General features: G+C 32.0%; 61 protein-coding genes and 1 other annotated feature (1 of these 62 only partly in view). Of the genes, 33 read left to right on the top strand and 28 right to left on the bottom strand.

Translation table 11 applies throughout. The features are described from left to right. Together addB and addA are read left to right on the top strand one after the other, a co-directional pair. Positions 1-602 carry the end of a helicase-exonuclease AddAB subunit AddB gene (addB, locus tag CN925_RS02265; protein WP_098844329.1) on the top strand. It extends 2902 nt beyond the left edge of the window, so the window shows 602 of its 3504 coding nt (coding positions 2903-3504); its start codon lies off the left edge, out of view; its stop codon occupies positions 600-602. Beyond that, positions 595-4335: a helicase-exonuclease AddAB subunit AddA gene (addA, locus tag CN925_RS02260; protein ID WP_098844327.1), complete on the top strand. Its 3741-nt coding sequence runs from the start codon at positions 595-597 to the stop codon at positions 4333-4335. Before addB ends, addA begins: the two co-directional genes overlap by 8 nt. A gap of 35 nt (positions 4336-4370) precedes the next feature. Here the strand turns inward: addA and CN925_RS02255 are convergent, their stop codons facing one another. The 7 genes from CN925_RS02255 to CN925_RS02225 all read right to left on the bottom strand — a co-directional run bounded on the left by CN925_RS02255 (position 4371) and on the right by CN925_RS02225 (position 6836). Next, the gene (locus tag CN925_RS02255) at positions 4371-4586 is read right to left on the bottom strand and encodes a spore germination protein (protein ID WP_098844324.1); all 216 of its coding nucleotides are present in this window, start codon (positions 4584-4586) and stop codon (positions 4371-4373) included. Positions 4587-4602: 16 nt separating this feature from the next. Then, positions 4603-5217 carry a spore germination protein GerPE gene (locus CN925_RS02250; RefSeq protein WP_098844322.1) on the bottom strand — a complete coding sequence of 205 codons (615 nt, stop codon included), beginning with the start codon at positions 5215-5217 and terminating at the stop codon, positions 4603-4605. After that, positions 5217-5393 carry a spore gernimation protein GerPD gene (locus CN925_RS02245; protein WP_069032956.1) on the bottom strand — a complete coding sequence of 59 codons (177 nt, stop codon included), beginning with the start codon at positions 5391-5393 and terminating at the stop codon, positions 5217-5219. Before CN925_RS02245 ends, CN925_RS02250 begins: the two co-directional genes overlap by 1 nt. Next, positions 5390-6001: a spore germination protein GerPC gene (gene gerPC, locus CN925_RS02240; protein ID WP_098844319.1), complete on the bottom strand. Its 612-nt coding sequence runs from the start codon at positions 5999-6001 to the stop codon at positions 5390-5392. The genes CN925_RS02245 and gerPC overlap by 4 nt, the downstream gene beginning before the upstream one ends. Positions 6002-6038: 37 nt before the next feature. After that, positions 6039-6236, bottom strand: coding sequence for a spore germination protein GerPB (locus CN925_RS02235; RefSeq protein ID WP_098844317.1), 198 nt, complete (start codon positions 6234-6236; stop codon positions 6039-6041). 13 nt (positions 6237-6249) lie between these two features. Then, positions 6250-6471: a spore germination protein gene (locus CN925_RS02230; protein WP_098844314.1), complete on the bottom strand. Its 222-nt coding sequence runs from the start codon at positions 6469-6471 to the stop codon at positions 6250-6252. A gap of 209 nt (positions 6472-6680) precedes the next feature. After that, a complete protein-coding gene (locus tag CN925_RS02225; RefSeq protein WP_088012099.1) occupies positions 6681-6836 on the bottom strand; it encodes an aspartyl-phosphate phosphatase Spo0E family protein in 156 nt (51 codons plus the stop codon). 466 nt (positions 6837-7302) lie between these two features. On the opposite strand from CN925_RS02225, the gene CN925_RS02220 reads away from it, so the two are divergent. Then, the gene (locus CN925_RS02220; RefSeq protein WP_098844311.1) at positions 7303-7677 is read left to right on the top strand and encodes a DUF1516 family protein; all 375 of its coding nucleotides are present in this window, start codon (positions 7303-7305) and stop codon (positions 7675-7677) included. Between the two features lie 41 nt (positions 7678-7718). On the opposite strand, the gene CN925_RS02215 is transcribed toward CN925_RS02220, so the two are convergent. Then, positions 7719-8282: a DUF2777 family protein gene (locus CN925_RS02215; RefSeq protein ID WP_098844308.1), complete on the bottom strand. Its 564-nt coding sequence runs from the start codon at positions 8280-8282 to the stop codon at positions 7719-7721. A gap of 426 nt (positions 8283-8708) precedes the next feature. On the opposite strand from CN925_RS02215, the gene asnB reads away from it, so the two are divergent. Further along, a complete protein-coding gene (gene asnB, locus CN925_RS02210) occupies positions 8709-10556 on the top strand; it encodes an asparagine synthase (glutamine-hydrolyzing) (RefSeq protein WP_098844305.1) in 1848 nt (615 codons plus the stop codon). Positions 10557-11058: 502 nt separating this feature from the next. On the opposite strand, the gene CN925_RS02205 is transcribed toward asnB, so the two are convergent. From CN925_RS02205 to CN925_RS02190, 4 genes are all read right to left on the bottom strand, one after another. Beyond that, positions 11059-11751: a hypothetical protein gene (locus CN925_RS02205; protein WP_098844302.1), complete on the bottom strand. Its 693-nt coding sequence runs from the start codon at positions 11749-11751 to the stop codon at positions 11059-11061. Between the two features lie 277 nt (positions 11752-12028). Then, a complete protein-coding gene (locus CN925_RS02200; protein WP_069032963.1) occupies positions 12029-12391 on the bottom strand; it encodes a P-II family nitrogen regulator in 363 nt (120 codons plus the stop codon). A 12-nt stretch (positions 12392-12403) separates the two neighbouring features. Then, positions 12404-13630: an ammonium transporter gene (locus CN925_RS02195; protein WP_098844388.1), complete on the bottom strand. Its 1227-nt coding sequence runs from the start codon at positions 13628-13630 to the stop codon at positions 12404-12406. A gap of 207 nt (positions 13631-13837) precedes the next feature. Next, positions 13838-15610, bottom strand: a complete 1773-nt coding sequence (locus CN925_RS02190; RefSeq protein ID WP_098844299.1) for a glycoside hydrolase family 13 protein — start codon at positions 15608-15610, stop codon at positions 13838-13840. Between the two features lie 208 nt (positions 15611-15818). Between CN925_RS02190 and CN925_RS02185 the strand changes: the two genes are divergently transcribed. Together CN925_RS02185 and CN925_RS02180 are read left to right on the top strand one after the other, a co-directional pair. Next, positions 15819-17321, top strand: a complete 1503-nt coding sequence (locus CN925_RS02185) for an alpha-amylase family glycosyl hydrolase (protein ID WP_098844296.1) — start codon at positions 15819-15821, stop codon at positions 17319-17321. Between the two features lie 169 nt (positions 17322-17490). Beyond that, the gene (locus CN925_RS02180; RefSeq protein WP_098844294.1) at positions 17491-18534 is read left to right on the top strand and encodes a LacI family DNA-binding transcriptional regulator; all 1044 of its coding nucleotides are present in this window, start codon (positions 17491-17493) and stop codon (positions 18532-18534) included. Between the two features lie 60 nt (positions 18535-18594). Here the strand turns inward: CN925_RS02180 and CN925_RS02175 are convergent, their stop codons facing one another. After that, positions 18595-19086, bottom strand: a complete 492-nt coding sequence (locus CN925_RS02175) for a YajQ family cyclic di-GMP-binding protein (protein WP_098844291.1) — start codon at positions 19084-19086, stop codon at positions 18595-18597. A 124-nt stretch (positions 19087-19210) separates the two neighbouring features. Here CN925_RS02175 and CN925_RS02170 point away from each other — a divergent pair, with 124 nt between their 5' ends. Next, complete coding sequence (locus CN925_RS02170) at positions 19211-20086, top strand: CvfB family protein (RefSeq protein WP_098844288.1); 876 nt, start codon at positions 19211-19213, stop codon at positions 20084-20086. 100 nt (positions 20087-20186) lie between these two features. Next, complete coding sequence (locus CN925_RS02165; RefSeq protein WP_286138237.1) at positions 20187-21038, top strand: YitT family protein; 852 nt, start codon at positions 20187-20189, stop codon at positions 21036-21038. Positions 21039-21237: 199 nt separating this feature from the next. Here the strand turns inward: CN925_RS02165 and CN925_RS02160 are convergent, their stop codons facing one another. Beyond that, the gene (locus tag CN925_RS02160; protein WP_098844285.1) at positions 21238-21366 is read right to left on the bottom strand and encodes a DUF3941 domain-containing protein; all 129 of its coding nucleotides are present in this window, start codon (positions 21364-21366) and stop codon (positions 21238-21240) included. 217 nt (positions 21367-21583) lie between these two features. On the opposite strand from CN925_RS02160, the gene CN925_RS02155 reads away from it, so the two are divergent. Both CN925_RS02155 and CN925_RS02150 read left to right on the top strand, forming a co-directional pair. Beyond that, on the top strand, positions 21584-22393 hold the full coding sequence (locus CN925_RS02155; RefSeq protein ID WP_286138240.1) for a YitT family protein: 810 nt from the start codon (positions 21584-21586) through the stop codon (positions 22391-22393). 97 nt (positions 22394-22490) lie between these two features. Then, positions 22491-22994 (top strand): BsuPI-related putative proteinase inhibitor, encoded by a 504-nt coding sequence (locus CN925_RS02150; protein WP_180232798.1) that lies wholly within the window; start codon positions 22491-22493, stop codon positions 22992-22994. A 59-nt stretch (positions 22995-23053) separates the two neighbouring features. On the opposite strand, the gene CN925_RS21170 is transcribed toward CN925_RS02150, so the two are convergent. Both CN925_RS21170 and CN925_RS02145 read right to left on the bottom strand, forming a co-directional pair. Continuing rightward, on the bottom strand, positions 23054-23197 hold the full coding sequence (locus CN925_RS21170) for a hypothetical protein (protein ID WP_180232797.1): 144 nt from the start codon (positions 23195-23197) through the stop codon (positions 23054-23056). Between the two features lie 183 nt (positions 23198-23380). Further along, positions 23381-24193: a Cof-type HAD-IIB family hydrolase gene (locus CN925_RS02145; protein ID WP_098844276.1), complete on the bottom strand. Its 813-nt coding sequence runs from the start codon at positions 24191-24193 to the stop codon at positions 23381-23383. Positions 24194-24345: 152 nt separating this feature from the next. Between CN925_RS02145 and CN925_RS02140 the strand changes: the two genes are divergently transcribed. Then, on the top strand, positions 24346-24528 hold the full coding sequence (locus CN925_RS02140) for a YjzC family protein (protein ID WP_098844273.1): 183 nt from the start codon (positions 24346-24348) through the stop codon (positions 24526-24528). Positions 24529-24767: 239 nt separating this feature from the next. Here CN925_RS02140 and CN925_RS02135 read toward each other — a convergent pair whose 3' ends face one another. After that, positions 24768-24956: a YjzD family protein gene (locus CN925_RS02135; RefSeq protein ID WP_069032973.1), complete on the bottom strand. Its 189-nt coding sequence runs from the start codon at positions 24954-24956 to the stop codon at positions 24768-24770. Between the two features lie 164 nt (positions 24957-25120). On the opposite strand from CN925_RS02135, the gene CN925_RS02130 reads away from it, so the two are divergent. The 6 genes from CN925_RS02130 (at position 25121) to CN925_RS02105 (ending at position 31064) form a co-directional block, all read left to right on the top strand. Beyond that, positions 25121-25846 (top strand): alpha/beta hydrolase, encoded by a 726-nt coding sequence (locus tag CN925_RS02130; RefSeq protein ID WP_098844270.1) that lies wholly within the window; start codon positions 25121-25123, stop codon positions 25844-25846. 32 nt (positions 25847-25878) lie between these two features. Further along, positions 25879-26685, top strand: a complete 807-nt coding sequence (locus CN925_RS02125; RefSeq protein ID WP_098844267.1) for a hypothetical protein — start codon at positions 25879-25881, stop codon at positions 26683-26685. A 280-nt stretch (positions 26686-26965) separates the two neighbouring features. Continuing rightward, positions 26966-27901, top strand: coding sequence for a beta-ketoacyl-ACP synthase III (locus CN925_RS02120; protein ID WP_098844264.1), 936 nt, complete (start codon positions 26966-26968; stop codon positions 27899-27901). A gap of 26 nt (positions 27902-27927) precedes the next feature. Then, the gene (gene fabF, locus CN925_RS02115; RefSeq protein WP_098844261.1) at positions 27928-29166 is read left to right on the top strand and encodes a beta-ketoacyl-ACP synthase II; all 1239 of its coding nucleotides are present in this window, start codon (positions 27928-27930) and stop codon (positions 29164-29166) included. A gap of 143 nt (positions 29167-29309) precedes the next feature. Then, entirely contained in the window at positions 29310-30089 is a 780-nt protein-coding gene (locus CN925_RS02110) for a DUF2268 domain-containing putative Zn-dependent protease (protein WP_098844258.1), read from the top strand. 222 nt (positions 30090-30311) lie between these two features. After that, positions 30312-31064, top strand: coding sequence for a YjbA family protein (locus CN925_RS02105; protein ID WP_098844255.1), 753 nt, complete (start codon positions 30312-30314; stop codon positions 31062-31064). A 160-nt stretch (positions 31065-31224) separates the two neighbouring features. Here the strand turns inward: CN925_RS02105 and trpS are convergent, their stop codons facing one another. Then, positions 31225-32223 (bottom strand): tryptophan--tRNA ligase, encoded by a 999-nt coding sequence (gene trpS / locus CN925_RS02100; RefSeq protein WP_098844252.1) that lies wholly within the window; start codon positions 32221-32223, stop codon positions 31225-31227. A gap of 57 nt (positions 32224-32280) precedes the next feature. Continuing rightward, positions 32281-32509, bottom strand: a binding site (T-box leader). A gap of 58 nt (positions 32510-32567) precedes the next feature. Further along, the gene (locus tag CN925_RS02095; RefSeq protein WP_098844249.1) at positions 32568-32942 is read right to left on the bottom strand and encodes a DUF3899 domain-containing protein; all 375 of its coding nucleotides are present in this window, start codon (positions 32940-32942) and stop codon (positions 32568-32570) included. Between the two features lie 790 nt (positions 32943-33732). Here CN925_RS02095 and opp3b point away from each other — a divergent pair. The 4 genes from opp3b to CN925_RS02075 are packed head-to-tail and all read left to right on the top strand — an operon-like array spanning position 33733 to position 37680. Continuing rightward, positions 33733-34659: an oligopeptide ABC transporter permease gene (gene opp3b, locus CN925_RS02090; RefSeq protein ID WP_098844246.1), complete on the top strand. Its 927-nt coding sequence runs from the start codon at positions 33733-33735 to the stop codon at positions 34657-34659. 3 nt (positions 34660-34662) lie between these two features. Beyond that, positions 34663-35685 carry an oligopeptide ABC transporter permease gene (gene opp3C, locus CN925_RS02085; protein ID WP_098844244.1) on the top strand — a complete coding sequence of 341 codons (1023 nt, stop codon included), beginning with the start codon at positions 34663-34665 and terminating at the stop codon, positions 35683-35685. A gap of 20 nt (positions 35686-35705) precedes the next feature. Next, a complete protein-coding gene (locus CN925_RS02080; RefSeq protein ID WP_098844241.1) occupies positions 35706-36755 on the top strand; it encodes an ABC transporter ATP-binding protein in 1050 nt (349 codons plus the stop codon). Further along, entirely contained in the window at positions 36745-37680 is a 936-nt protein-coding gene (locus CN925_RS02075) for an ABC transporter ATP-binding protein (protein ID WP_098844238.1), read from the top strand. The genes CN925_RS02080 and CN925_RS02075 overlap by 11 nt, the downstream gene beginning before the upstream one ends. A 305-nt stretch (positions 37681-37985) precedes the next feature. Here CN925_RS02075 and CN925_RS02070 read toward each other — a convergent pair whose 3' ends face one another. Further along, positions 37986-38189: a hypothetical protein gene (locus CN925_RS02070; RefSeq protein ID WP_098844235.1), complete on the bottom strand. Its 204-nt coding sequence runs from the start codon at positions 38187-38189 to the stop codon at positions 37986-37988. A gap of 411 nt (positions 38190-38600) precedes the next feature. Between CN925_RS02070 and spxA the strand changes: the two genes are divergently transcribed. Then, positions 38601-38999: a transcriptional regulator SpxA gene (spxA, locus tag CN925_RS02065; RefSeq protein WP_056473638.1), complete on the top strand. Its 399-nt coding sequence runs from the start codon at positions 38601-38603 to the stop codon at positions 38997-38999. Positions 39000-39134: 135 nt separating this feature from the next. On the opposite strand, the gene CN925_RS02060 is transcribed toward spxA, so the two are convergent. Continuing rightward, a complete protein-coding gene (locus tag CN925_RS02060) occupies positions 39135-39806 on the bottom strand; it encodes a TerC family protein (RefSeq protein ID WP_098844383.1) in 672 nt (223 codons plus the stop codon). A gap of 319 nt (positions 39807-40125) precedes the next feature. Between CN925_RS02060 and mecA the strand changes: the two genes are divergently transcribed. The 4 genes from mecA to pepF all read left to right on the top strand — a co-directional run bounded on the left by mecA (position 40126) and on the right by pepF (position 45637). Beyond that, on the top strand, positions 40126-40797 hold the full coding sequence (gene mecA, locus CN925_RS02055; RefSeq protein ID WP_098844232.1) for an adaptor protein MecA: 672 nt from the start codon (positions 40126-40128) through the stop codon (positions 40795-40797). Positions 40798-40847: 50 nt separating this feature from the next. Continuing rightward, on the top strand, positions 40848-42395 hold the full coding sequence (gene cls / locus CN925_RS02050) for a cardiolipin synthase (protein ID WP_098844229.1): 1548 nt from the start codon (positions 40848-40850) through the stop codon (positions 42393-42395). Between the two features lie 164 nt (positions 42396-42559). Continuing rightward, the gene (locus CN925_RS02045; RefSeq protein WP_098844227.1) at positions 42560-43765 is read left to right on the top strand and encodes a competence protein CoiA; all 1206 of its coding nucleotides are present in this window, start codon (positions 42560-42562) and stop codon (positions 43763-43765) included. 51 nt (positions 43766-43816) lie between these two features. Then, on the top strand, positions 43817-45637 hold the full coding sequence (gene pepF / locus CN925_RS02040; RefSeq protein WP_098844224.1) for an oligoendopeptidase F: 1821 nt from the start codon (positions 43817-43819) through the stop codon (positions 45635-45637). Positions 45638-45907: 270 nt separating this feature from the next. Here pepF and CN925_RS02035 read toward each other — a convergent pair whose 3' ends face one another. Together CN925_RS02035 and CN925_RS02030 are read right to left on the bottom strand one after the other, a co-directional pair. Continuing rightward, positions 45908-46780: a DsbA family protein gene (locus CN925_RS02035; protein WP_098844221.1), complete on the bottom strand. Its 873-nt coding sequence runs from the start codon at positions 46778-46780 to the stop codon at positions 45908-45910. A 382-nt stretch (positions 46781-47162) separates the two neighbouring features. Beyond that, positions 47163-47753, bottom strand: a complete 591-nt coding sequence (locus CN925_RS02030) for a CYTH domain-containing protein (protein ID WP_098844220.1) — start codon at positions 47751-47753, stop codon at positions 47163-47165. 135 nt (positions 47754-47888) lie between these two features. Here CN925_RS02030 and CN925_RS02025 point away from each other — a divergent pair, with 135 nt between their 5' ends. The 4 genes from CN925_RS02025 to CN925_RS02010 are packed head-to-tail and all read left to right on the top strand — an operon-like array spanning position 47889 to position 50617. Then, on the top strand, positions 47889-48269 hold the full coding sequence (locus CN925_RS02025; protein WP_098844218.1) for a UPF0738 family protein: 381 nt from the start codon (positions 47889-47891) through the stop codon (positions 48267-48269). Between the two features lie 15 nt (positions 48270-48284). Continuing rightward, positions 48285-48908: a GTP diphosphokinase gene (gene yjbM / locus CN925_RS02020; protein ID WP_056473653.1), complete on the top strand. Its 624-nt coding sequence runs from the start codon at positions 48285-48287 to the stop codon at positions 48906-48908. A gap of 15 nt (positions 48909-48923) precedes the next feature. Further along, a complete protein-coding gene (locus CN925_RS02015) occupies positions 48924-49715 on the top strand; it encodes an NAD kinase (RefSeq protein WP_098844215.1) in 792 nt (263 codons plus the stop codon). A gap of 14 nt (positions 49716-49729) precedes the next feature. After that, on the top strand, positions 49730-50617 hold the full coding sequence (locus tag CN925_RS02010) for an RluA family pseudouridine synthase (protein ID WP_098844213.1): 888 nt from the start codon (positions 49730-49732) through the stop codon (positions 50615-50617). A 203-nt stretch (positions 50618-50820) separates the two neighbouring features. Here CN925_RS02010 and prpE read toward each other — a convergent pair whose 3' ends face one another. Both prpE and CN925_RS02000 read right to left on the bottom strand, forming a co-directional pair. Next, entirely contained in the window at positions 50821-51579 is a 759-nt protein-coding gene (gene prpE / locus CN925_RS02005) for a bis(5'-nucleosyl)-tetraphosphatase PrpE (RefSeq protein WP_098844210.1), read from the bottom strand. A gap of 124 nt (positions 51580-51703) precedes the next feature. Further along, positions 51704-52867 carry an FtsW/RodA/SpoVE family cell cycle protein gene (locus CN925_RS02000; protein ID WP_098844208.1) on the bottom strand — a complete coding sequence of 388 codons (1164 nt, stop codon included), beginning with the start codon at positions 52865-52867 and terminating at the stop codon, positions 51704-51706. A gap of 381 nt (positions 52868-53248) precedes the next feature. Between CN925_RS02000 and fabI the strand changes: the two genes are divergently transcribed. Continuing rightward, complete coding sequence (gene fabI / locus CN925_RS01995; protein WP_098844207.1) at positions 53249-54019, top strand: enoyl-ACP reductase FabI; 771 nt, start codon at positions 53249-53251, stop codon at positions 54017-54019. Positions 54020-54185: 166 nt separating this feature from the next. On the opposite strand, the gene CN925_RS01990 is transcribed toward fabI, so the two are convergent. Beyond that, positions 54186-54851 (bottom strand): DUF2642 domain-containing protein, encoded by a 666-nt coding sequence (locus tag CN925_RS01990; protein ID WP_098844204.1) that lies wholly within the window; start codon positions 54849-54851, stop codon positions 54186-54188. A 372-nt stretch (positions 54852-55223) separates the two neighbouring features. Next, entirely contained in the window at positions 55224-55697 is a 474-nt protein-coding gene (locus CN925_RS01985; RefSeq protein WP_098844202.1) for a DUF2642 domain-containing protein, read from the bottom strand. Between the two features lie 243 nt (positions 55698-55940). Between CN925_RS01985 and CN925_RS01980 the strand changes: the two genes are divergently transcribed. Next, positions 55941-56444, top strand: coding sequence for a CotO family spore coat protein (locus CN925_RS01980; protein ID WP_098844199.1), 504 nt, complete (start codon positions 55941-55943; stop codon positions 56442-56444). A gap of 61 nt (positions 56445-56505) precedes the next feature. On the opposite strand, the gene CN925_RS01975 is transcribed toward CN925_RS01980, so the two are convergent. Further along, a complete protein-coding gene (locus tag CN925_RS01975; RefSeq protein ID WP_098844197.1) occupies positions 56506-57036 on the bottom strand; it encodes a CotY/CotZ family spore coat protein in 531 nt (176 codons plus the stop codon). A 268-nt stretch (positions 57037-57304) separates the two neighbouring features. Here CN925_RS01975 and CN925_RS01970 point away from each other — a divergent pair, with 268 nt between their 5' ends. Continuing rightward, positions 57305-57655, top strand: a complete 351-nt coding sequence (locus CN925_RS01970) for a DUF1360 domain-containing protein (protein ID WP_098844380.1) — start codon at positions 57305-57307, stop codon at positions 57653-57655. Positions 57656-57671: the final 16 nt, after the last annotated feature.

Here is a 57671-nt window from a genome sequence, read left to right as displayed (position 1 = left end):
AATTAAAACTTTCAGATGTTTACTATGGACTTGCTTTACAGTTATTAACTTATTTGGATATAGCTGTAGCAAATTCAACAACTTTACTTGGAAAACAGGCTGACCCAGCTGGTATTCTTTATTTCCATGTTCAAAATCCGATTGTTAACGTTAAAAATAATATCGAACTCGATGAAATTCAGGATGAAATCTTTAAAAAGTTTAAAATGAATGGATTACTATTAGAAGATCGAGAAAGTAATTCGTTAATGGATGAAGCATTACTTCAAGATGGAAGCTCTTCAAAAATAGTACCGATTAGGCTTAAAAAAACCGGGGAGTACATGGCGAAATATTCAAAAACGGTAAAGCCTGAACAATATCCAATGATGACGGATTTTATAAAGCAAAAATTTACTGAAGCTGGTCAGCAAATATACAAAGGTTTTGTAGAAGCAAATCCATATCAGCAAAAGGATAAAATTCCTTGTACATATTGCTCGTACCAATCAGTATGTCAATTTGATGCGAATGTAAAAGGAAATGAATATCGTGTTCTACCTCCTTTAGAAGATAGCGAAGCGTTACAAAAAATGATCGAGGTGGTGAATAAGCATGAGTAAAGAAGAAAATAACCAAAGTAAAACAACATGGACAGTCGACCAGCAAAAGGCGATCGATTTCGAAGGCTCCGATATTCTTGTAGCCGCTGCCGCTGGTTCGGGCAAGACGGCTGTCCTTGTTGAACGTATTATCCAAAAAATCATTCGTGATGAAAATCCCATAAATGTTGATGAATTACTTGTTGTTACTTTTACAAAAGCAAGTGCCCAGGAAATGAAAGAAAGGATCGGGATTGCATTAGAGAAACAACTTGTAAATAATCCTGAATCTGAACATTTAAGGAAACAAGCATCTTTATTAAATAAGGCTTCAATCTCAACTATTCATTCATTTTGTACTGAAGTCATTCGATCAAATTATTATATGGTAGAATTAGATCCAAACTTCCGAACTGCAGAAGAAATTGAGATTCAATTATTAATGGATGAAGTGTTAGAAGAGTTGATGGAGTCAGAATATAGTGATGAAACGAATCTAGTCTTCTTTGATTTAGTTGATCGATATACTAGTGATCGTGATGATAATGATCTACCAAAATTAATATTAAAGCTCTATCGTCATGCAATTTCTAACCCGAATCCAAGTGAGTTTTTAAATGCATTCATTCATCAATATACTATTGAGGGTAAACCGGTTGATGAGATTCCATTTATTCAAGAGCTTAAGAAATTTATTCAAGATGATTTGATTGCTTGTATAAACACATATAAACAAGCTTTGGATATAATTGAAAGTTCTGATGGCCCAATAAAGTATGCTGATGTGTTTAAAGAGGAATATAGTAATTTAGAATGTTTATTTCATGCTTCAGAAAAATCATGGGAAGAAATAAATGTCGGACTACAAAAAATAGTATTTAATCGATTGCCAACTATTAAAAAGACAGAGGGAGATCAACAGAAAAAGGAATTAGTAGCGAATTTCCGTAAAGATGTTAAAAAGAAGATTGATGAGATAAGAGATAAGTATTTTAGTCGAAGTATTGACATTCAATTAAAACAAATAAGTGAATTAAAGCCTTTAGTTGAAAAGTTAATTGGTCTTGTTAATCGATTTATCGTGTTATTTAAACAGGCAAAAATGGAAAATGGAATTTTAGATTTCAATGATTTAGAACATTATGCACTTGAAATTTTAAAGGAAAAAAACGAAAAAGATTTATTAGTCCCTTCTTCAGTTGCAAGAGTTTACCAAGAAAAATTTAGTGAAGTGCTAGTTGATGAATACCAAGATACGAACTATGTACAAGAATCGATTTTAAGATTAATCACAAAAGGCACAGGAGCTTCTGGTAATCTTTTTATGGTTGGGGATGTTAAACAATCGATTTATCGCTTTCGATTAGCAGAACCACAGCTATTTATAAATAAATACAATTTATATGAAAAAGAGAAAAATGAAAGAACTGGCTTGAGAATCGATTTATCTAAAAACTTTAGAAGTAGAGCGGAAGTATTAGATGCAACCAATTTTATTTTTCAACAAATTATGGGAAGAGAAATTGGTGGAATTGAGTACGATGAAGATGCGATGCTAAAGCTTGGTGCGAGCTATCCTGAATACTCAGACTGCGCTGCTGAATTAATCTTATTAACGAATTCGGATGAAGAAGAAAATGAACCTGAGTATAGTGAACAAGAAGACGATGATCTTGTTGAAGAAAAGCTTGAACAAATTGAAGCAAGGTACGTAGCAAGAAGAATAAAGGATTTAGTTGAAAGTGAATATTTAGTAACTGAAAAGTCTGGAGAAATGCGACCGGTAAAATATAATGATATCGCTATTTTAGCTCGTTCATTATCGAATGCTGATTTGTATATAGAAGAATGTAAAGTGTTAGGTATCCCGCTATATGCAGAGAAATCAAAGGATTTATTTGAAACAATTGAAGTGGTCGTCTTTATAAATTTATTAAAGCTAATCGATAATACCATTCAAGATATTCCGCTTGCATCAGTCTTACGTTCTCCGATTGTTGGACTTTCAGAACCGGAATTAACGATGATTAGACTTAATCATAAAAATGGTTCTTTTTACGATGCATGTCAAGATTATGTAAATAATTATGAAAACCGTCATAAACAGCTTACAATTAAATTAGTAAATTTCTTTGAACAAATAAAGGAATGGAAACGACTTGTTAAAAGGGAGACACTTTCAATCTTTATTTGGAAGGTTTTAAAAGAATCTACATACTATGATTTTGTCGGAGGGTTACCGGGTGGTAAACAAAGGCAAGCGAATTTAATTACGATATTTGATCGTGCAAAAGCATTAGAAGAATCAAACTATAGAAGTCTATTTCAGTTTTTAAGATTTTTAGATCGTATGCAAGAAAGAGATGAAAAGCTAGATGAGGTTCGTATTTTAAGTGATCAAGAAAATGTTGTTCAAATGATGACAATCCACAAAAGTAAGGGATTAGAGTTTCCTGTAGTGTTTGTCGTGAATACATCAAAGCAATTTAATATGCAAGATTTAAGGGCCAAATTCATTTTACAAAAAGAATTAGGTCTTGGTATGAATTTTGTTCACCCTACGTATCGTACAACTAATTCAACTCTTTTGAAGGAAACAATCAAGCGAAAGGAACATGAAGAGTTAATTTCCGAGGAGTTACGAATTCTTTATGTTGCATTAACTCGTGCAAGAGAAAAGCTTATTTTAGTAGGTAAAGTAAATGATGCCCAAAAAATGATTGAAAGCTGGAAGGAAATTGAAAATCATAAAGAGTGGCTTCTGCCATTAAACGTTATTAGTGGAGCTAAAAGCTATCTTGATTGGATTGGTCCTTCGATTATTCGTCACGATTCTAGTAATGCTATTAGACTTGAAGATGATTTGTGGCATGCAAAAAATGAAATTCAGTTTTACCCGTGTCGTTGGAATTATTCAATTGTCGATGCTTCTACAATTCAATCATTCGAAGCTGAGGAAGTAGAAAATAATAAAGTCGAAGTATTCCACGCTTTTCAGTCAAAGGAACCGATTCAAATTAACAATGATGAGCTTTATGAAAAACTTGAGTACCAATTAAACTGGCAATATCATCATAGACAATCAACTCTACATCGACCGAAACAATCAGTTACTGAATTAAAAAGAAAATTGCAAGAGGAAGATCCATATAGTCAAAGATTTACAGCGACTAAAACAAAAGGTTTTCCACTTGAAAGACCAAAATTTATGTCAGAACAAAAATTGAATTCAGCTGAAAAAGGAACTGCGACCCATGCTGTTATGCAAAATTTAGACTATCAATTTGTTTCATCTCATGAAGAAATTATAAATCAGATAAATAGTATGGTTGTTAAAGAGTTAATAACGAAAGAGCAAGGGGAAGCTGTAAATAGCTTGGAGATTTTTGAATTCTGTCAGTCAGAGCTAGGTCAATTAGTGAAAAACTCAAATCAAAAGCTGCGCGAAGTACCATTTAGTTATGGTGTATCTTCAAAAGAAATATATAAAGATTGGGAAGACGAAGAGGAAGTTATATTAATCCAAGGGATTATTGATTTACTTTTAATTGATGGAGACGAGGTTATATTACTAGATTATAAAACTGACCGAACTAGTGCATTTGCAACAAGGGAAGCATTGAAGCAAGAAGCTGTTAGAAGATACGGGGTTCAACTCGATCTTTATTCAAAGGCAATTGAAGCAGGTATGGATAAATTAGTTAAAGCTAAGTATCTATACTTTTTCGATGGGGGTCATATCGTAAAGTTATAGAAAAAGCGATGCTTAATGCATCGCTTTTTTGTGTATTATAGAGTCGCAACTTCATTTTGATCAACTACATCAGCATCTAAAGTATTCGTTGCACTTGCTCCACTTATTGTTGCTGGTATAAACCCAGTATTACCTGAGCCTGAGCCGAAATATGATTTTGTTTGCGTTTTTGGTGAGATATTATTAAGATCTCCTGTATTAATATTTCCTTCGTTGCTTGTGATCACAATTGCACCAAGAAATGTTGGCATGAAATAACCTCCTTTCTTAATCGTTTCTATTTGTTTCTGATGTTTCTTTATTTTGTCTTGTTACTACTACAGGTACTGAAGGCACACTTGGTGCTACAGGTGCTACTGGTACTATTGTGTGTGGCGTTATGACAGACGAAGATGGTTGAACGGATTGCATAGGCTGTGCCATCATTGGCTGTAATAGCTGAGAAAAAGTAGGTTGAGCATGACTAGTGCCTGGAGTTTGATAATGTATAGTAGGTGTTGTTGTGGTAAAATGTCGTATTTGATGTACTCTAGATAACATTAAAGCATTATGAACAGAACCAATAATCGAAACACCGGCTGAGCTTATACCATTATAATTAATTGAACCAACTTGGATTGTGGGATTAAGATTTACTCGGTTTAAGTTTACATTAGGAACATATGGAAGATGTGTTGGAATGACTTTAAAAAGTGGATAATATTCAAAAACATCTTTGTTTACATCAACAAACATATTTCCCTCTTCATGAAGCGCGAGAGCATTTGACTCTGCATTGACTGAAAATGTATCCCCAAACTGTAAAATGCTTGAAAATAGTACTGTATTTACATCATATCTTTCTACGGAGGCTAAACGAAATCTTGGATCAATTTTAAACATTAACTTACAGATAAAGGTACAAATGGTCCAATAATTAATGATTCTGGTGGTGTGTCAAATATAGAAGATAGTGAAATATTATGAGCATCTCCAACTAAGAATAAGGAAGATGATGAAATGGCTGTAAATTTTATTTCATCTACTTGTAAATTGCAATTTGTTACATTTAAATTCATCCTTTATTCTCCTTTCCAATATTATGTGGTAAGTTTTGTAAAAAGGCACTATAGGCAGTTCGAATATCTCTTAACATGTGTAAAACGATTTCTTCAGAATATTGTAGAGGGTTATCAGCAAAGTTTGGTTTATTTCTATATAAGTCAATATAGTAAGGAATCCTTATATCCATTTGATTTCGTATATCATCGATCATCATTTGACGATAATAATCATCTACAGCAACTCTTAGATCTGTTTCTAATTGGAGGATGGTTTCTAATGCCTCTTCTTTTAAATGGAAGTGGATTCTTTCTTCTATATATGATTTTAGTGCTTTCATATTATTGTCAGGTTTAATATCTATTTGTTGATTTTCGACTGTTAAATCATCAAATGTAGGTGCTTGAAGTGGATTCAGACCTATTGTTAACGTGCCGTTTAAATTTTCTACTTTTAATTGGTCAAATTTATATTCAATTTTATCAATTTTTGTCTCAGGTCTTTGAGAAAGTTCAAGAACAGTAGCCTCAAGCTGAACTACTTTAGCTTTTAATTGTTCAATTATTTTGGACTGCTCATATAGTAATTGCTCAATTTGGGTCTGTCTTAATTCTAGTTGATTCATAGAATTCCCTCGCTTTCAATTTGCTACAGGAATAAATTTATGTTTCTTGCGAGGTTTGAACGATTTGACCTGGTTCAGTAATTGGCGGTGCTGGTTCTAAATAATCTCCAGTATTATTCGTTACCGTTCTTGCATTTATATTTCCTGTTGTTCCGATTTGAAAAACAGATGAGTTTACGATCCCACCAGTTTTTAGCTGATTAATAATAATTGTTTGATGTATATATATATTCAAACGACACCCTCCTTTACATGTTTCCAACCATTGGCTGATCAACTTGGTCTTGATCATATACATTTGAAATACTTTTATTGTTATAAACTGTTACATTATCACCTGTATTAAACGAACCAGCACCGGCGTACGTTTGAGCACTACTTTTAGGTATGATATTATATGCATCACCCACGTTAACTACAGCGCTACTACCGATACTGACGATATTAATTACTCCAACATAAGCAGGCATGACTGTACACCCTTTGTTCTTTTTATGATTATGTATTATATGGCCATTTAACCTAAAACGTGATTGTAGACTATGTATTGTTAAGAAGTATTAATTTTTATAAATAGGAAGAAAAGGGGTAAAGGAAAATAAAAAGGGAAGAAATATCTTTTTACTATTACAAAAAAAATACTAGCTGCAATTAGAATAAACTAATCGCGAGCTAGCTATTAAGCTCTCCTTTTAGAAGAGGTAAAGGTCGAAATCATATTCATTAGCCTGTCCAATTCCTGGCTACATAAAACTGTTTTCTTGTTCGTAAAGCCATATCGTCCCGCATAGTAAACCATTCGGGCCCGTTTTTTCTCTATAACATGAAGCAGCAATTTAGTCACCAACTTTGTTCAAGAATAGGGAATTATGTCTAGGACTCACGATGTATGTAATGCTATTATACAAAATCATTTTCATATGAGAAGGCATTCGCTAAAAGAAGTGCAAAACTTACAAAATACTACAATATTCATCTGCATTCCATCATGGGATAGTGGAAATTGAAAGGTTTTTGTTGGATAAACTTTACGGCATGTCGAATTGCAAGGAGCCACCTGATGGTATTAAATTTATTTTCGACAGTAGATTACAATCCTAGATTAATATAATTTATGATTTTTAAAAATGAATAATATGTCATACGTTTTATGACGGTTAATAGGTATAAAATCATAGTGTATATTTTGAACAATTTGTGAATTTTTTTAAAATCTTTTCCCATTCCATTTCATCTACATTTTTCCTTATTCAAACACTTATGTTATGATTATTTAGAATATATAATTGGGAGGAAATGAAATGATTCACTTACATATTACATCGTGGGTAATCGCTATTATTTTAGCTTTATTTGTTGGGCACGGATACAAAAATGGTTGGAATGTGAAAGTTGCCCACATGATTTTACGTCTTTTATACTTCGTTATCTTAGGAACTGGACTGTATTTATTTATTAATATTTCAAATAAAGATAATATGCCGTCTAATATGATGATGCTTTATAACGTAAAAATGACACTTGGTATTCTTATGTTAGGTGTGTTTGAATATTTTACAGTGTCTTCTAAGAAACATCGTAAAATGGTTGTTCCTGCAACTATTTTTACAGTATTCATTTTAGCTTTATTATATTTAGGATTTAAATTACCACAAGGTTTTAATTTCTTTGCATAATAAAAAAACTGTCACAATTTTCTTGTGGCAGTTTTTTGTATTTATGAAAGTTGTGTTAACAGGTAGCGGTTACCTGTAGCTTTCGTAAGTTCAAATCGATGGTTTTGTTCTTCAAGTGATATTCTAAATTGGTGATATACTGAACAAACAAGTTCTCCATTATCAAATACGATGAAATTTACGCCTTCTGACGGCGAACCTTCAGGTTGAAACGAAAGGAAGTTATGACAGTACAAACAATCATATAGGGAAAAATTATGTGTATTCAATAGGTAAGCTAAAGTATAAAATGATTCATCAGTTAAATTTTTCAAAAGTGAATCGAAGCTATATAAAAGCTTTCTTTGAATACGAAGGATATCGCCATTTTGTAATTTTTTCTTTTTGGAATTCTGGATAATATAATGACCATTTTTTAAAGATGCAGGTACCCACTCTTCATTTATAGAAACTTCAAAATCTTCATCGATAAGATCCTCAAGTAAAAATGCCTCATCTGTTTCATCATCGAAAAAGACCCATTCATCATTGATTTCTTCAATTGCTCCAATAGTGAAAGCGCGAGGTTGCTTTTGAAATAATTGTGATCGATGCTTGAATTGCATTAAGTAACCTCCAGTTACAAGCGTTCTGCTGTTCATTGTTTATTTGCATAGGTTCAAGTGAAAAGTAGTGATTCGGACATTTTATTGAATCATAAAATGAAGTATCTAATACTATTTATTTTCGTTCGAACCTTTTTTTGAATCTCGAATATTGTTTTAAATGGATTAGAAATTTTACTCTATTTTCCGACCGGTATTAGGATTTATAAATCTTAATAGCTGCGTTTATTTAAAGCTGCTACTTTTTTCATTTATTGACATAACTTAACTATTTTATAACTATGCAAAAATTAAAAAAACGTATGGACAAATAATGAGAAGTTACCAACTTTTTTTGAGAAATTACGCACCTATTTTTATAAGCAATAATACGATATAGAATTAACTTTAGATTTATAGGGAAATAGCCCAGAAAGGAGAAAAAACATGTGCGGTATAACTGGGTGGGCAGATTTTCAAAAGGATTTATCTAATGTAAAAACAGTAACAAAAAAAATGGCTGAAACATTGTCTAAACGAGGTCCAGATGATACGAATATTTGGTCGTCGAATCATTGTAGTTTTGGCCACAAAAGATTAGTTGTAGTTGATCCTGTTGGTGGAAAGCAACCGATGCGTAAGACGAAAGGTAACTTCACGTATACGCTTTGCTACAATGGTGAGTTGTATAATACAGAGGATATTAGAAAAGAACTTTTAAAAAGAGGCTACACGTTTCAAGGCCATTCAGATACTGAGGTGCTACTTACAAGCTATATTGAGTGGAAGGAAGCATGTGTAGATAAATTTAATGGAATATTTGCTTTTGCAATCTGGGATGAAGAAAAGGAAAGTGTATTCATTGCAAGAGATCGTTTAGGTGTTAAACCACTATTTTATAAAGAAGACTATAAAAGATTATTATTCGCTTCAGAAGTAAAGGCAATTTTAGCAAACCCTGATGTCAAAGCAGAATTAACACAAGAAGGGCTCTCAGAAGTATTTGGACTTGGTCCATCTCGTACACCTGGAAATGGTGTTTTTGATGGAATTAAAGAACTTCGTGGTGGTCATGCTATGACATTCTCAAGAAATGGACTTAAAATATGGAAATATTGGGATGTTAAAAGCGATATACACACAGATTCAGTTGATGAAACGATTGAAAAAGTACGTTTCTATGTTGAGGATGCGATTGTAAGACAATTGGTTTCAGATGTTCCTTTATGTACGTTTTTATCAGGTGGAGTGGATTCTAGTACGATTACCGCAATCGCTGCAAATCATTACGCTAAAGAAGGAAAAGGGCAATTAACTACCTATTCGATTGATTATGAAGAAAATGATAAATACTTCACATCAAGTGTATTCCAACCAAATTCAGACGCACCTTGGATTGAGTTAATGTCTTCAACATTTAATACGAATCATCAAAGATGTGTCATTACAAACGAAGAACTCGTGCAATATTTAGACGAAGCGACAGAGTGTCGTGATCTTCCAGGAATGGCGGATGTCGATTCTTCACTATTATGGTTTTGTCAAAAAATAAAACAGAACTTTGTAGTAGGATTATCAGGAGAGTGTGCTGATGAAATTTTTGGTGGATATCCTTGGTTTCACCGAGAAGATGACTTGAATAGACCAGCGTTTCCTTGGATGCGGTCAACAGAACTTCGTCAAAAGCTTTTAAAAGACGAATGGAGTAAAAAGCTAAATTTAACTCAGTACGTTCAAGATCGCTACAATGAGACTGTTAAAGAAACACCGATCCTTGAAGGAGAAAGTCCTTTAGAGGCTAAAAGAAGACAACTGTTTTATTTAAATCGTCAATGGTTTATGGCTCAATTATTAGATCGCAAAGATCGGATGAGTATGGGAGCAAGCCTTGAGGTGCGTGTTCCTTTTGCAGATCACAGACTTGTCGAATATGTATGGAATATCCCGTGGGAGCTTAAAATGTATGGTGACCGAGAAAAAGGCATTTTAAGAAAGTCTCTTGAAGGTCTTTTACCTGATGATATCTTATACCGCAAAAAAAGCCCATATCCAAAAACTCATAACCCAGTCTATACAAAATTAGTTGTTCAAAAATTAAAAGAAGCTTTAAAAGATAAAAGCTCCGCACTTTACGAGTTTATTGATAAAGAACAATTAAATAGTTTAGTAGAAAGTGAAGGAAAAGTATTTCAAATACCGTGGTACGGACAATTAATGTCTGGACCTCAGTTACTAGCACATTTATATCAAATTCATGTTTGGTTTAAAAAATTCAATATTAATGTGAAAGCTTAAAGTAGAGGGGTGAACTTTTTCACCCCTTTTTTGTTTTTGAAGTAGCTTGAGTAGAGTGTAGAACTGTAAATTGCAATTAAAAACTTGGGGTCGGATAAAGAATTGAGAATCGTAAATAAATCATGGATCATAAAAATAATGCCATATTTTTTTGGGGGTGAGATGATACTCAATAAAAAATAGAAGAATATAATTCAATGGAATATAAAAAAGATGAGTCCTGTAAAATTACAGAAATCATCTTTATTGTGTAGAATTAACACCCCGTATTACTTATCTTTTTTAAAGTATAATAACAATAATGTAATACAAGTAAATATGATAAAAACCAAATAAAAAAGATTTTGTACTAAATACTTAATGTTGTAAAAAGTTTCAGGCACAGATTCTATATCTAACGGATAGGTAGATTCTAAGATATTAGGAATTTTTAAACTTCCAATAAGAATAATCAGCATTAATAGTAAATAGATATATTTTTTATTCATTTTTCACCTCAATTTTATTTATATGTGTATGATTTTTTAAATTCTAAGCCATAAGCTTTTTTTACAGTACCTGTTCCTTCTTTAGTCCAATAAATAGAATACCATGGCATTTTATGCACATCATATTTTTTAGTTTTATATACAGGATATGCTTCTAATGTTAATTTTTTGACATTTTTTCCATTAACCTTACTTGGTACGGTTACTGAACTAGAAATCGAAATATTTGTTTTTTTTGTAACATCCCACCCTATAGAAGCTGTTAATAGTTTACTACTAGCGCCATAACTTGAAGATATTGTAGTAGCGACACCTTTAGTTTGATTGATTCCTATTTTTACACCAGGTTCACCAGTAGTAGAGGCAATTGCACTTGAAGCAGTTACGTCGCTGCCATTACGTATATTATTAACTTTATATGAAGTTAATCCAAGTCTAGATTGTGGAGTAAGAGCTTCAGAAATAACATTGTTTTCCAATAAAATAGATTCGTCTAAAACAATTAATGATTCTAACTCGGGATCTTCTAGGTATCTATTAATTAATTTTTTTTGTTCATCAATGTCCATAGAATCATCTATAAATACGACATTTTCGGGATTGTCATACATGAGATCTTCATTAAGATTATCCTCGTTTGCAAATGCTGGAGAAATAAAACTAAAAACTACTAATAAAGATAAGATAGAATATACTATTTTCTTCATATAAATCCCCCTAACTTTTATTAGATTACATTTTTATTTTACCAAAAATTACTAAAATATTTTTTAACGGATGTGCCTAAAAAGTGAAAACTATTGAGTTGAGCTGGGGTTGGGGGGAGCCCAAAAAACGTCACGTAAATTTATTAGAATATCAATCTTGTTCGACTGGCTAACATTATGTTGAATTTTCACAGAAAGTTTAATAGTAGTAGATTTAAATGATAGATAATTAATCAATAAAAAACCTAGTCATATATAACGACTAGGTTTTTAAAATCTAATAATCATTTTGGAGTGCGTCTCTTCCTTCTTCTCCGGTACGGATTTTAATCGCATTTTCGATTGGGTATACAAATATTTTTCCATCTCCAGGTTTACCTGTTTTTAAAACTCTTTTTGCTTCATCGATTACTGCTTGAACAGGTACGTCACATACGACTATTTCAACTTTAATTTTTTCATGTAAATTGATTGTTCGTTTTTTCCCCCGATACACCTCCGTATAGCCTGATTGCATTCCGCATCCTAGAACGTTCGTTACAGTCATTCCTGTGATCCCTACTTTTGAAAGGGCATCTTTTAAAACATCAAATTTATCTGGCCGAGTAATGATTTCAATTTTTGTTAATTTTGCAGTCATTTTTATCCCTCCTTATATACTTGCGTCGTGATATGCTTTTTCCCCGTGAATGCTTAAGTCAAGGCCGAGGTTTTCTTCCTCTTGATCGACACGAATGCTGATGAAAAAGCCTATAACTTTCACAATTAAGTAGGTAATAACACCTGCAAAAAGATAGGTTGCACCAATAGCGAGTAGTTGTTTCCAAAGAAGTGATACGTCTCCGTAAAAAAGTCCGTTGGCACCAGCACTATTTACTGATTTTGTGGCGAATAAACCTGTTGCAATAGCTCCCCATGTCCCACCGACACCGTGGCAACCGAATGCGTCTAAAGCATCGTCATATCCGAATTTGTATTTTAAGTATGTTACTGCTAAAAAGCATATGACTCCACCTAAAAATCCAATCAAAATAGATGAGAGAGGAGTGACGAATCCGCAAGCTGGTGTAATCGCAACTAATCCAGCTACGGCACCACTAACGCCACCTAAAATAGTAGGTTTCTTATTTACGTACCATTCCACCAGCACCCAAGCAACTGAAGCTGCAGCAGCTGCAGTATTTGTATTAATGAAAGCAGTTAATGCCACATCATTTAGTGTTAGTGCACTACCAACATTAAATCCGAACCATCCAAACCATAATAGTCCAGCTCCTAATACAGTTAGTGGTAAGTGATGAGGTGATGTAGATCCGAAATCGCGTCTTTTACCAAGAAGAAAAGCCAAAACTAAACCTGAAACACCAGAGGAAATATGGACAACTGTTCCACTGGCAAAGTCTAAAGCACCTAGATTACGAAGCCAACCATCCACGCCCCATACCCAGTGAGCTATTGGGTCATAAACAAAAGTAGTCCATAAAAGAGTAAATAATAGAAATGCTGAAAATTTCATGCGCTCAGCAAAGGCACCAGATATAAGAGCAGGCGTTAAAATTGCAAACATTAACTGAAACATCATGAAAAGATTATGAGGGACTGTTGCGCTGTAGTTTTCGTTTGGAGTAAAACCAACATCCTTTAATGCTGCCCAAGAAAAGCCACCAATTAAATGATTAAAATCTGGACCGAATGCTAAAGAGTAACCAATTAGCACCCACTGGATTGATACGATTGCCATAGCAGAATAGCTATGCATTGTCGTACTTAATACGTTTTTACTTTTAACCATCCCACCGTAAAAAAGTGCCAGACCGGGTGTCATGATCATGACCAAAACAGTTGAAATAAAAAGAAATACACTATCCGCAGCTTGAATACCGTTCATCTTCATTCCCCATTTCTTTAATGTTAGTTTTTATAACATTAAATGTTATATAAATTATCATATTCAGAATATATGCAAAATTCAATAAAAATTTCACAAAAATATCAAAAAAATTTAGAAAAATTATGAAAACGTTAACATTTATCTAATTTGTTAGAAAACCTAACATGATGGAAATGAGTGAATAAAAATACAGACTCAGGAAAATGAGTCTGTATCTTCTATTTGTAAAATTAAAAAGTCGGTTTCTAGTAGATCAACACCAATTGAATCAGATTCAGTTGCGAACTGCTCGCCATTCCACACATTTGTTATTCTTTTCTTACCTAAATTTATTGGTACTTTAACTGATTGTTTTTCGCTTGAGTTATTAATGATGATTAAAAAATGAAATTGATTATTCTTTCTTTCATACATAACAATGTCAGGTTGGTCAGTTAGTACCCAATTAAACTCACCTTCGTTTTCTAAAACTGAGTATTTTTTTCTTAAAGAAATCAATTTTTTTATTGAATTAAAGATCCTTAAATTATACTGTGATTTGTCCCAAAGCATACAACTTCGGCATTCAGGGTCATTTCCACCTTGTAGTCCGATTTCATCTCCGTAATAGATACATGGCGTTCCAAAGAAAGTAAATAAAAAGACATATAATAGAATCACTCTTTTTTCATTTTGATTACATTGAGTCAGAATTCTTGGTGTATCATGTGAACCTAATACATTGAAAAGTGCTTTAATTACCGGTAATGGATATTGAGCAATTAAATCGTTTATGGAATATTGAAACTGTGTCTTTGAAATCGATTGATAACCGAAATAAGCAAAAAGTGATTTCATCAGAGGATAATTCATAACAGAATCGAATTCGTCACCTCTTAGCCATGGCATGGCATGGTGCCAAATCTCACCTACAATAAATATATCATTTCTTAGTTCCTTCATTTTTTGATTAAATCGTTTCCAAAAGTAATGATCGATTTCATTTGCGACATCTAAACGCCAGCCATCTATATTAAATTCTTTTATCCAATAAGAACCTATTTCTAATAAAAAATTCTGTACTTCTTTATTTTCTGTATTTAGTTTTGGCATTTCCTTTACAAACGAAAAAGTTTCATATGCTATATTGTTTTGCTCGTCATTAAAAAAGTGAAACCACTCAAAAAAGGCGGATTCTCTTCGGTTTTGTACGGCATCCTGAAATGGGGGGAAGGATGCACTTGTATGGTTAAAAACCGCATCGAGCATTACTCGGATATTATTTTCATGACATTTCTCGATTAATGCTTTTAAGACTTTCTCATCTCCAAAAGTAGGATCTATTCTAAAATAATTGATTGTATTATATTTATGATTTGAATTTGCTTCAAAAATAGGTGTTAAATAAATTCCAGATACCCCTAATTCTTTTAGATAATCTATTTTTTGAATAATTCCTTCTAAATCACCACCAAAATAGCTTGAACTAGTTGGTAAAGTAGTGCCCCATGGAGTTGAATTGGTAGGATTATTCTTGTTATTTCCGCTAGCAAATCGATCTGGGAATATTTGATACCAAATCGTATGATTAATCCAACTCGGAGGCGATATTAAATTATTTTTATGTAGATATGGCAAAGTAAAACAGTTCGACTGATCATTAGGGTTTAAATTGGTAGTAAATCCGCCCTCACCATAAAATAAAGAATCCTGATCGTTTTTTAAAAGAAACTGATATTTCATTCGTTTATTTGGAGGGATAACATTTACTTCCCAGTAGTCGAATAGTTCTGTGGAAAATGCAAGATACATGGAGATTGGTGATTCGATTTGCCAAGTTGAATCATTGAATTTGAATGGGTCTCCGAAATAAAAAATAATTTCTGTGCAATCACCTTTTTTTGTTCGTATTCTTAAACGATAGGTTTTATCATCTATTGAAAAAGCATATTGATCATATGGTTGATGATAAATTGATTCAATTTGCATGATCCCACCCTTTATGAAATTTATTATTAGTGTCTATAAGGAATAAACTTGCTATCTAAATTAGTAACAGTATAATTAAATAGTGTGTGCAATCGCTTCCATTTTTATGAAATTTTAATTTAACATTTGAATTTCTATGTAATATTTTGCAAAATAATGTAGAGAGTGAAATTTATGTACATGCGAGTGTCTTGCAGGGGGAGAAAAAATGAGGCGATTTGGTTTTTTTATACTAGTATCTGTACTATTTATTAGTATGTTACCAAGTATTAGTTTTGCAGAAAAAAAGACAACAGATCTAAGCAAAGAAATGATTTATCGAATTTTAGTTGATCGTTTTTTTGATGGTAATCCTATGAATGATAAAAATACAGACCCGAAAGATTTAAATAAATCTCAAGGTGGGGATTTAGAGGGTATTACTCAAAAATTAGATTATCTTAAGGATTTTGGATATAATGCGATTTCGATTTCACCTATTTTTGAGAATGACGTAAATTCATATGATGGATTCAATATCGTTAATTTTAGAAAAATTGATCCAAGGTTCGGAACAAATAAAGATCTTAAGAAGTTAGTCAAGGAAGCGCATAAACGAAATATAAAAGTTTATATTGACTTTGTTACAAATAATGCTTCGCCAAATAGTGTACTTGCTAAAAGAGCGGATTGGTTTAATCCCGAAAATAGTACAAGTTCAGAAATGAAATGGATAAACGGGTTACCCGATTTTAACCAAGAAAACAGTGAAGTAGCTAGTTACTTAATTGAAACAGCTAAATATTGGATGGATCAAGCTAATTTTGACGGCTATAATTTGCAAGAAGTAAATAATGTACCTGTTTCTTTTTGGGAATCATTTAACAATGAAATAAAAAAGAAAAATCCAAATTTCATTTTATTTGCTGATTTAAATGCTTCAAGTGAGATTGATCTAAATAAATATAAGAATTTAGGTTTTAATGGAATTTATAATGTAGATTCAGTAACGGATTTGGCAAATACATTTTCTTCACAAAATGAATCTTTAACTGATTTAATGAAGCGACAAGCGGATTTAAGTAAACAGTTAGATTCAACATTACTGATTAACTATTTAGATGATGAAATGACTAAGCGGTTTGTTTCAATAGCTTTATCAAAAGGTGAGTATCCACCTTCAAGATTAAAGTTGGCACTTGCGTATTTATTTACAACACCAGGGATCCCATTGACTTATTATGGGACAGAAATTGCACTAAATGGTGGGAATATCCCTGATAATCGTAAGGGAATGGATTTCCGTACTGATGAAGATTTTTCAAAATATATTAAAAAACTAACAGAATTAAGAAGAACTTTACCATCTCTTTCAAAAGGAGATTTAGAAGTTCTTTATGATGATTCAAAAGGTATGACTTTAATAAAGAGACAATATAATGATGAAACTACAATCGTTGCGATCAATAATACTTCTAATGATCAAAAGGTTCATTTAGATTTTGATGTTGTTAAAAAATCTAATGAATTAAGAGGGATGTTAAATGATGATTTAGCTCGCCCAAATAAAAAAGGATTTGATATAGTCCTTAAAAGAGAATCATCAAATGTTTATGCAGTAGCACCTAAAACAAGTTTAAACATGGGAGTGATTATTGCAATTCCATCTATTTTTATTGCGTTTATCATCTTCTTATGGCTGGCAAGTAGACGTAATAAAGAGAAGAATTAAATAGTAGTTAGTAGAGCTTAGAATACTTAAAATGGCTGATTGTCTTTTTTGTATTCTAAGCAAATTATCCACTTCATTCCAGTAAAAGAAACAATCATTTTATAATAAAGTCTGCATCTAAAGTGAAATTGATAACGTTTACATTCATTCGTAAATAAGGGGAATTAAAATGACGATTACAATTAAGGATGTTGCGAAGAAAGCGAATGTAGCACCTTCAACGGTGTCTCGAGTTATCTCAAACAACCCAAGAATTAGTGAAAAAACAAAAAGAAAAGTTAGAAAAGTAATGGATGAACTAAATTATCATCCAAATTTAAATGCTAGGTCATTGGCTAATCGATCTACGAAATCAATTGGATTAGTATTGCCACCAGCTTTAGATACTTCATTTCATAATCCTTTTTTTGCTGAAGTAATAAGAGGTGTGACAGCTTATTCAAATCAAAAAGATTACTCTCTTTATTTTATTACAGGAAACAACGAAGATGAAGTTGAGCAAACTGTGATTAAAACGATAAGGGGTAGAAGAGTCGATGGAATTATTCTACTTTACTCTAAGGAAAATGATAAAATTATTGATTATTTGAACGAAAATAATTTTCCTTTTGTATTAGTTGGGAAGCCTTATCATTCAATTGATGATATAACATATATTGATAACGATAATTATGCAGCTGCTAGGGATGTAACGAATTATTTAATTGATCATGGTCATCGACAAATTGCGTTTGTAGGCGGAGACAGTAGTCTTCTAGTAACCCAAAACCGGTTACGTGGCTTCCAAGATTCAATGCAATTAAACGGATTTACTGTAAATGAAGAAGAAATAATATTTACATCATTTACAAGAGATGGTGGAAGGAAAGCGGTAAATCAATTACTCGAACTAAAAGAGCTTCCCACTGCAATTGTCGTAACAGATGATGTATTAGCATTAGGAATTATCAGTGTATTAAGTGAACATAATATTTCAGTACCGAATGATCTTTCAATTATTAGCTTTAATAATGCTATTTTTGCAGAATTAGCAAATCCACCACTAACATCTGTAGATATTAATATATATCAACTAGGCAATGAAGCGGCGAAAAATATAATATCTAAAATTGAAGAACCAGATGATACTGAAAAAAGTATAATCGTTCCATATAAAATAGTAGTACGTGGTACATGTGTTAAAAACGAGAGATTAACGTTAGTTAGTAGCTAAATGGATTTTATTTAAGTTAAAAAAGAGGATGACTAGTATCATCCTCTTTTAATTATGTATTTATCGGTAATTCATAAATTGAACATCAATTGATAAATCTGCACCTTTAACAGCAGCGATAATTGCTTGTAAATCATCTCTACTTTTTGCAGTTACCCGGATTTGATCGTCTTGAATTTGTGATTTAACTTTTAAACCACTATTTTTAATAATTGTATTGATTTTTTTTGCATTTTCTTTATCGATTCCTTGAACTAACTTAGCTCTTTGTCTTACAGTACCACCTGAAGCACCCTCAACTTTAGAGTAGTCTAAGTTTTTAATAGGAACATTGCGTTTAATTAGTTTACTAATTAATACGTCTTTTAATTGCTCTAACTTATAATCGTCATCAGAAACTAAAACTAGTTCTTCTTTTTCTAAAGAAATTGAGCTTTTGCTTCCTTTAAAGTCATAGCGAGTTGCAATTTCCTTTGTAGCAAGTTGAATCGCATTAGAGACTTCTGGTAAGTCTACTTTTGATACAATATCAAATGAACTTTCTTTTGACATAGATAGAATCCCTCCAATTCGTTAATACTTGTATTATAGTGTATGATAGACGAAGTAACAAACTTTCAGGTGAGCATGATATAATAATTTTTAATTTGAAAGTTAAGAGAGGATGTAACAAAGAATGAGTTTACAAGCAGGAGAGATTGTAACTTTAGTTTGCAGTCGAATAACGGATATTGGATATATGCTTGTCCAAGATCAAGAAGAAGTATTTTTACATAAAAATGAGGCATCTGGTGAAGTTGAAATAGATCAAGAAGTAACGGTATTTTTATATCATGATTCGAAAGGTAGACTATCTGCAACGATGGAAATGCCTTTTATTACAACAGAGGGTTATGGATTTGCAAAAGTAGTCGATAAACTTGATGGTGTTGGTGTGTTTGTAAACATCGGTATTTCAAAAGATATTCTTTTAGAAAAAGGTGACCTTCCGCCTCTTCAAGAAGTATGGCCTAATGTAGGCGATGAGATTTTTTGTACGTTAAAGCAAACAAACAAAGGTAGACTATTAATTAAAATTGCTACTGAACCTGTCATGAGAGAGTACTCTGTACCGGCTGAACCTAGTATGCTTAATAAAAATGTTACAGGAATCATTTATCGTACTTTAAGAGTGGGGTCATATATTTTAACTGATGAACGATTTATAGGTTTTATCCATGAATCTCAGAGAAAAACTGAACCTCGAATTGGTGAGAGGGTAAGTGGTCGTATTATTGATGTTAAAGAAGATGGAAGTATTAACGTGTCACTTTTACCAAGAGTACATGAAGGACTAGATCAAGAAGCAAATGAAATTTATGAATATATGATGAGTCGTGGTGGGGCAATGCCATACTGGGATAAGAGTGACGCAGAGGATATTAAAGTAAGATTTAAAATTAGCAAAGCTTCATTTAAACGAGCAATGGGTAGATTATTAAAAGAAAATAAAATCTATCAAGAAGACGGTTGGACGTACGCAAAAGAACTGTTTGAGAAGAAAGAGCAATAATTAGAGTTTGAAACCATTTCACTAAAATGAAATGGTTTTTTGCTATTTTTTTACAGGTTTACTGGCATACTAAACATATGAATGTTTAGGAGGCTTGTAGGTGAATGACAAAAAAGAATTGTTCATAAAAGTTCTTGTAGTAATATTTGGTGCATTTTTGAACGCATTTGCAATGAATTGTTTTTTAATTCCTGTCAGTGTTTATTCAACTGGTTTTTCTGGTTTAGCTCAATTACTTACTAATTTATTAAATGATTTTACACCTTTTTCGGCATCTACTGGTATTTTACTTGCGATATTAAATATCCCTGTCATCATTTTAGCGTGGAAAAAAATTGGCCCATCCTTTACGTATTTTACGATTTTAAGCGTTGGAATCACGACGTTATTTTTAGAAGTAATTCCAGTAACGCCTCTGTTCTCAAAAGATATTTTATTAAACGCAGTATTCGGTGGGCTAATAGTAGCAGTTGGGATTGGTTATACATTAAAGTATGGTGCTTCAACTGGCGGGTTAGATATAGTTGCTTTAGTATTATCACGTTCGAAAGGAAAACCAGTAGGTACATACTTTTTCCTGTTTAATGCGTTAATTATATTAACAGCAGGCTATATATATGGAATGGAAAAGGCACTTTATACATTAATTAACCTATATGTAACGTCAAGATTCATTGATGCAATTCATACTAGTCATATTAAAGTAACTGCCTTTATTGTAACGACAAAAGGCGATGAATTGCGTAAAGAAATCCATTCGAAGCTAGTGCGAGGAATTACTGCCATCAATGCAAAAGGTGCTTTTACGAATCAAGATAAACAAATTTTAATGATGGTGTTATCTCGTTATGAACTTTACCATCTATCGAAAGTCATAAAATCAGTAGATGAAAAGGCTTTTACAAATATTGTTCAAACGATTGATGTGTTTGGAGAATTTAGGAAGTTTTAAGAGTAGAATCTAGAAAGTGAAAATTAAAAAAACTGTTCAACTTTTACCAGCATTAATGGTGAAGTTGGACAGTTTTATTTTTTTGAATCTTATTAATAATAAGGCTTTTTCAAGTTTAGAAAGTTCTTATTGTCTTTCAGAAAGATTTAAATATACTTAAACTATTGGATGAAAATTTACATGTTTTTTAATCAAAATATTAAAGATGATCGACACTTTTAGAAAAAGATTTTTTACCTGCTTGTGCATTTTTTCTTTCTTGTTCATTTTTCTTTTCTCTTATAGCGTTATTATCTTTTGCTTTTTTGTCATTATCACTTGTAGGCATGTTTTAAGCTCCTTTATAAGAAATGATAATGTTAGGTTTGCCTTTATCACTTTAATTATGTATGAGTTCGTTTTACATTTGGCTTTTGTTAAACAAGTATGAATTTTTTACAGTGGCAATTTTTTTAATAGAGAGAAGTTTTATTTTTTGTTTTTTTGAGGAGGAAGCAGAGTTGGTGGAAAGAAATAAAGAGCTTTTATTTAAGCTGATTGTAGTAATGATTGGTGGTTTCTTAAATGCGTTTGCAATGAATTGTTTTTTAATCCCTGCTAATGTTTATTCAAGTGGTTTTGCAGGTCTAGCGCAGTTACTTTCAAATATTATTACTGACTACACTCCGTTTACAGCAACGACGGGGATTCTTTTAGCGTTATTAAATATTCCTGTTATCGTCTTAGCATGGAAAAAAGTTGGACGTTCCTTTACGTATTTTAGTTTCTTTAGTGTAGGGATTATGACATTATTTTTGGAAATCTTACCTGTTAAACCGATTTTTTCTGATGATATTCTTCTTAATGCAGTTTTTGGTGGCTTAATTGCTGCGATTGGAATTGGAATGACATTAAAATTTGGCGGATCTACAGGTGGGTTAGATATTATCGCCTTAGTACTTTCAAAATCAAAAGGGAAACCAGTTGGAACCTATTTCTTTTTGTTTAATGCAATAATTATCATTACAGCTGGCCAGTTATATGGTATGGAAAAAGCTCTTTATACTTTAATCAATTTATATGTTACTACTCGTGTGATCGATAGTGTTCATACTAGTCACGTTAAGCTAACAGCAATGATTATCACAACAAAGGGTGAAGAACTTAGAAAAGAAATTCATGCGAAACTCGTACGAGGAATTACGCAAATGAATGCTACTGGAGCATTTACTAAGCAAGATAAAGATATCCTAATGATTGTATTATCACGTTATGAATTATATGATTTGGAAAGAATTATAAAAAGGGTAGATCCAAAAGCCTTTACGAATGTAGTGCAAACCGTTGATGTGTTAGGGGAATTTAGAAAGATTTAAATAGATCAAGACTAGCAAAAAGTTTTATTTGCTAGTCTTTTTTGTTGTCAGCTTTTTGGTATAATTTAGGAAGGAAATGAAAAAGGAGGGGATTGTTTTGAAAAAGAGAACGATTCTACTATTAGTTTGTTCATTGCTTCTTTCTGGTTGTGGTGCAAAAAGTGAAAAAGAAATAAAACCAACACCAAATACAAAAGAAACGGTAGGTCAAATTAATGAATTTGACGTTGAAAAGCTTTCACCAACACTTGAAATTACAAAAGCTAACGGGCTTGTAAAGATGAAATATTCATTACTTAATGATAATAAAATCCCTGCAAATTTTATATTCCCTTCATCACAAACGGTTGATTTTACAATTAAAGATGAGAGTGGACAAGTAGTTTATCAATCATCTCGAGAAATGGTTTATGCACAGGTCATTACAAATGTTGCAGTTCCTGGTGGTAAAACACAAATTTGGGAAGAGCAAGTTAATTTTTTAAATAAAAAACTTCCACATGGAAATTACGAAATAACTGCAAATATCGTTGCATCAAAGGTTAATGAGAAGGATCTTAATGGGGAAATAAAACCAGTTATTCAAACAGTTGCTTACTAGTAAATAAAAACAACCAAAGGATTATTCCAATGGTTGTTTTTTGTTTTTAATGCTTTAAATTAAGCATTAAAGCTTTGGCTATGATTAGCTTTTCGCTCTTCTGCTTCAGCTAATGTAAAGTGATAAGGGAATTTTTCAGAGTACTTTGTAACAGAATCAGAACTTTGTTGAATAAAGCGCTTAGACTTATTACTTTTGCCCATCGTGATTCCCTCCTAAATAGGAAAGCTTTTTGTTTTGACTTCTTAAGAATTTCCAATAGTAATTGATCAAAATCAAAAAGTGGATAATCCATTTGGTGAAGTCCTTTATAGAATGCACCAATAGCAAATTGTTATAAGTGGTTATTATTAGGTATCTTTGAAATTAATGACAAAGCCAAATTATCATTTTAAGTTAAAAAAATCTTCAAGGAAAATCGCGATTCCATCTTCTTGATTAGATAATGTTGTATGATTTGCAATATTCTTTAATTGATGGATTGCATTCCCCATTGCAACACCTTGACCCGCATATTCAATCATTTCTAAATCATTATCCTCATCCCCAAAAGCAATAATGTTTTTTCGGGGTATATTATAGTAAGATGCTACTTTTTGTAGACCTATTGCCTTATTCATACCTGCTTTAACAATTTCGATGATATGATGAGGTGCTGCCCAGCGACGGTGATCAATGACTTCTGCGTGGACATTAGATAGGTGCTCACGAATACTTGTCACATGAGACTCTTCACTATCGATTAGAAGACATGTTGGAGCTTGCGTAAGATTTATAACTAAATCTCCATGGATTATATCTTCTTTTAAATAGTGAAAAAGTGGGAGAATCTCCTCTTCGTGTTTATCGGCGTAAACATCATCCATTACTTCAGCGTACATATTTTTTAATTCATACTCTCTACAAGAACTAATTACCTCTTTTGCCACTTCTAAAGGTAAAGATTCGTGATAAACTCCCCACGAATCATCAAGAGGGTGATGAACATAAGCACCATTAAAGTTTACAATTGGAGTTGTGAGCTTTAATTGGTCATAATACATTTTACTAGCTCTAAAAGGTCTACCGGTTGAAATGCATACTTCGTGACCCTGATTTTTTAACTGTTGGTTCACTTTTAAAGTACGTTCAGATATCGTTTTTTCATCCGTTAATAAGGTGCCGTCTAAATCTAGTGCAATTAAGTGTTTTGTTTTCATCTTCATCACCTTTTATTTTTTAATGTTAATCTTTTTAAGAAAAAATATTATTGGATAATAAGCCAATAATTACTAATGATACCATCTTTTTAAGCGGAAAAACTTTATTTTTAGAGGAACAATAAGAACCTAAATAGAAGGAGGAATGAATTATGGGTCAAGCACATCAATTTCGACCAGGCGACAAAGCACCAAATAATGGAGTATACGTGGAAATCGGTGAAACAGGAAGTAATGTAAATCACCCAAAACAAATTAAACTCCAAGCTGGAGAAGTTTTCCCAGATACACAAAACCATAACAGAAAGTGGACATATAAATCCAAATTTAAATAATTTTATTAACTTTAGAAATGTCATAGAACCAACAAATAAAAACTTAAAAAGAAATAAAAAAAAGCGCTTTCGATTAGTTGATCGAGGGCGCTTTTTTATACGATTACAATATACAAAATACTGAAGGTATTTATCAAAATTTTTGTATTTTATAAATCAACTAAACCTATAAATTGAAGACATATGTATATACCTACTTGAACGTTTTTGGGTGCTACAACATATGTTATATATAGATTTTAGTGGTGTTTTGCAACAGGTTCATTAGGGATTATTGCTTCGCTAAGAACTGAAATAGCTAATGATAATACTACAGCCATAACTGAAGCAGTTGTGAAATTATATTCTCCGCCAGTCATTGAACTTAAAACGTAAGCTCCCATTTGGCATAAAACAAAGCTCCAGAACAATGTCATAATAAAACGCACTTTAATCACTCCTATCTAGTTAGTTCTTATCATATTATATACCTAGAAATTTGATAATTGAAGTTATAATTAAAAAGTTTTAATTAAAAAAAGTAACTTAAGAATTTTTTTATACCTATTTTATAATTCCCCAAAAATACTACATTAATAATAAGGTGATAAGAATGCCTGTAACTGAGAGATTTTTTAAACAAGAGGATCAATATGCAGTTATTCATCTACCTATTAGACCGAATGGTTTCGGAGTACTCTATGTCGGTGGGAATACTCATTACGTAGATAATGCACATAGTTGCTTATTGCAGCATTTTGATAAAAGAAAGTTATTATCAACTTTAACAGATGAAGGATACACAGTATTCACTTCAAATTTGTATGGAAAAAATTGGGGTTCTGATGACGCTGTCGAATTAGCAGAAAGCTTATATCATTCAGTCATGAGAAAAGAAATTTTAAATCCATCTATTCATATAATTGGGGAAGGTACTGGAGCACTTGTTGTTTGTAAATTACTTGGCCTCTTAAAGGAAAAAGTAAGGAGTATTTCATTATTAAATCCTTCGTTGAATTTAAAAAATGAATTAGATTTAGAAAGAGAAAATAAACTGTTTTATAAAAGAACAGTTCATGAAATTTTGAAGGCATATAAAGCTTCAGACATATATATGGTTATAGATAGAGAATGTTTTTTTTATGAAACAATCTCACCAATTAAAATTTACACGACAACAAGAAATCATTATAAATGGAAAAGTGATATTAGACTTTTAGAAGAAGAACGACATAAAAATAATTTGCCGATTTCGATTTTGATTTCATTAGAAGAGAAAAAATTTGATTGTGGAAAAAACTTAATAAAGTTTTTAAAAAAATATCAGGATGTTTTGTAGTTATTATATTTTTTAAAAGAAGGAGGTTAATAATGAAAAGGTGTGCTGTTATTGGATCGAGTGGATTTATAGGATATGAGTTAGTTTGCCAACTAATGGAATATAATGATGTTTCAGCTGTTGTGATGGAAAAAGGAAATGAAAGTGATTTAATAAGTGAAGAAAAAATCTTCTCAATTGGAAGAAATGCAAGGGTCATCTTTTTGGATGAAGAGCAATTTTTATTAGAGAATGAGCAATATGATACCATTTTTATTTGTCATTTTTATGACGAATTAAAATTAAGGGGCACAATTAATCGTTTAGAGTTTACAGAAGAATTTTTTAATAAGATTATTAGCAAAAGCAAGGATATTATCTTTTTATTATCTACAAAAAAAGAATTAGCTGACTTAGAAAAAACTGTAAATGAATTGAGCAAAAATATAGATTGTACGATTACCTATATTGAAATTCCTTCTTTATATGGACCTTGGGAGCCATCCGCAGGCTTAGTACATGAATTAATTGTTCAAGACCTAGGAAAGAGAAATGATTCGATAAAAAACATATATGGTTCCAATGAAATTCTATTTGTTGAAGATGTAGGTAAAGCAATTCGAATTATTTCTGAGAAGGAATTAAAAGAACATAAATATATCATTACAGCAAAACAATGTATGTACTTACCAAAGGACGGAAATTTTACCGGATTACAAAATATGATTGATGGAATAAAGTTTTCTCAAATGAGAAACCATATAGATGCAACTCCTTTTGTTATTATTAATACAACTTCACTTGAGGACGGTATACAAAAGCAAAAACAGCAAATACAACAACATTTTCATCTTTATTAATGAATTGTATTCCGATCCGTATATTGAATGATAAAAAGGAAATAGTTCGTTTTTTGAACTATTTCCTTTTTTGTAGTAGAATACTATTCGTTTAAAAATTCTTCTCATTGGCTTTAAGATTCGTCCAATGAAAGGTATTCTCTTAGAAATATTTCATCTTTTTTACATAGCCTATCTTTTAAAAGATAAAAATGTAGACAAAGTACATATTATTTCATAAAATTAGTACCAGGTAATAATAAGAAGACATAAAAAATAAAAAAGTAAGGCGGGGATATTAATGAATGCTGGAATTTTAGGTATTGGCTCATACGTACCCGAAAAAAAATTAACGAATTATGATTTAGAACAAATGATGGACACTTCAGATGAGTGGATTGTTAGCCGTACAGGAATTAAAGAAAGAAGAATTGCTAGTGACGAACAAGATACTTCTGATTTAGCATATGAAGCTGCAGTAGAAGCGTTAAAGGATGCAGATGTAAAAGCTGAAGAACTTGACTTAATTTTAGTTGGAACTGTTACGCCAGATAAGTCGTTTCCATCAGTTGCATGTGTAATTCAAGAAAGACTAGGAGCTAAAAATGCTGCTGCGATGGATATTAGTGCTGCTTGTGCTGGATTTATTTATGGGGTTGTAACTGCAACTCAATTTGTAAAAACTGGTACATACAGTAGAATTCTAGTAATCGGAGCTGAAAAGTTAACTAAAATTGTTAACTGGGAAGATCGAAATACGGCAGTTTTATTTGGAGACGGTGCAGGAGCTGCGGTTATCGGTCCGGTAAGTGAAGGTAGAGGAATTCTTTCTTATGAATTAGGTGCAGACGGTACAGGTGGTAAACATCTTTATAAAGGTGGAGATCACTTAGTAATGAATGGACGAGAAGTATTTAAATTTGCAGTTCGTCAAATGGGAGATTCTTGTGAAAATGTATTAAAATTAGCAGGATTAACTAAAGAAGAAGTGGATTTCTTAATTCCACACCAAGCGAATACTCGTATAATGGACGCAGCAAGAGAAAGATTACAACTTCCTAAAGAAAAAATGAGTGTAATTATTGATCGTCATGGTAATACATCTTCATCTTCAATTCCAATTGCATTAGTTGAAGAATATAAAAAAGGTAATGTTAAAGAAGACGATGTATTAGTATTAGTTGGATTTGGCGGCGGATTAACTTGGGGTGCAATAGCACTTCGATTCGGAAGATAATCTAATTGAAGGAGGATTTTTTTGATATGAAAAAACGAGTTGTTATTACAGGTTTAGGTGCAGTATCACCTATTGGTAATGATATAAATACAGTATGGGAAAATTTAATGAATGGAAAGAGTGGAATTGGTGTTCTAACTCGTAAAAATCCTGATGATTTCCCTGTTAAAGTTGCGGGAGAAGTAAAAGACTTTGATCCTGAAAAATATATTGATAAAAAAGAATTAAAACGTATGGACCGTTTTACTCACTATGCAATTGCAGCTTCAAAAATGGCTTTAGAAGATGCAAACTTTACGATTGATGAAGAAATTGCTCCAAAAGTTGGTGTTTGGATTGGTTCTGGTATCGGTGGTATGGAAACATATGAAGAACAGTTTAATACTTTCAAAACAAAAGGTGCTCGTCGAGTAAGCCCATTCTTTATTCCAATGCTAATCCCTGATATGGCATCTGGACAAGTATCTATTCTAACAGGTGCTAAAGGTCCAAACGGTTGTACAGTTACAGCTTGTGCTTCTGGTGCAAGTTCAATTGGTGATGCATTTAAAATTATTCAACGTGGCGATGCTGTTGCAATGATTACTGGTGGCGCAGAAGCACCAATTACTGATATGGGTCTTGCTGGATTCTGTGCTGCGAGAGCTTTATCATTAAATCCAGATCCAGAGAAAGCATGTCGTCCATTTGATAATGCTCGTGATGGCTTTATTATTGGTGAAGGTGCTGGTATCGTATTCCTTGAGGAATTAGAGCACGCATTAGCTCGTGGAGCAAAGATTTATGCTGAAATCGTTGGATACGGAACAACTGGTGATGCACACCACATTACAGCACCAGCTCCAGGCGGAGAAGGTGGCGCACGTGCAATGAGAATGGCACTTGATGATGCTGGTTTATCAATTGAGGATATTAACTACATTAATGCACATGGAACAAGTACTGAATTAAATGATAAATTTGAAACGATGGCAATTAAAGAAGTATTTGGTGAACATGCATACAATGTACCAATTAGCTCAACGAAATCTATGACTGGTCATATGTTAGGGGCAGCTGGCGGAATTGAAGCAATTATTACAGCATTAACAATCCATAACAAAGTAATTGCTCCAACAATTAATCATCAAGAAACTGATAGCGAATGTGATTTAGATTATGTTCCAAATGTTGCGAGACCGTATAATGTAAAAGCAGCAATTTCTAATTCATTAGGATTTGGTGGACATAATGTAACTTTAGCGTTTAAAGAATTCACTAAATAAGTTTGAAATCATTTTTATATCGTTTAACAACTAGCTTAGGTCCTTACCTAAGCTTTTTTTATTAGAAGTTATAATGAAAAAAGGTAACTTTCACTAGTTAATTATCATACTTTATAGTAAATTGAGGTGATTAACTTGGGATAATGCCAACTTATAAATGGGTTGATTTTATTGAAGATAAACAAGCGGTAATGAAAAAACTTTTACCATATTTTCCGAAATTTAATGAGGAGAGTTTATATAAATATCTTCTTTCCCACGGTTTATCGAGGCTTTCAATCTTAAGTAAAGATGACTTGAAACAACTAGATGAAAAAGGTATATGGAAAAGCCTTTCGGAAGAGTTTGAGAAGTTAAAAAGAGAGTTTAATGGACCTGACCTACCTATTTTTATTTTTCCTTGTCATAGAACGAGAAATATGTTTTTAAACACGACTTACCAAAGGGGCGGACTCGCACATAAAAATTGTATTTGTTTATTTTTGTCTCCTTTAGAAGGAATTTTACAACATAAAGCAGTATTATTACATGAGTATCATCATATTGTAAGATTGACAAAGTTATATAAAAACAAAAAGGTCACATTACTTGATGCAATGATTTTAGAAGGTTTAGCTGAAACTGCAGTTTTAGATAAGTATGGAGAAGCAGTTCAGGCACCATGGACAAAGCAATATTCTTCCAAGCAATGTGAATTATATTATAAAAAATATTTAATTGATAAACTTGATATAACAAGTAATGATGATAATTTTTCCAAATACTTGTATGGTGGGAAAGAAATTCCAAAATTATTGGGTTACAGTGTCGGATATGACATTGTTAAAAGTTGTACAGAGCAAACAGAATGGTCAACTGATGTCCTTTTACGAACGCCAAGTAAAAAGATTAAGGAAAATGCAATACATTATATTTCGATTTGAATGCAAACGATTCTACCGGAGTGGATTATTAGATTGTATAGAATGTATGGCTTAGTATTTATGGATTAGAGAAGCTTAAAATCTGTAATATTTTAATGATTTATTGACGATATTTCATTCAGTTTGTTAAACACTTTTTGTAATTCAGTGGAAAATGGAATAAATTAGTGAATCACTGACCATACTGAAAGTTACATACAGTTGTGAAGTGAGGGGTAGTAAATGTTGTATTTACATGATGTATGGGTCAATTGGTTTGAAGGTGAAGAAAATGGTTACAATGTCTGTCATTTTTTTGAATGGAGAAAAGATGATAGTGTTGAATTATTAGACCAAGTTCCAGTCATTAAGGTTACTCCAGAGTTATATCAGTATATTGAAAATGAACTATTAGAGCTTCCATCAGGTCTATTAACTGAAGTGTTTCAAAAGTCCTATGTAAGAAAGAATCATGAGCGAATTCAGCTAGATTATTGCTTTGTAGTAACTGACGGTAATGGTATTATAGCGGTTGACACAATTGGGTATAATATCCCAATTCGAAAAAGTCGTTTAATACCAAGGCAAGAACAAATGGTGTATGATATGACAGCTGAGATTGAAGTAAGTCACTATAATCTTCAAAACATCGTCAATGATGACACAAAAGAACATCATATTCTGTCACCTTCGCCAATTATTATGAGCGGACTCACAAGAAAAGAAAGACAACTAAAGCAGTTATTATTTATGGCGTTAGATCAACTGCATTCATCAAAAAATCCTTCGGAGATTCGATATTGGTACACTGAGTGGAATCCAAGTTCTTATCAACAAATTCAGGATTTGTCATTTGAGGATATATGGTCCCAATTATATGATGAAATTAAATGTGGATGGTCAGAGCGACATGAGCAATTATGCGGAAGAATCGTAAAAGGTCAACCATTCTTTGAAAAACTATGGGAAATGGAACACGAACAAAAAGTAAATTAAAAGAGGTTATTTAAAATAGCCTCTAAGCAAAAAAGACCCACAAGGTGATTAGATCAGCCCTGTGGGTTTTTTTTATTACTTGACTAAATGAAAGGTGTCTCTAAAGTTCTATCACTTTTTAAGACACCGATCACTTTTTTTACTTTACGTAAAACCAAGATTATTTTTTTCGCTTGCGTCCTAGTCCCATAGCATTTTCCATTTTTTTAATCATTTTATTGGCAACGGCATTTGCTTTTTGTGCTCCTGCATCTAAAATATCATCTAATTCAGTCGATGAAATAATTTCTTTATAGCGTTCTTGTAATGGACGTAAACCGTTTACTACTACATCTGCAACATCTTGTTTGAATTCTCCATAATTTTTACCAGCATATTTATTTTCCAATTCTTGAATTGTTTCACCAGTAAATGCTGAGTAAATGCTTAATAAATTTGAAATACCAGGCTTATTTTCTTTATCGTACTTAACTATGCCTTCTGAGTCAGTTACAGCACTTTTAATTTTCTTTTCAATTACTTTAGGCTCATCTAAAACAAAAATTGTAGCTTTTTGATTTTCATCAGATTTACTCATTTTTTTAGTAGGATCAGCTAAACTCATAATTCTAGCAGCGTCTTTACTAATTCTAACTTCAGGGATCGTAAAGATATCATTATATTTCTTATTAAAGCGTTCTGCTAGGTCACGAGTAAGCTCTAGATGTTGCTTTTGGTCATCTCCTACTGGAACTAAGTGAGTACCGTATAAAAGTATATCAGCGGCCATTAAAGGTGGGTAAGTTAATAAAGCAGCAGATACGCCATCTTTACCAGATGATTTATCTTTAAACTGTGTCATACGTTCTAATTCACCGATATAAGATACACATTGCATCATCCATCCTGCTTGTGCATGGGCAGGTACTTCTGATTGGATAAAAATAGTTGATTTTTCTGGGTCTAATCCTGCAGCAACGTAAATTGCCGATAGACTTTGGATGTTTTTTCGTAAAGCTAGTCTGTCTTGCGGTACTGTTATCGCATGTTGATCAACAATACAGAAATAACAGTTATAATCATTTTGTAATTCAATGAATTGTTTTACCGCACCTAAATAGTTACCTAAAGTTATACCTCCAGATGATGTTGGTTGAATTCCACTAAAAATAGTTTGCATCTTAAAAATCCTCCTAAAAAAAGCTAAAATAAAAAAAGCGGCATAATCTCTCTACTACATAGAGACGATTAAACCGCGGTACCACTCTAGTTATTCCAAATAAGGAATCACTCATGCATGAATTCATGCTCTCATCTATCGTTTGAGTCACGTCGAAGCCTACTAATACTAGATGTTCGGTTCGAAGCTCAGAAGTCCATTCGACAGGGAGCATGACTTGTTTTCACCAACCACAAGCTCTCTTAACATGCTAAATCTGTGTACTACTCTTCATCATAGCTTATATATACTTTCTATAGATAATATCTTAATTATATTCAACTTTCAAGATGTTGATACATCATTTATTTAATAATCATAAAACTGAATAAAAAAGATAGGATAACTAATGTGATTGAAGCTCCCAGTAATGGTTTTGTAACTGAAAAATTATATCTTCTATAGATCATATCCTTCTTAACAGTAAGTGACTCATCTCCAGTCATTTCTGCCATCTGCTCGTCTCTCGTACCGAATACTTTACGCATTCCAAAGCGAGTGATATTAAAAAATCCACTTTGTACAATTAATAAAAAACCACTAATAACAAATAATGTTAGTCCAATATAGAATATTGCGTTTGTGAAATGAAGGAAAAAGTTTAAAGTTCCTTCGGTAAGAGAAATAATTGCTGCTAGTACTATGGTAGATAATACGACAATGATATAGTGTTTAGACATTTAATTTGTGATCCTCCTATTGGAAAGAATTATATATTGTAGACTTAATAATGCTATACTATAATAATAATGTAAACAGTTTCAACAAATCATTGTAAATATTTTTAAATTGTTAGCATTTTTAAGACAATTCCATCTATTTTTAATAAATAATTAAATTTATTTGTCAAAATTGTTGTAAAACTCTCATAAAAATGTATAATAAAATTTGTAGAAAATAATCGATACTTATCGAAAATTCTACTATAAAAATTCAGAATTGTATATTAACTTTCTGCGTTTTAACCTACATTTCTATAGCATCTTAGGGGGAATACATTATGGATTGCGAGATATGTTACGCTAAATAAATTTGATATATTGAAATTATAAATTAATCATTTCTTTTTTTACCAAATTTATGAATAAATATCTAAATAAGCTATTTTTTATAAGGGATTTAGAGCTCAACCTAAAAAGAAAAACGATTATAAATAATCTGTTTAGAATAATAATTTAGAATTTTCCAGTAAAAAAAATATTGACCAAAAGCTTCGTTGCGAATACGCTTACATTATTGGGAAAAAAGCTTAAGCAAAAATTTACACCATTTTACATGAAATGCAAAAAAAGGATTAAATGATTAAACCCATATTTGAGAATAATATGGACAAGTAGTTAGATCGATCGAAAAAATTATAATCAGTATTAAAGAGTATGTGGAAAGTTCCGAATACTCCATTTTTACAAAAAGAATTATCAAAAAATAAAAAAAATAAAATATTTTTTAAATTAATAGGGGGGTGCAGTTGTGGGACGTTACGTGCTACAGAGATTTATTTACATGTTTGTCACACTATTTTTAATTTGTACTGTTACATTTTTCTTAATGAAGTTGTTACCAGGTTCTCCATTAAAAAACCCAGAAAAATTAACACCAGATCAAAAACAAATTATCTTTGCTAAATTTGGGTTAGACAAGCCAGTACCTGTTCAATACGCAAAGTATATGGAGAATTTAGCTAAGGGAGATTTAGGAGTTTCATATAGATACGATAATCGTAAAGTAACTGATATGATTAAAACTCGTATTGGTCCATCAGCGCAATTAGGTGCTCAAGCATTATTATTAGGAACATTTATCGGATTAATCTTCGGTATCGTAGCAGCATTGAAAAATAATACAATATATGACTATGGTTCTACTGTTCTAGCAGTTTTAGGTATTTCGATTCCGTCATTCGTATTCGGGGCAATTTTACAGTATTACTTAGCTGTAAAATTACATTTGTTCCCGGTAGCATATTGGGAAAGCTTTAAATACACAATACTACCAACAATTGCATTATCAGTATTCGTTACAGCAACAGTAGCTCGATTCTCAAGAACTGAATTAATCGAAGTTATGAACTCAGAATATATCGTTACAGCAAAAGCAAAAGGTATTTCTCAAGTAGGCGTAATCGTAAAACACGCGCTACGAAACGCATTAATCCCAGTAATTACAATTTTAGGCCCAATGGCTGTAAACTTAATGACTGGTACATTAGTTATTGAAAATATGTTTGCTGTACCTGGACTAGGTTCTCAATTCGTTAACTCAATCCAAACAAATGACTATTCATTAATTATGGGTACAACAATTTTCTATAGTGCATTATTATTAATCGTAATTTTCCTAGTAGATATTTTATACGGTGTAATTGATCCACGTATCCGTTTAGCAGGAGGTAAATAAATAATGAACAACAACACAGCTCAAAAAATTTCATCTGATTTATTCCAACCTGCAAACGTAGATTTGAATAATGCAGATAAAATTTCAAGACCTTCGGATTCTTTCTGGAAAGATGCAAGAAGACGTTTTGTAAAAAACAAAGGTGCAATGTTAGGATTTATTATCCTTGGCATTTTATTAATCTTCACATTATTCGGTCCAATGATGAGTGGTCACTCGTATAAAGACCAAGACTTAAAAAGATCAAAACTACCACCAAAAATTGGTGTTTTAGAAAATGTAAAATTCCTACCATTTGACGGAATTGATCAATATGGAAACGATGTTTATAAAAACAAAAATATTAAAGAAAATTACTGGTTTGGTACTGATGATTTAGGTCGTGATATTTTCACAAGAACTTGGGCTGGTGCTCGAGTATCAATCCTAATCGGTTTATTAGCGGCAGTAATTGATATGGTAATTGGTGTTACTTTTGGAGGGATCTCAGGATTCTTTGGTGGTCGAACTGATACAATCATGCAGCGTATTGCCGAAGTATTAATGGGTGTTCCTTATTTAATCGTAGTAATCCTATTCATCTTAATATTTAAAAACCCGGGTATCCTTTCAATCGCACTAGCGATGGTAATCACAGGCTGGGTAGGTATGTCCCGAATCGTTCGTGGTCAAATGTTAAAATTAAAAAATCAAGAGTTCGTTTTAGCTTCAAGAACATTAGGTGCTACAAATACTCAATTAATTGCAAAACACTTAATTCCAAATATTATGGGTCCAATCATCGTAATGATGATGTTTACAATTCCAAGTGCAATCTTTGCTGAAGCATTCTTAAGCTTCATCGGTTTAGGTATTGCACCACCAAAAGCATCATTAGGATCTTTAGTAAGTGATGGTTTTAAATCATTACAAACTTTCCCTCATATGATGATTATTCCAGCGATTGTAATCAGTTTATTAATCTTAAGTTTCAACTTAATTGCTGACGGATTACGCGACGCTTTAGATCCAAAAATGAGTAAGTAATTTTGAAGGGAGAATGAACGATGAGTAAATTATTAGAAGTAAAAGATCTGTGTGTCTCCTTTTATACTCATGCTGGTGAAGTTCAAGCAGTACGCGGAGTTTCATTTGATCTTAAAAAAGGTGAGACATTAGCAATTGTAGGTGAATCTGGTTCAGGTAAATCAGTTACATCAAAAGCATTAATGGGGTTAATTCCAAACCCTCCAGGAAAAATTAAAAGCGGTGAAATCTTATTCGATGGAAAAGATTTAGCTAAATTAAGCGAAAAAGAAATGCAAAATATCCGTGGAAAAGAAATCTCAATGATTTTCCAAGATCCGATGACTTCTTTAAATCCAGTATTAACAATTGGATATCAAATAACAGAAGGTCTAATTAAGCACCAAAAAATGAGTAAAACTGAGGCAAAGAAAATTGCTTTAGAATTAATAAATCTTGTAGGTATTCCAAATGCTGAAGCTCGTTTTAAACAATATCCACACCAATTCTCAGGCGGTATGAGACAACGTGTTGTTATTGCGATGGCGTTAGCATGTAATCCGAAATTATTAATCGCCGATGAGCCAACAACAGCTCTTGACGTTACAATTCAAGCTCAAATTCTTGAGTTAATGAAAGATATTCAAAGAAAAACTGATTCAGCAATTATCTTTATTACACATGATTTAGGTGTAGTTGCAAACGTTGCTGATAAGGTTGCAGTTATGTATGCAGGTAGAGTAGTGGAAATGGGAACTGTAGACGATATTTTCTACAATCCAAAACATCCTTACACTTGGGGTCTTTTAGCTTCTATGCCAGATTTAGATAATGAACAAGGAGCAGAATTAGTAGCAATTCCTGGTACACCACCAGATCTATTAAATCCTCCAAAAGGTGATGCGTTTGCACCACGTAACCCAAATGCTTTAAAAATTGACTTTGAAATGGAACCTCCTATGTTTAAAGTGTCTGATACACACTACGCTGCAACATGGCTATTACATGAGGACGCTCCAAAAGTTGACCCACCTGAAGCCGTTATGAAGCGTATTCAACGAATGAAGGAAGGTGCAGTAAATGTCAAATAAAGTTGAAAAATTAGTTGAAGTTAAAAATTTAAAACAATACTTTACTACAGGGAAAACGACTGTTAAAGCAATCGACGATGTTACATTTGACATTTTCCGTGGAGAAACTTTCGGTTTAGTAGGTGAATCAGGTTCTGGTAAATCTACTACTGGACGCTCAATCATTCGTTTATATGATGCGACTGATGGACAAGTAATTTTCGATGGTGAAGATGTACATGGTAAGAAAAGTCGTAAAGAGTTAAAGCAGTTTAACCGTCGTATGCAAATGATTTTCCAAGATCCATACGCTTCACTAAACCCGCGTATGAAAGTAGCAGATATCATTGCAGAAGGTATTGATATTCATGGCTTAGCTCGTAACAGAGAAGAGCGAATGAAAATGGTTTATGACTTACTTGAAACAGTAGGTTTAAATAAAGAACACGCAAACCGTTTCCCACATGAATTCTCAGGTGGACAACGACAACGTATCGGTATTGCTAGAGCACTTGCTGTACAACCAGACTTTATTATCGCTGATGAGCCAATCTCAGCTCTTGACGTGTCAATCCAAGCTCAGGTTGTTAACTTAATGAGAAAGCTTCAAAAGGAAAAAGGTTTAACCTATTTATTTATCGCCCATGACTTATCAATGGTTAAGTACATTAGTGACCGTATCGGTGTAATGTACCACGGTAAAATTGTTGAACTTGCGGATAGTAATGAATTATATGATTACCCAATGCATCCGTACACAAAATCTTTATTATCAGCAATTCCGCTTCCAGATCCTGATTATGAGCGCAATCGTAAACGTATCGTTTATGATCCAAAACAACACGATTATTCAAACGAACAACCAAAATTACGTGAAGTTCGTCCTGGACATTTCGTACTTTGCTCTGAAGCAGAATTTAAAAATTATCAACAAATGTATAAATAATAAAAAATCCTAGTGAGTTTAGTCACTAGGATTTTTTTGATTAAGGAGTTAAAGAGGGTGCTATGTTCCTCGTGAAAGGGTCATGTTGAAGTAAAGTAGCATAAAGAATCAAAATGGTTCCTCATAAGTTGAGCATTAGGAAGAAAAATAAGAATGGATTATCAATCAAGTACTCGTATAAGGTAATGGTATTTCAGATCCCTGCCCTTATTTAATTCTACAATGGTTATACACTTACCCTTATTAAGGCAAAAAAAAAGAGCCTTTGCCCTTTTTTATTCGTAAATTTTCTTATCATACTGTTCTTAGTAAGTTTTTTTACGGAACTTACCTTGGCCACCAATTTGTTTGAAGTTTGCAGACATTTTATCAGACATATCAACAAATTTAGTTCTTTTACTTCTACCAAATATTTTTTCGCCGATCGCGTTTGTAAACACACCATTAAGTGCAGTAATTCCAATTACTAACACTGCAACAATCAATAAATCAGTTATGTAAGCTGCCATAAGATTAGCCTCCTAGGAATGTAAGCGTTAATATTATTGTATTAAATATTTGGTGAAATAGAAAGAATAATTCGGCTTTTTCCAAATAATTATTTTTGAGCTGTTAATTTCTTCCTAACTTTATAAATGTAACTTTTTAATTGGTTTATTTTGTTAAAATAAGCATCCACATAAGTTAATTGATCCAAGAAATTTGCCTAAAATTTAACGTATTAATTAACTGAAAAATGTACACCTTTTGTATAGGTTTTTTTAAATTTTTTTACAAATTTGTATATATTTATTTTCTGCAATACTGTATAATGTGAACATATGGTGTAGATTAAACTTATTATAATTAACCAATTCTTATAAATTAATACACATAACTATATTACTTTTTTTAAAAAGAGTAGATAGGGGGAGAGCAAAATGGTAATTTTGTATAATTCACCAAGTTGTACGTCTTGTCGTAAAGCAAAAATGTGGCTAGAAGATAATAATATTCCTTATAAAGAAAGAAATATTTTTTCAGAACCATTATCAATTAATGAGATTAAACAAATTTTACGAATGACTGAAAGTGGTACTGATGAAATTATATCAACAAGATCAAAAATTTTCCAAGAATTAAACGTAGACTTAGAAAGTCTTCCTTTACAAGACTTATATGAAATCATTCAAAAATATCCTGGTTTACTTAGAAGACCGATTATTATTGATGAGAAACGTTTACAAGTTGGTTATAATGAAGATGAAATTAGAAGATTTTTACCACGTTCAGTTCGCACATATCAATTGCGTGAAGCGCAACGACTAGTTAATGAGTAAATCTGCGTTTTGAATTGTGAAATTAATTACAATTCTTGATTAAGATTCTCAATCATATCGAACAAATACTTATTCATATTATATAAAAAGCTGTAAAAAGTTAAATGCATACTTTTTACAGCTTTTTTTTAACAATTAGGATGGTCGCTTTCGGTACCGAATATTATTAAAATAATAACCTATAATAATCGTAAAGATTATACAAGATGAACCGACAATCAATTCCACATCATTCCGCCCGTTTATATATTGATTGATAAATGGCTCGTCTACTAACATTTTACTAGCTGTTATTGAAAGAACAGAAGCCCCTACGAAACTCAATATTGGATATCTTTCTAAAAACCATAAAACGATTTTACTTCCCCAAATTATAATTGGAATTGAGATGGAAAGACCTAAAATGACTAATGATGGCTTTCCATTTGATGCCCCAGCTATTGCTAATACGTTATCAATCCCCATAACTAAATCAGCAAATACAATTGTACGAATTGCGTGGAAAACTGTGTAGTTCTCCTTTATTTGGGGGTTGTCATCCTCCTGAATAATTAGTTTGCAAGCTATGTACAAAAGTAATATTCCGCCAATTAAATGTAAGAATGGTACTTTTAGGATGAAAATTGCACATATTGTTAGGATTATTCGTAAAACAATTGCGGTAATACTACCGAAAATTATTGCTATGTTACGTTGTTTATATGGTAATTTTCTACATGCTAATGCAATGACAATAGCATTATCTCCACCTAAAACAATGTCTATAATAACAATCATTAAAAAGGACCATATGTAATGAAGATCTATCATGAATTCACCTCTCTTATTAAAAGCTTTAAATGATTGTCCTAATATTAATAGGTATATGATGATTTTTAAAAAATAGGTGAATTTTATTTCCAAAATTTTAAGTTGTATCATAAAATATAATTGTAGTTACTATTCGCATTTAATAAATTTTCATGGTAAGATAGATAAAAATTTACTTATTAAAGCTAAATTTTTAAGAGTATTTTTCTAATTTACTATTTCAGAATCTTATATTTAACATAAATTTCTTTTACTTTATTTATTCTATTTCGTCTAACGCAATTACTTGTTGTTCATTAAAGGAGGGGGAAAACAAATGGAAATAGAAAGAATTAATGAAAATACGTTTAAGTTCTCCATATCCTACTTAGACATCGAGGAGAGAGGTTTCTCTAAAGATGAAGTATGGTTAGATCGAGAAAGAAGTGAAGAGCTTTTCTGGGAATTAATTGATGAAGCGCATTTGACTGAGGAATTCATTGCTGGTGGCCCCCTATGGATTCAGGTACAGGCACTAGACAAGGGTTTAGAAGTTGTTGTAACAAAAGCTGTGATTTCTAAAGACGGCAAAAAAGTAGAAGTGAATTTAGGTGAAGGAGAAAAGAATTTAGAAATTCCATTTATCTCTGTAGATGATGATGATGATTCAGAAGAAGATGATGATGACGATATTTTTGAATCGATGGATGAAGAGGAAACTGAACTTATTCTATCCTTTAAAAATCTCGAAGACATTATTTCTTTATCGCATGCTGTTAATCAAGAATCATTTGAAAGTACACTTTATTCCTTCCAAGATTATTACTATCTTTATGTTAAATTTGACGAAGAATCGCTTGATGAAGTTCAAGTTGATTATTTATCATCAATGTTACTAGAATATGGTCATCGTTCAAAAGTAACTATACATGTATTAGAGGAATACGGAAAATTGATTTATGAAAAAACAGCTTTACCTCATTTTAAATCAATTTTTCCATTATTGTAATAGCCGATGCCTTAGGGATCGGTTTCTTTTCTTTATAAAGGAGAATATTGATGCTATTTCGATTAAAGATTTTAATATTTTTATCAATTGTAGTATGCATTTTATATTTTGCTTCTCCAACTATTAAATTCATTTGGTTAATGAATTTTGCATTTTTTGAGAAATCTACTATTTTTAGATTAATAAGTATCATGTTCTCGATAACGGCTATCGGTGTATCGATTATTATTTTCCTTGAAAATAGAAATCCTGCTAGAACTTTAACATGGATTATTCTTTTAGCTATTTTCCCATTATTTGGTTTTGTTTTTTATTTAATTTTTGGACAAAATTACAAAAAGAAAATGGTCTATCGGAAAAAGGCAATTAATGATCAAAATGCAAATGGTTTAATTACTGGAACAGAAGATGTAGAAGTGAAAGAATTTATTGCTCAAAATCAAAGATTAGAGTATCTAATCAATATCGCAGCAAAACAAAGTAATACACCAGTCACGATGAATACCTTTACAAAAGTTCTTACAAATGGTAGTGAAACCTTTCCAAAAATTATTGAGGAACTAAAAAAAGCGAAGCACCATATTCATATCGAATTCTATATAGTAAGAAATGACGAGATTGGAAATCAACTAAAAGATATTTTAATAGAAAAGGCACAGAATGGTGTAAAAGTTCGATTCCTCTATGACGCAGTAGGTAGTTGGAAATTATCAAGGAATTTTGTAAAAGACTTACGAAAAGCGGGTGTAGAAGTACTACCGTTTTCTCCTGTTAAAATTCCCGTTTTAAACGATACGATTAATTACCGAAACCATCGGAAAATTATCGTCATTGACTCAAATGTAGGATTTGTTGGCGGCTTAAATATTGGAGATGAGTATTTAGGGAAAGACCATTATTTTGGAAAGTGGCGAGATACCCATTTATACCTTAAGGGTGAAGGGGTACGAACACTACAATTCATATTCTTACAAGACTGGTATTACATGACGAATGAGTTAATTGATGACAAAGAGTACTTTGACATTCATGCTAATAATTATTCTTCCAAAGGAGCAATTCAACTTGTTTCTGGTGGACCAGACCGAAAGCATGAAGTGATAAAAGAGTTATTTTTTGCGATGATTACTAGTGCAAGGAAGAGTATATACATCGCTTCACCATATTTTGTTCCTGATGAAGATATTTTAACGGCTCTTAAAGTTGCAGCAAATGGTGGAGTAAAGGTGAAAATTCTAATGCCTGATCGTCCCGATAAAAAAATCGTATTTTATGCTTCACGTTCATATTTTCCAGAGTTATTAGAAGCCGGAGTCGAAATCTATGAATATAGACAGGGATTCTTACACAGTAAGATATTGATTGTAGATGATGAAATTGCATCTGTTGGAACAGCAAATATGGATATGAGAAGTTTTCGTTTAAACTTCGAGGTCACTGCATTTTTATATTTAGAAGAAAGTATTAATCACTTAGTTAATGATTTTAATAATGATATCCGTGATTCTGAAGCAATTATTTTTAAAGATTTTAAAAAGCGACCTATATTCAAAAGGATATTTGAATCATTATCAAGATTAATGGCACCACTTTTGTAATGTGCGTTCTTAATTGATAGAACATTGATAGAACAATATTTATAGTCACCTACCAAATAGAAAGTTTAATTTGGTAGGTTTTTTATTTGAAAAATCGTTTTTAAGTTTTTTGAAGGAAAATACAAATGTGATAGTGAAGTAATTTTGGAAAGGAGGTAATAAACATGATTGTCGCATTAAATACAAAAAGCCATACCATTAACCTATTTGAAATTAATACGAAAGAGGAGTTATTAAGATTAAAGGAAAACGGACCATACTATTGCCCAATTTGTAAAAAGCAAGTTAGGCTCAAAATTGGAGTAAAGAGAGTAACTCATTTTGCACATATTGATTTGACTGAATGTGAAAATGAGAGAAAAGAGAGTATCGACCATTATAAGGGTAAGCTTGCTTTGTATCAATTTTTTAAAAGATTAAATGTAAATGTTGAGGTTGAAAAATTTATACCAGAAATAAATCAAAGACCTGATTTATTTATTAGATTAAATAGTCTAAAAATGTGTGTTGAATATCAATGTTCGCTTATTCCTTTAGAAATAATGATCAAAAGGACTAACTCATTTAAAAAAAGTGGTATGAAGGTTTTGTGGATTCTAAATGACAAATTATTAAATCAAAAAAGATGGTCTTCATTTCAAATTAATTCACTTTCAATTTATTCACTAGTTAGAATTAACTCTTTTTCACTCCTCTTTTATAATCCTACATTACAATCATTTACAGTACTTTCCTCGTTAATCGCATTTTCTCCAGTCCAATATATTGGTCAAAAGAGCGTATTTCCAATAAATAATTTCAGCCTTAAGGAATTTTTATCTCAAAATGGTATGGATAAAAAGGTATTTGTATCGAAATGGACTCGCCTAAAAAAGGATTTTAGACTATATCAACATTTGCATACGAAAGGTAATTTAAAAATTTTTAAACAGTACTTGTACAATGCAAATATTAATTATTTTCCGGCAGTCATTGGGGTTCCTCTAGAAAGTAACTGCATTATTAAAGAAAATTGTATCTTTTGGCAAGGGGTAATCTATTTTAAATTTTTTCATGAGGCAGAAATTGGACAATTGATTTTTTTAGATAAAATATATCAGTTCGTAAAATTGGAAGTACAGAATGGGAAATGGAGAGTAAATCAATTTCAAGATAATGAAATAGGTAATTTGGAGAAATGTGTAGAAAAGTATATTGACTTTTTAGTAAAAATTAGAATCGTAAAACGTATTAAAAATGGTAAAATAATGAAGATAGCTAATGCTATTATTTCAACAACATTCCAACAAGCATTGGATGAAGACCGTCTGAGCACTAATACAGCATTTGATTTGTTGTTTAATGCAAGAACTGATTCAAATGATTATTAATATCGGACATTGGAATGTTATTAATAACTAATAATAATAGGGGGATCAGACATGCTAGAACAAAAAGCTGTAAAAAAATTACCAACTAGAAGTGAAGTTCAAGAAGAATTAACTTGGAAGTTGGAAGATATTTATGAAACGGATGAAGTATGGGAAGCAGAGTATAAAAAAGTACTTGAATTAATCCCATCATTTTCAGAGTTTAAAGGTAAATTAGGTGAGTCATCACAAACACTTTTAAATGCATTAAAAAAGCAGGATGAAATTTCGTTTTTATTAGGTAAATTGTATACATACTCTCATATGCGTTACGATCAAGATACAACAAATTCTAAATACCAAGCTTTAGATGATCGAGCAAAAAATCTGTATACTAAAGCAGGAAGTGCAATGTCATACTTTGTGCCTGAGTTATTAACCATTTCAGAAGATACATTGAAGAAATTTATTGAAGAAAATGATGAACTGAAATTGTACAAGCATTCTTTAGAAGAAATTTTAAAGCAAAAACCACATGTTCTTTCAGCAGCTGAAGAGGAAATTATGGCACAAGCTTCTGAAGTGCTATCTGCTTCTAGTAATACGTTTGGAATGTTAAATAATGCGGATTTAAAATTTCCGACGATTGAAGATGAGAATGGTGAAGAAGTAGAAATCACACATGGTCGTTATATTCACTTTTTAGAAAGTGCAGATCGTCGTGTTCGTAAAGAAGCTTTTGAAGCGGTTTATCATACGTATGATGCGTATAAAAACACATTTGCGAGTACGTTAAGTGGTGCTGTAAAAAAAGATAATTTCAAAGCAAAAGTTAGAAAATATGATAATGCTCGTCAAGCAGCATTAAGTAATAATGAAATACCTGAAATTGTTTATGATCAATTAGTTTCAACTGTAAATGAGCATTTAAATTTATTACATCGTTATATTGGAATTCGTAAAAAAGCGTTAAAACTTGATGAAATTCATATGTATGACTTATTTACTCCATTAGTGGAAGAAGTAAAAATGGAAGTAAAGTATGAAGAAGCAAAAGAAATTTTAGTAAAGGCTTTAAAACCATTAGGTGATGAATACATTGAAATCTTAAAAGAAGCGTATGAGAACCGCTGGGTAGATGTAGTAGAAAACAAAGGAAAACGTAGTGGTGCATACTCTTCTGGCGCGTATGGTACAAATCCATATATCCTAATGAACTGGCAGGATAATGTAAATAATTTATTTACATTAGCACATGAATTTGGTCATTCAGTGCATAGTTATCATACTCGTAAAAATCAACCTTATGTATACGGAGATTACTCAATCTTCGTAGCTGAAGTTGCGTCTACTTGTAATGAAGCACTTTTAAATGATTATCTACTAAAAAATACAGATGATCCTAAGCAAAGACTTTATTTACTAAATCACTATTTAGAGACTTTTAGAGGAACTGTATTCCGTCAAACAATGTTTGCAGAGTTTGAACATCAAATTCACGTATTAGCTCAAAATGGAGAGGCATTAACGCCTGACTTATTAACGAAAACATATTACGAGCTTAATAAAAAATATTTTGGTGACGAGATCGTCATCGATGAGCTAATTGGTTTAGAATGGAGTAGAATTCCGCATTTCTATTACAATTATTATGTTTACCAATATGCAACAGGCTTTAGTGCAGCGACAGCACTTTCAAAACAAATTTTAGAAGAAGGTGAACCAGCAGTTGAAAGATACTTAGGCTTCTTAAAAGCGGGAAGCTCGGATTATCCAATTGAAGTATTGAAAAAAGCTGGTGTTGATATGACTTCTTCACAACCAATCGTAGAAGCATTGAAAGTATTTGAAGAAATGTTAAACGAAATGGAAGAACTTTTATTTAACGAATAATTTACGTAAACAAACACATGTAGTATCTAGCTATATGTGTTTGTTTCTTTATTTTTATTCTGACTATTCCCACCTACTATTTTGTGTCTAAAATGTGAAATATTTCTCAAACGGTTGCCAAACTCTAAAATAAATTGTATTATAAGGGTGTGAATTACTTCACAAACACAAATACCCCTTTGTTGAACGTGAAAATTTCTCCCATCCCCTTGATGTAAATTATTACATCAAAAAAAAGACCTAGTGAATGCTAGGTCTTTTTTTGTTTAGTTAAACAACATACTGATAATAAATATGGTTTTTTTGGACAATTTTCCTCACTTTTCTACGTAGAATTAATTTTTTTAATTCTAACTCCATACATTGAGTCGATTGTTCGTAAATCATACATAATTCTTTAATCGTAACAAATGGTTGGAATTTAATAAATTCAGCTAAATCAGGTAGTTCTCGTTTTTCTAACTTCGTATTAGTCATTAGTTCTAATATTTTTACATAAGTTTCATAGCTTTCAAAACCAGAAACCTTCAAACCTTCTTCTTCAATATTTTCATTAAAAAATACAACGCTTGGAATTTCTGTTACATGCATTTCTTTCGTAACTTTAATATCGCATTGCAAAGCTTTAATAGAGTGGGTACTGTGTAAATCTTCCATAAACTCTTTTACATCAATATTTATATCTTTAGCACATTCGATAAGTACATCTTGATCTGTAATGTCTAAATCTTTCAAGAAATAATATTCTTGTAACTTTTTTAAGTAATTAACGCCAGCAACTCTTCCTTGAAGTTCAGCAGCTTTTATTGCAATTGCAGAGTAGTATGGGTATAGCTCTTTATTATCAATCCATAAGTGGTCGTCACAAAGGATATCCGATCTGCTAGCTGTCTTCTCCCATACGAATGAAAGTTGAGAAGGTCGTTTTTCTAATAGTTTTTTAGTTGTGTAATATCGATTAACTGGAATATAAGTAGATGAGAAATATTGACCATATTCTATGTGGAACTTTTTCAATATTGTACTAAAATCCCAACAATTTCTACAAAGTGGATCTATGAATACATACAATTCAATCGATTTTTTTGTACAATTCTGCTCGGGAAGCGTGATTGATTCTTTTTTATATTGTTTGCCATTCATATATTTCACCCTTAATGCAATTCATACGTCCGTACTATAACAGACATGAAAATTAATTTGTAAGATATAACACGTTTGTTCTCTAATGGTATTGTAGCAACGGAAAGTTAATATTTCAAATATGATGCTCTATTTTTCTTTAATCTATTAATATTTTCTTAATACATTTGATGAAGGCAATAAGAAGAGGGGCTAGAGAAGTGTAAACGAGAATAAAGTCTGTTCTCAATTAAGATTTCAGAATCGGTCAGAAATGCAAATGAAATTTGAGAAACGATGCTATTTTCTCATAAAACGGATTGCTAAAATACCTCATACAAAAATACGCCGAAAGATACCATTTAAGTTTCTCCGGCGTTTAATCAAAAATAATGTTAAGGTCTCAATTAGCTTGATGACCTTGTTTTACATTAAAAAAGCGTCTAATTTTATTTAATGTTTTTCGCTGAGGGATTTGATGCTTTTCTAACAGATTGATAAATTGTTGTTTACCAATATTTTCGTCCGTAACTTCGAATTCTAACTCATAATCCTCGTGATTTAAATACGTACTGTGATCTAAAACTAAGAGTCCATCTTCATACGGTAATTCTACTCTGTTTGTTGTTAAATCACCTATTAAAACTAGGGAATTTAAGTTTAAGTTAGCTTCTTTGATATATTCTTTAACTTCTCCTTCTGGAAGTATATATGTTTTTAGCATGGCCGATGCTTCAGGTTCACTAATTTTTTGATTAATTTCTAAATGTCCGACTGCTTGTTTAATTTTTAAAGTTAAAGTAAATGAAGTTCGGGATTTTTTGCGGATTCTTAGCGCTCCACCATGTTCTTTAATAGCAAAATCAGGTGTTTCAAAATAATAGTTAGTTTGTAATTGGAAACTTGACTCGTTTATTTTGAAATAAGATTTTAGCTTTTCAAATTCCTCTTTTGTTAATAAGTTCTTAAATTCAATTTCAATTTCTTTTGCCATAATGGACTCCTTTATTTTTAGGATTATTTTTGTGATTGAATGTGCAAGTCTTCGTCTATTTTCTATTTGATATGTTACAATAGAAATGGTCAAATTTAAATAAAATACATACATTAAAAGGTTGAGGTTTTAGTGATGAGAAAAATGCTTGAAATAAATGGAATAAATATAAATGAAGAAGGTTTATTTCTGTTGATCGACGAAACAAAAATGAATTTAGAACAGTGTCATGAAGTAGGTACAATGATTGCAGACTCAGACCAAAGTTCACTTTTGTATATATTAGAAGAAAATGAAGAATTTGTATATGTTACAGTTCCTAATAAATATTGGTCAGACTTGAAAAAAGCAATTAATCAAAATTTAAACGTAATTTTAAAAGCCGGTGAAAAGAGTCTTTCACTAAATAATTGGAATGAAGAGTTAACTTATTTAATCCAAAATGTTGAAGGTAATTTTAACTATGGAGAAGAATTTGTTAAGCAAGTTCAAAGTGCATTTTTAGAAGAGAAGTAAGTTGGTGGTGATTGGATGAACGGTCAATGGGAAAGTTTTTTAGCACCTTATGAACAAGCAGTAAGTGAATTGAAAGTTAAGTTAAAAGGGATTAGAAAACAGTTTGAAGAAACTAATCAACACTCTCCAATTGAGTTTGTAACCGGGAGAGTTAAGCCTATTCACAGCATTGTTAATAAGACAATAAGAAAAGGTATTCCGTTAGCGAATTTAGAAACTGAATTACAGGATATTGCCGGTCTTAGAATGATGTGCCAATTTGTAGAAGATATTAAGAATGTAGTTGAGCTTCTTCGCAAACGTAAAGATTTTACAATTGTAGAAGAGCGAGATTATATTACAAATAAAAAAGATAGTGGTTATCGTTCTTATCATGTAGTTGTTGAATATCCAGTTCAAACAATTGAAGGTGAGCGAAAAGTTTTAGTTGAAATTCAAATAAGAACACTTGCGATGAATTTTTGGGCAACAATAGAGCATTCTTTAAATTATAAGTATAAAGGGAAATATCCTGAAAATATTCATGAACGATTACAAAGAGCGGCTGAAGCAGCGTTTCTTTTAGACGAAGAAATGTCTCTTATTCGCGGCGAAATTCAAGAAGCGCAAGCGGAGTTTTCGAAAAAAAACGACCAATAAGGAAAGGGCGAGAAAATGAAATTCGTAATTATGTCTAAGGGCGATCAAGAGTCCAATGAACTGACGAAACGAATGAGAGATTATTTAGAGAGTTTTAATTTTAAATATGATGAAGATGATCCTGAAATTGCTATATCTGTAGGTGGTGATGGGACGTTACTTCATGCTTTTCATAATTACACTCATCTTCTCGATAAAGTATCTTTCGTGGGGGTTCATACTGGGCATTTGGGGTTTTATGCTGATTGGGTACCAAGTGAAGTAGAGAAACTTGTTATTGCGATTGCGAAGACTCCATTTCAAGTAGTTGAATATCCTTTATTGGAAGTCATCATCCGTTATAAAGATGGAAGAAAAGAAATGCAAACCTTAGCTTTAAATGAATGTACAATAAAAGGTCTTGAAGGTACATTAGTAATTGATGTTGAAATAAAAGGTCAGCATTTCGAGACATTTAGAGGTGACGGTCTTTGTATTTCTACACCTTCAGGTAGTACAGCGTATAATAAAGCACTTGGTGGAGCGATTATTCATCCTTCAATTGAAGCGATTCAAATTGCTGAAATGGCTTCAATTAATAATCGAGTTTTCCGCACAATAGGTTCACCTCTTGTTTTACCTAAACATCATACTTGTTTACTTAAACCTGTAAGAAACGCAAATTTTCAAATTACATTAGATCATAAAACAATCGTGCATCAAGATGTTAAATCGATTCAATGTCGAGTTGCTCATGAAAAAGTACGCTTTGCACGATTTAGACCTTTTCCATTTTGGAAACGTGTCGTTGATTCTTTTGTTAAATAAAAATGGTGAAGTATATGAAGCAATTTAGTTTATCATGGGAAGTAAAAAAAGAGCATAATGGAATTTTACTTAGAGAGTTTCTTAAATTAAAGGAGCTCTCTAAACGTGCTCTCACAGATATAAAATTTCAAGGTGGAAAGATTACAGTAAATGGTGAAGTAAAAACTGTACGTACTATTTTAAAAGAATTAGATCATGTACAAATCTATTTTCCGATTGAGAAACCAAGTGAGGACCTTATAGCTGAAAATATTCCTTTTGAAATTGTTTATGAAGATGATGCTGTATTGGTTATAAATAAACCTTTTGGAATACCAAGCATACCTTCTAGAGAGCATCCTAATGGCACTCTTGCAAATGGATTATTATTTTATTATCAATCAATAGGATTACAATCGACCATTCATATTGTAACTCGATTAGACAAAGATACTTCGGGATTAATGCTAGTTGCAAAAAACCGATATATTCATTATTTGTTTTCGAAAAATGAGTTAAAAAATGTACAAAGAAAGTATTTAGCGATTGTTCATGGACAATTGAATGGCACTGTAGGGGTAATACGAGCAAAGATTGCTAGGAAAAGTGATAGTATTATTGAGAGAATTGTTTCAGAAGAGGGACAAGAAGCAATCACTCATTATAAAGTACTTGAAGTAAAGAAAGACTACTCAGTTGTTGAATTAGAATTAGAAACAGGTCGAACACATCAAATTCGGGTTCATATGTCTTCGATTGGGCATCCATTAATCGGAGATGATTTATATGGAGGTAATACTGATCGTTTAAAAAGACAAGCATTGCATAGTTATCAATTATCATTTATTCATCCGATTGATCATTCGAAAAAAAACTTTGAAATCGCTTTACCTGTTGATATAAAAAGTTTATTGGAAGCGTGAATGTCAAGTAATAAAATTGTCTAAAATTTGAATAATTTATTGACAATATATGAATAATAGATTATTTTTAGTATGTAGTGTTTCTCCATGGGGATGGAAGAGACTAATATATTAAGCTGATAAGTGAGCGCTTACATTATCAGCAAAAAAGTAGGTTCCGATCTGAAACCTACTTTTTTTTGTATCTATTTAAGCTAACTTTCCTAAACTCTGCTTTCATTCTCTTCATAAAAACTAAATTTTTCTTCAATGTATGGCATGGAAGATTGTACTTGGGTATATTTCCGTTCTGGATACGAAAATGCTGTTAGTTTACCACCAAAGACTGCGCCAGTATCAATATTAATTGTATTATTTAATTCTCTTGGTTCCTTAATTGGGGTATGACCGTAAACAATTAATGCTTTACCTTTATACTCTTTAGCCCAATCTTTTCTAACAGGCATTCCGTTTGGAAGTACTTCTCCATTTATATCTCCATATAATACAAATGTTTTAACATTATTTGAATGCTTACCAATCATATCTTCACGTATACCCGCATGACTCACAACTAATTTACCATTGTCCAAAACATTATATAGAGGGGAGCCTTCATAAAGTTTTTGAAACGACGTCTGATAATGGCTTCGCTCTTTACTACTAACTGACTCCAATTCAGCAACTGTCGTTTCTAGCCCATGTTGAATTTTTACATTGCGACCAAGAAAATAACGATAAAGTTTATTACAATGATTCCCTGGTGAATAATGTGCTTTCTTATGCTTTATCACAAGTTCATATACTACTTTTATTACTGCAAGTGAATTAGGTCCCCGATCTGTTAAATCACCAACAAAAACTAATTTACGATTCTCAGGATTAACAGGAATATTATTCTCCCATAAATAGCCAAGTTTTTTAGTTAATTCAACAAATTCATCGTAACAACCATGAATATCACCTATAATATCGTATTTCATTCTATCAATCCTTTTTTCAAGTAATAATGGTAGTATGTCCTAAAAATAGCAACGTCTATAGTAAAAAACAGGGATAAAGATCTTCATTTGATCTTTATCCCTGTCTTTTTATATCTCGACTCTATTAGTCAAACATATACTTATTTGTTCTTGATCTTACATTAAGGATGAACCCTATTGCTAGAAGGTTTGTTGCTAGAGAGCTTCCTCCGTAACTTACGAATGGTAGAGTGATCCCTGTAATCGGTAGTAGACCAATTGTCATACCGATATTTTGGAAAATCTGGAAAGTAAACATTCCGACTACACCAGCACAAAGATAGCTACCAAATTTGTCATTACTTTCTAAAGCAATATGAATCATTCGATAAATCAATAAGAAGAATAATGAAATGACTACACTTGCTCCAATGAACCCATATTGTTCACATATTACTGTAAAAATAAAATCTGTGTGTGGTTCAGGGAAGTATGCTTCGCCGTTTTGGAACCCTTTACCTGTTAGTAAACCAGAACCCGCTGCCATTAGTGCCTGAGTAAGCTGATAACCTTGTGAAGGGTATTCATAAGGCGCTAACCATCCATAAAAACGATTTAACTGGTATTCTTCAAGCACATGTGATGTGAAAAATTCAAAATGATAAAAGTATAGATAAACCATGAAAGTTCCAAGACCAATCGTTAATCCAACTAGTCCAAGAATATAACGCCAACGTATACCAGAAATTAAAATCATTGTTGCGATAATTGCACACATAACCATTGTATTTCCTAAGTCAGGCTCTTTGGCAATCAATAGTAGTGGTGGCAATGAAATACCGAATATTTTACCTAAAAGTAAAATATCTTCTCTCTTTCCACGAACAGCGTACATTTCATTATGTCTTGAAATAATTGTTCCTAAAATAATGATCATAAAAATTTTCATTAATTCAGATGGTTGGAAGTTACCAACACCAGGTATGGTGTACCATGCAGTTGCACCTTTAATGGTCTTAGCACCTGGAACATGCAGTTCCAATCCTAGTAGAAGGAGTAATCCAAAACCATACATATACCAAATAACATTTTTATATCGATCAAAATCAATAATCATAATAAAGGCGATACCAACAAGCCCAATGATATACCATTTAATTTGTTGTGCAGCGAAATTGATGTTTCTTAGATTTGCAGGAAGGCTTGGCATTGCACTAGTAATTGCAAGATAACTTACAACGGCAATACAAAAAAGAATAAAAAGTAATTTAAAATCAATTTGAAAGGGAGATGTACGGTCTTCCTTCATGTCCTCACCTCTCTAATACATGTTTTATTAGTATGCTTTGAAATAGACACTTATAATGTACGACAATCATCATTATAAGTTATTTTTGCCTTTAAAGGAATTCAAAACTATAAACTCTTATTAAATAAACTATTATATTTATATTTTTCACTTTAAAGTATATATTGGCAGCTAGGAATAGAACTAGACGTGGTAGCCAATTCTAGGAAGTAAGTATAAGTGCAACTACGCCTCTGACTTCACTAAAAAAGGCTCGTCAGTCACCGATTTTTCTTTTTGTGGATAAAGCTATAGATAACTTTACTATTTTCAATTCATTGTATTTGTGCTACTATTTTAGTATCTAGTACTAATAACTAATAATAAAGGAGATTGAATGATATGATATCATTACAAGGCAAAACTTTTGTTGTTATGGGTGTTGCAAACTTCCGTAGTATCGCTTGGGGAATTGCACAATCATTACATAGCGCGGGAGCAAATTTAATTTTTACATATGCAAATGAAAGATTAGAAAAAGGTGTTCGTGAACTAGCTGACTCTTTAGAAAATCCTAACAATCTTTTAGTTCAATGTGATGTAACTAGTGATGAAGATTTAGCGAAATGCTTTGCTTCAATTAAAGAGCAAGTAGGCACAATTCATGGTGTAGCACACTGTATCGCTTTTGCTAATAAAGAGGATTTAAAAGGTGAGTTTGTAGACACAAGCCGTGATGGATATTTATTATCTCAAAACATTAGTGCATACTCTTTAGTTGGTGTAGCTCGTGAAGCAAAACCATTAATGGTTGAAGGTGGAAGCATTGTTACGCTAACCTACTTAGGTGGAGAGCGCGTAATGCAAAACTATAACTTAATGGGTGTATCTAAAGCAGCTCTAGAAGCTTCTGTACGCTATTTAGCGAACGATTTAGGGAAATACAATATTCGCGTAAACTCAATCTCTGCAGGACCAATTCGTACGCTTTCTGCAAAGGGAGTAGGCGATTTTAATACCATCTTAAAAGAGATCGAAGAAAAAGCACCGTTACGTAGAAACGTAACACAAGAAGAAGTAGGAGATTCTGCTTTATTCTTATTTAGTGACTTAGCAAGAGGTATTACTGGAGAAAACATTCACGTTGATTCAGGATACCATATAATGGGATAAGAAAGATAAATAGAAGTCAATATGACTTCTATTTTTTCCTTCCTTATATGGGTAGACGTTCTGTTAGTGAAATTAACCTAATATTAGTTAAAAAAAGTGCCTTCTTATGTTGATCATAAATAGGCACTTTTTTATTGTAAATGTGGCATTTTAATTTTATTAATTGTTACGGAATAAAAATTGACTTTAAGTGACGAAGACCTACTAATTTGCTTTCTCCTCTAGATGTAGTCAACTCTATGAAATTTGAGTCAATGGAACTCAATTTACCTATATATTCGTAATTTTCTCCGCTGTTCATTACCACTAATTCGCCAATCAATTTATTTAATTGAACGTCTAACGTGCGTGCTAAAGGGATATTAGAAGGATTAACAGGTAATAAATTATGGTTTAACATATAAGGGGTTTTATCAGTGAGATACGGGGTTAGCCACTTTAAATGCTGTAGGGATATATACATGATTTTATAAATCGGTGAATAGAATACAAAGTAATTATTCATAATGGTTGTAATAAAACCATGAAAAGAACGATTATTTGATAGATTAATTTCTACAAAAATCCCTTTGGCAGCAGTTAAGACTTTACGTAAGGATAACTCATCTTTTTCGTGTTCTAATTCTTGTAGGGAAGGAACAACACCAAAGGATTCTTCAAGTATACTTTCACTTAGATTATGAATATGAAGGAGTGGAATATAAAGGAAATTTTCACCATTGAAAACAACTAATAAATCATTTCCAACCTCAATTAAGATTCCATCAACATTACTGTTACCAGATATTTCAATTGTAACTTGTTTGTTGAGAAAATTTTTGAAACTTGCCATGATTTTCTCCTTTCTTAAAAAGATAAATCATTATTATTCAGACATGTTCATTTCTGAAAAAGGATTTTCAATTTTATTAATATAGGCATATCCATTTAGAATGATAGTTTGTCTAAATAAAATCAGTCATTTCATTTAAAGATCGGTAACAAAAGAATGTGCCTGTCTCATATGAATGAAAAAAGATTATTAAGTTTGTAAATTTTATAGTTGGATCATAACGGCATACTTCCAATTATTTATTGATTACCACTCAAAATTAAGTATCGTTTCAAATTACTTTATAATGGTTTTACATAATTAGAATGGCATCGAGGGTCAAAGTTTTAAAAAAAAGGGTCGTTTTAATTTATAAAACGACCTTTCTAAACATTATTTTCTTCTTCTTAATGTTTGGCTTGTCGTATTACTTCTTTCGTAAACTTCAAATTTTTCTCCGAAACTTACACTCTTGATATGATAAGTAGCAATATACACTAGTTCATCGTTAAAAGAAATTTCTACATAATCATGATTTGCATCAAGAAGAATACCTTCAACTTTGTCGTGGCCACCGCGATTAATTTTTACCCATTGTCTAACTTGAGAATTTAATAAGTCTACAAAATTCTCGTTTGGTAATAATTCAATCGTATTGTACATTTCATCAAAAGATAATCTACCTTTTGCAAATGAAGTTACGCTTTTAATATGAGTATAAGGGAAGTAAATTACACCTTCAGCCTCTGTAAAAAGCGCGATATGTGTTCCATATGCACCAAGTAATAAACCTTCTTTAGATTCATGACCTCCTCGACCAATTCTAACTCCTTTACCTACGAATACTGAGAATAACTCTTTATTCACTTTTTCATCGCTCCTTGTTTTTTCTGTGCGGTTACAATGTATTTATATGTGCCCTGTCAATTGTTTGTACTAGGATATTTGTCCAATTTATATGAATATGTTCAAAATTAGTCAAGTGTTGATAGGCAATTATATATTTATTTCGTTAAATTCGATCGGTTACTTGAATGCGAAAAAAGTAACATGATAAATATTCTCCGTTCATATAATTTATGAGAGCACACTTATGAGGGAGGAACAACGATGGCAAGAAAAGAGTCTAAAGAGGGTGTAAAGCCATTATTATATATTGCGCAGCCAGATTTTCAAGAAGCCAAGTTGAACATACAACACTCTTATGTGGTTAAAGTAACTAATCAGGATCAAAAACAAAAGGATAAAGAATATGTAACTTCTAAATACGTGGAAGCGGAAGAACTAGAGGAATTAGAAGATGTTGTGAATTTAGATGAACAAGAAGAACAACAAGAAGAACAAGAAGAACAAGAAGAACAAGCTGAAGCAGATAATAATTGGATGAAAAAACCATTTAAAGCTATGACGAATGAGGAAAAAGTTTTATTTATGATAAATAAGCCTCATTATATTCCAAAGGTTGAATGCCGAATTCGAACAGATAAGGATTTATATATCGGTTATATAATGGGTTACAACGAAGGGAAGGTTTCAATTAAAGTTTCTTCAAAAATTAATGACGTAGAATTGGATATTCAAAGTATCGTAAGTATTCAAATGGTAGGAATTTAAGGCGTTAAAAAGGTGGTAGATACATGATCTACCACCCATAGTTTTTTAGTTTACATTAAACTTACAGATTTGAAACGTGTACGTCACGTAAGCATTGGATTGCACAGAAGCAATCTAAATCAACAGTTACACAAGTGTTTGATGCTACAAACATTTCAGCGTCTACTAATTCGCAGAAAGTATTTTGGTTGTTGTTTTTGTTGTTTCCTTGTGCTGGATTAACAGGGACTAATGCTCTTAACACTGCACAGCAATCGTCATCTACACTTTCGACACGGAAAACAACAGTATCTTGGCAATTATTGACTTGTGCATTTTTGTTATTGTTATCTCCGCCGCCATCACGTTGTTGAGCCATGATTGGCATCATATTGTTATTAAATGCTGGTACTCTAAATAATTCACCGTTTGCTAAATACAATAGGAAAGGGCGAGTATTTGCAAGTGGTACATTAGGGTTAGCACCTAAAAATGGAACGTCACAACCTGTTGGGCAAGTGTTTGTTGCGCAATCTTGTAGATCATTTATGAATTTTACAACGTCACATACGCAATGGTTTCTTTTTTTGTCGTGGTTGTCTTTGCAACTCATCATTTTCACTCCTTATCACTTTAGATGGATATTACATTACTATGATATTAAGCAGGCGAAAAACGGTTACTGAAGATTGTTGCTTTTTTAGATAAATGGGCTTAGGAGCATGTAGTGCAGTTTCTGGATCTGTAATAGGGAAAAAAAGAGAGTAAAAAGAAAAGGGAGGAGAAGGGTTGGAAGGGATTAGAGGAGCATAAATGTAGGGTAAGGAGGTTTTATTCTTTTTTACCCCTTGCATCTATATCCCTTGTCCTTCGTACTTAAAATGGATATAAGTTGGTTGTTGCTATTCATCTTAATTTTGGCAAGCTTTCGGTTAACTCGTTTAGTTGTTCACGATAAAATAACAGCTTTTCTAAGAAGACCTTTTATTGATGAAATAACTCTTGAAGAAAATGGGATGCCAGTAACTTATACAAAGATTAAAGGAAGGGGGATTCAATATTTTTTTGGTGAGTTATTAAGTTGTACTTGGTGTAGTGGAATTTGGTGTACAGCGATTTTACTATTATTATATGTGTTCCTTCCACAAGTGGGAGAGTTCATCATCATTTTGTTAGCTATTGCAGGGGCAGCTGGCGTAATAGAAACGATTGTTAATAGAATGAATTCGTAATTTTAGGTAGAACGAT

The organism is Bacillus sp. AFS055030, from assembly GCF_002574545.1.
GTDB lineage: Bacteria > Bacillota > Bacilli > Bacillales > Bacillaceae_G > Gottfriedia.
This window is presented reverse-complemented; position numbering and strand designations above follow the sequence as displayed.

Excerpts from the sequence above, each read along its gene's own strand:
- CN925_RS02010 (WP_098844213.1), top strand. The coding sequence starts at position 49,730 with ATGAAGCAATTTAGTTTATCATGGGAAGTAAAAAAAGAGCATAATGGA.
- CN925_RS02145 (WP_098844276.1), bottom strand. The coding sequence starts at position 24,193 with ATGAAAACAAAACACTTAATTGCACTAGATTTAGACGGCACCTTATTA.
- CN925_RS02215 (WP_098844308.1), bottom strand. The coding sequence starts at position 8,282 with ATGCAATTCAAGCATCGATCACAATTATTTCAAAAGCAACCTCGCGCT.
- CN925_RS02245 (WP_069032956.1), bottom strand. The coding sequence starts at position 5,393 with ATGAATTTAAATGTAACAAATTGCAATTTACAAGTAGATGAAATAAAA.
- trpS (WP_098844252.1), bottom strand. The coding sequence starts at position 32,223 with ATGCAAACTATTTTTAGTGGAATTCAACCAACATCATCTGGAGGTATA.
- CN925_RS02105 (WP_098844255.1), top strand. The coding sequence starts at position 30,312 with ATGTTGTATTTACATGATGTATGGGTCAATTGGTTTGAAGGTGAAGAA.
- CN925_RS02255 (WP_098844324.1), bottom strand. The coding sequence starts at position 4,586 with ATGCCAACATTTCTTGGTGCAATTGTGATCACAAGCAACGAAGGAAAT.
- CN925_RS02075 (WP_098844238.1), top strand. The coding sequence starts at position 36,745 with ATGTCAAATAAAGTTGAAAAATTAGTTGAAGTTAAAAATTTAAAACAA.
- CN925_RS02095 (WP_098844249.1), bottom strand. The coding sequence starts at position 32,942 with ATGTCTAAACACTATATCATTGTCGTATTATCTACCATAGTACTAGCA.
- mecA (WP_098844232.1), top strand. The coding sequence starts at position 40,126 with ATGGAAATAGAAAGAATTAATGAAAATACGTTTAAGTTCTCCATATCC.
- CN925_RS02125 (WP_098844267.1), top strand. The coding sequence starts at position 25,879 with ATGAAAAGGTGTGCTGTTATTGGATCGAGTGGATTTATAGGATATGAG.
- CN925_RS02030 (WP_098844220.1), bottom strand. The coding sequence starts at position 47,753 with ATGGCAAAAGAAATTGAAATTGAATTTAAGAACTTATTAACAAAAGAG.
- CN925_RS02170 (WP_098844288.1), top strand. The coding sequence starts at position 19,211 with ATGAGTTTACAAGCAGGAGAGATTGTAACTTTAGTTTGCAGTCGAATA.
- CN925_RS21170 (WP_180232797.1), bottom strand. The coding sequence starts at position 23,197 with ATGGGCAAAAGTAATAAGTCTAAGCGCTTTATTCAACAAAGTTCTGAT.
- yjbM (WP_056473653.1), top strand. The coding sequence starts at position 48,285 with ATGAACGGTCAATGGGAAAGTTTTTTAGCACCTTATGAACAAGCAGTA.
- CN925_RS02110 (WP_098844258.1), top strand. The coding sequence starts at position 29,310 with ATGCCAACTTATAAATGGGTTGATTTTATTGAAGATAAACAAGCGGTA.
- CN925_RS02220 (WP_098844311.1), top strand. The coding sequence starts at position 7,303 with ATGATTCACTTACATATTACATCGTGGGTAATCGCTATTATTTTAGCT.
- CN925_RS01970 (WP_098844380.1), top strand. The coding sequence starts at position 57,305 with ATGGATATAAGTTGGTTGTTGCTATTCATCTTAATTTTGGCAAGCTTT.
- CN925_RS02190 (WP_098844299.1), bottom strand. The coding sequence starts at position 15,610 with ATGCAAATTGAATCAATTTATCATCAACCATATGATCAATATGCTTTT.
- CN925_RS02160 (WP_098844285.1), bottom strand. The coding sequence starts at position 21,366 with ATGCCTACAAGTGATAATGACAAAAAAGCAAAAGATAATAACGCTATA.
- CN925_RS01990 (WP_098844204.1), bottom strand. The coding sequence starts at position 54,851 with ATGGCAAGTTTCAAAAATTTTCTCAACAAACAAGTTACAATTGAAATA.
- CN925_RS02070 (WP_098844235.1), bottom strand. The coding sequence starts at position 38,189 with ATGGCAGCTTACATAACTGATTTATTGATTGTTGCAGTGTTAGTAATT.
- CN925_RS02205 (WP_098844302.1), bottom strand. The coding sequence starts at position 11,751 with ATGAAGAAAATAGTATATTCTATCTTATCTTTATTAGTAGTTTTTAGT.
- CN925_RS02175 (WP_098844291.1), bottom strand. The coding sequence starts at position 19,086 with ATGTCAAAAGAAAGTTCATTTGATATTGTATCAAAAGTAGACTTACCA.
- CN925_RS02185 (WP_098844296.1), top strand. The coding sequence starts at position 15,819 with ATGAGGCGATTTGGTTTTTTTATACTAGTATCTGTACTATTTATTAGT.
- pepF (WP_098844224.1), top strand. The coding sequence starts at position 43,817 with ATGCTAGAACAAAAAGCTGTAAAAAAATTACCAACTAGAAGTGAAGTT.
- CN925_RS02045 (WP_098844227.1), top strand. The coding sequence starts at position 42,560 with ATGATTGTCGCATTAAATACAAAAAGCCATACCATTAACCTATTTGAA.
- CN925_RS02035 (WP_098844221.1), bottom strand. The coding sequence starts at position 46,780 with ATGAATGGCAAACAATATAAAAAAGAATCAATCACGCTTCCCGAGCAG.
- prpE (WP_098844210.1), bottom strand. The coding sequence starts at position 51,579 with ATGAAATACGATATTATAGGTGATATTCATGGTTGTTACGATGAATTT.
- CN925_RS02015 (WP_098844215.1), top strand. The coding sequence starts at position 48,924 with ATGAAATTCGTAATTATGTCTAAGGGCGATCAAGAGTCCAATGAACTG.
- CN925_RS02120 (WP_098844264.1), top strand. The coding sequence starts at position 26,966 with ATGAATGCTGGAATTTTAGGTATTGGCTCATACGTACCCGAAAAAAAA.
- CN925_RS02140 (WP_098844273.1), top strand. The coding sequence starts at position 24,346 with ATGGGTCAAGCACATCAATTTCGACCAGGCGACAAAGCACCAAATAAT.
- CN925_RS02000 (WP_098844208.1), bottom strand. The coding sequence starts at position 52,867 with ATGAAGGAAGACCGTACATCTCCCTTTCAAATTGATTTTAAATTACTT.
- cls (WP_098844229.1), top strand. The coding sequence starts at position 40,848 with ATGCTATTTCGATTAAAGATTTTAATATTTTTATCAATTGTAGTATGC.
- CN925_RS02155 (WP_286138240.1), top strand. The coding sequence starts at position 21,584 with ATGATTGGTGGTTTCTTAAATGCGTTTGCAATGAATTGTTTTTTAATC.
- CN925_RS01975 (WP_098844197.1), bottom strand. The coding sequence starts at position 57,036 with ATGAGTTGCAAAGACAACCACGACAAAAAAAGAAACCATTGCGTATGT.
- CN925_RS02230 (WP_098844314.1), bottom strand. The coding sequence starts at position 6,471 with ATGCCTGCTTATGTTGGAGTAATTAATATCGTCAGTATCGGTAGTAGC.
- spxA (WP_056473638.1), top strand. The coding sequence starts at position 38,601 with ATGGTAATTTTGTATAATTCACCAAGTTGTACGTCTTGTCGTAAAGCA.
- CN925_RS02080 (WP_098844241.1), top strand. The coding sequence starts at position 35,706 with ATGAGTAAATTATTAGAAGTAAAAGATCTGTGTGTCTCCTTTTATACT.
- CN925_RS02200 (WP_069032963.1), bottom strand. The coding sequence starts at position 12,391 with ATGACTGCAAAATTAACAAAAATTGAAATCATTACTCGGCCAGATAAA.
- asnB (WP_098844305.1), top strand. The coding sequence starts at position 8,709 with ATGTGCGGTATAACTGGGTGGGCAGATTTTCAAAAGGATTTATCTAAT.
- fabI (WP_098844207.1), top strand. The coding sequence starts at position 53,249 with ATGATATCATTACAAGGCAAAACTTTTGTTGTTATGGGTGTTGCAAAC.
- addA (WP_098844327.1), top strand. The coding sequence starts at position 595 with ATGAGTAAAGAAGAAAATAACCAAAGTAAAACAACATGGACAGTCGAC.
- CN925_RS01980 (WP_098844199.1), top strand. The coding sequence starts at position 55,941 with ATGGCAAGAAAAGAGTCTAAAGAGGGTGTAAAGCCATTATTATATATT.
- CN925_RS02180 (WP_098844294.1), top strand. The coding sequence starts at position 17,491 with ATGACGATTACAATTAAGGATGTTGCGAAGAAAGCGAATGTAGCACCT.
- CN925_RS02025 (WP_098844218.1), top strand. The coding sequence starts at position 47,889 with ATGAGAAAAATGCTTGAAATAAATGGAATAAATATAAATGAAGAAGGT.
- opp3C (WP_098844244.1), top strand. The coding sequence starts at position 34,663 with ATGAACAACAACACAGCTCAAAAAATTTCATCTGATTTATTCCAACCT.
- gerPC (WP_098844319.1), bottom strand. The coding sequence starts at position 6,001 with ATGAATCAACTAGAATTAAGACAGACCCAAATTGAGCAATTACTATAT.
- CN925_RS02130 (WP_098844270.1), top strand. The coding sequence starts at position 25,121 with ATGCCTGTAACTGAGAGATTTTTTAAACAAGAGGATCAATATGCAGTT.
- CN925_RS02250 (WP_098844322.1), bottom strand. The coding sequence starts at position 5,217 with ATGTTTAAAATTGATCCAAGATTTCGTTTAGCCTCCGTAGAAAGATAT.
- fabF (WP_098844261.1), top strand. The coding sequence starts at position 27,928 with ATGAAAAAACGAGTTGTTATTACAGGTTTAGGTGCAGTATCACCTATT.